The sequence below is a fragment of the Sphaerisporangium sp. B11E5 genome (assembly GCF_039871875.1).
Lineage (GTDB): Bacteria > Actinomycetota > Actinomycetes > Streptosporangiales > Streptosporangiaceae > Sphaerisporangium.
Map to the genome: position 1 here is coordinate 57,672 of NZ_JBDPMD010000012.1, position 57,671 is coordinate 115,342.

Genomic DNA, 57,671 nt, shown 5'->3' on the forward strand with positions numbered 1-57,671 from the left:
ACCGAGGGGTGGAGCGCCGCCATGAAGAAGGGGGACTTCGCGGCGATCGCGGCCCCGTCGTGGCTGCTCAACCAGATCCGCAACAACGCGCCGGACACCAAGGGCAAGTGGGACATCGCCACGATCCCCGGGGGGGCCGGCAACTGGGGTGGCAGCTACCTCGCCATCCCGAAGAACGCGAAGAACCCCCAGGCCGCGTGGCGCTACATCACGGCCACGCAGTCACCGAGCGCCCAGCTCGCTCACTTCGTCAAGGTGGGCTCCCTGCCCACGACGCCGTCGGTGTTCAAGGACCCGCAGCTCACAGGTAAGAAGGACCCCTTCTTCTCGGACGCGCCCATCGGAGTGATCTACACCAACTCCCTGCTCGGCCTCGAGCCGTTCTACATCGGCCCCGACAGCGGCGCCATCGGCCAGGAGCTCCAGAACGCGCTGATCAACGTCGAGCAGGGCAAGGGTGACCCGGCGGCCGCCTGGACCTCCGCCCTGAACAACGTCAAGACCGCGATCGGCCAGTGACCCTCGGGTGGTACGCGCCGTGGCGCCCGGTCACCGGGCGCCACGGGGGAGAAAGAGACAGCTCGTGACGACCGCACAGACCGTCCGCACGACACGTCCGACGCCGCCGATCGCCACCTTGGTGCGGCGGCATCTCGGCGAGCGGCTCGCGCCGTACGCCTATATCGCGCCCTTCTTCCTGCTTTTCGCGATCTTCGGCCTCTTCCCGTTCCTCTTCACCTTCTACGTGGCCCTGTTCGACTGGAACCCGGTCGGGGACCACATCTACATCGGCGCGGACAACTTCACCCGCCTCCTGGACGACCCGCGGTTCTGGAACGCCGTCTACAACACCATCGGCATCTGGTTGCTCTCCACCGTGCCGCAACTGCTGGTGGCGCTCGGCCTCGCCCATCTGCTCAACCACACCCGGCTGCGCTTCGCCACCTTCTTCAGGATGTCGATGCTCGTGCCGTACATCACGTCGGTCGCCGCCACCGCGATCGTCTTCGCGCAGATGTTCGACCGCGACTACGGCCTGCTCAACTGGCTGCTCGGCCTGCTCGGGTTCGAGCACATCGACTTCGTCTCCTCGACGTGGGGGAGCTGGGTGCTCATCGCCACGATGGTGACATGGCGATGGTTCGGCTACACGGCGCTCCTCTACCTGGCCTCCCTGCAGGCCGTTCCCCGGGAGATCTACGAGGCGGCCTCGGTGGACGGCGCGAACGGCTGGCGGCAGTTCCTGCACATCACCGTGCCGTCCCTGCGTCCCGTGATCGTCTTCACCATCGTGACCTCCACCATCGGCGGCCTGCAGATCTTCGCCGAGCCCCTGCTGGTCGCGCGTTCCTCCCTCACCTGCGGGGCCGTCCGGCAGTGCCAGACGCTCACCCTCTTCCTCTACGAGCAGGGCTTCGGCCGGTTCGAGTTCGGGTACGGCGCGGCGATCGGCGTGGCGCTCTTCGTCATGATCGTCGCCCTCGCCGCCGTCAACTTCTTCCTCTCGACGCGCACCAGGGCGGAGCGATGATGACGACGACCCAGACACCCACGAGTGACGTCGTCGCGCCGGCCCGGCCGCCGGTGTCCCGGGGTCGCGTCGGCCGTGTCCGGTGGTGGGCCTACCTCCTGCTGATCATCGCCGCGTTCGCCTGCCTGTTCCCGTTGTACTGGATGTTCGTCGTCGCCACGACCGACACCGCCGCCGCGACGAAGTTGCCACCGGAGATCCTGCCGGGTGGGAACTTCTTCAAACTGGCCAATCTGGTCTTCACCACGGTCCCGTTCGTGCAGGCGTTCCTGAACAGCGTCATCGTCGCGGGGGCCATCGGGGTCGGGCACGCGATCCTCTGCTCCCTCGCCGGCTTCGCCTTCGCCAAGCTGAGGTTCCGCGGGCGCAACACGTTGTTCGTGCTTCTCGTCATCACCATGACCGTGCCGACTCAGCTCGCCGTCATCCCGCAGTACATGATCATCTCCTGGCTCGGCTGGGTCGACACGCTCCAAGCCCTCGTCGTGCCGGGGCTCGCCAGCGCGTTCGGCATCTTCTGGATGAGACAGCACATCTCCTCCACGATCAGCGACGAGCTCCTCCAGGCCGCCCGGGTGGACGGCGCCAACTCCTGGCAGATGTACTGGAGGATCATCTTCCCCATCGTCCGTCCCGCGGCGTTCGTCCTCGGGCTGCTGGGGTTCGTCACCGCGTGGAACGACTTCCTGTGGCCGTTCATCGTGCTGAAGTCGCCGGAGATGTACACGGTGCAGATCGCCATCAAGGCCCTGCAGAACAGCTTCGCCATCGACCTCGGCCTCGCCATGTCCGGCTCGTTCCTCGCGACGATCCCGCTGCTCCTGCTCTTCGTCGTGGTCGGCCGCAGGATGGTGTCGGGAATCATGGACGGCGCCTTCAAGGGCTGAGGAGCACTGCCGCGCCACGCACCTGAAACCTTTCCGGGCCGGGAGCTGAAAGTTTCGTCGTCAGGCCGGCCGAGGGTCGCCGCGTGCCTGGTCAGAGCGGTGCCGCGAGCGGGCTGAAACGTTTCCTTGCTCCTCCGAAACCTTGCTGAGACGATCACGGTCCATCGGCCACGGCGTCGCCGGGGCGGTCACTCCCGGCTCCCCGGAGACCGCCCGGCGTACCCCTGGGTGAACACCGCCCTTCGGGCACCTGTGCTGCGCGGGAAGGAACGAGCATTCATGTCGAGGACCTCACATGTGATCGGCGGCCTGATCGCCGGGCTGGCGCTGTTGCTGGCGGCGGTGTTCGCGCCGGGGGTGGCCGGCGCCGAGTCCAACGGCGGCGTGCGGGTGATGCCGCTCGGTGACTCGATCACCGACGGCTTCAACGTGCCGGGCGGGTACCGGATCAACCTGTGGCAGAGCCTGGTCTCGGGCGGCTACCGGGTCGACTTCGTCGGGTCGGGCTTCAACGGCCCCTCCAGCCTGGGGGACCACGACCACGAGGGCCACTCGGGCTGGCGGATCGACCAGATCGACGCCCAGATCGTCAACTGGCTGCGCACCTACACGCCGCGCACCGTGCTGCTGCACATCGGCACCAACGACATGTACAACTCCAGCGGCGCGCCCGCCCGGCTCGGCACCCTGCTCGACCGGATCTTCAGCACCGCGCCCGACACCTATGTGTTCGTCGCGACGATCATCCCGATGAGCGGCAGGGACAACGAGGTCCGCGGTTTCAACGCGGCCATCCCGGGCCTGGTGCAGACCCGCGCCAACGCGGGCCGCCGCATCTACCTGGTCGACATGTACAGCCGCCTGACGACCTCCGACCTCGCCGACGGCGTCCACCCCAACGCCGGCGGCTACAACAAGATGGCCGCCGCCTGGTACAGCGCCCTTCGTTCCGTCCCCGGCAGCCTCGAAGGCGGTTCGCCGACCCCCACCGCGACCCCCACCGTCACCCCCACGGTGACCCCGACTCCCACCCCGACCTCCGGGACCTCGTTCCGGCTGCGTAACGAAGGCGCGGGCCGGTGCGTGGACTCGCCGAACAGCGCCACCGCCAACGGCACCCAGCTCCAGGTCTACGACTGCCACACCAACGCCAACCAGAGGTTCACCCACACCTCCGGCCGGCAGTTGCAGCTCCTCGGCAAGTGCCTGGACGTGCCGACCGGCGGGGGCTCGGGCACCCGCATCCAGCTCTACGACTGCCACACCGGCACCAACCAGCAGTGGGTGTTCAACTCCAACGGCACGGTGACCAGCGTCGCCAACAACCTGTGCCTCAGCGTCACCGGCACCGGAAACACCTCCGGCGTGACCGTCGCCACCTGCAACGGCCAGGCCACCCAGCGGTGGACCAGGGCGTAAGCCGGGTCGCGCTAGCCCAGGCGGTACCCCACCCCGGGGGTCGTGGTGATGACCCCCGGGGTGCCGAGTTTGCGGCGCAGGCGGCCGATCGTCACGGTGACGGTGTTGGTCAGCGGGTCGGCGTGTTCGTCCCAGACCTGTTCCAGGAGGTCCTCCGTGCTGAGGAACGCGGGGGCGGCGCGCAGGAGGGCCTCCAGCAGGGCGAACTCCTTGACCGAGAGGTCCAGCAGGCGGCCGTCGCGGGTGACGGTGCGCCGCAGCGGGTCCAGTTCGATGCCGGCCGCCTTCAGGACGCGGGGGCGGGCCTGGGGGCGGCGGCGGGCCAGGGAGTGGATGCGCAGGACCAGCTCGGGGAAGTGGAACGGCTTGGCGAGGTAGTCGTCGGCGCCGAGGGTGAGGCCGCTGACGCGGTCGCCGGGGGAGCCGGCGGCGGTGAGCATCAGCACCATGACGCGGCCGTCCCTCTCGGTGATCATCTGGCAGAGGGTGTCGCCGTGGATGCCCGGCAGGTCGCGGTCGAGCACCACCACCTCGTAGGCGTTGACGTCCAGCTTCGCCGCGGCCTCCAGCCCGTCGTGCGCCACGTCCACGGCCATGCCCTGGTCGCGCAGCCCTTCGGCGAGGACGGCGGCGAGCGCGCGGGCGTCCTCGACGACGAGCACCCTCATGACCTGCTCCCGGGACCCGCGGGTGTCCCCGTGCCGGTGCGCGCGTCCGGCCGCCTCACGCCCGGACCTCCGCCCGCGCCAGGGGGAGCGCGACGGTCACCCGCAGCCCGCCCTCGGGGCGGGCCGTCAGCTCCAGGGTGCCGCCGTGGGCGGTGGCGACGGACGCGACGATGGACAGGCCGAGGCCGGAGCCGGTGTCGGAGCCGGTGCGGTCGGCGCCGAGGCGGCGGAACGGCTCGGACAGCAGGGCGACCTGCGCCTCGTCGAGCGGCTCGCCGCCGGACTCCACGACCAGGCGGGCCGTGCCGTCCCCGGCCGCGGTGGCGACCCTGATCCAGCCGCCGTCCTCGTTGTGGGTGATCGCGTTGTCGATCACGTTCCCGGCCATGCGGGACAGCAGCGTGCGGCTTCCCCGCACCCAGGCGTCGCCGCGCGTGTCGTCGTGGACGGTGAGGTCACGGGCCGCGATGTCGGCGGCGCGTCCGGCCAGCACCTCGCCCGCCACGCCGCCGAGCGAGACCGGCGCGTCGCCCGGCAGGTCGCCGTGCTGGGCGCGGGCCAGGGTGAGGAAACCCTCCAGCAGCCGGTCCACCTGGTCCAGCTCGGTGCGCAGCCGATCGGCCAGCGTCACCGTCTGTGCCGGGACCGGGCCGGGCTTGGCCACCGCCACGTCCAGGGACGCCCGCATCGTCGCCAGGGGGGTGCGCAGCTCGTGGGAGGCGTTGGCGACGAAGCGGCGCTGGGCGGCGAAGGACGCCTCCAGCCGTTCGAGCAGCTCGTCGATGGTGTCGGCGAGGTCCTTCACCTCGTCGGCGGGCCCCGGCACGGCCAGCCGTTCGTGCAGGTTGTCCGCCGAGATGCGCCGGGTGGCCGCCGTGATCGTCCTGAGCGGCCGCAGCACCCGGCCCGCCACGACCCGCCCGAGCCCCGCCGACACCAGCCCCATGACGGCGAGCGCGAGCAGCGAACCGACGAGGAGCTGGCGCGACTGCGCGGCGTGCAGGCCCTCGAGCTGCGCCTGGAGCTGCGCGACATGCCGTAGCGCCGCCTCCGGCTGGGGCGGCTGCGGCTGCGGCGCGACCGTGGTGCTGCCCATCGCTCCCATGCCGAACAGGTTGGTGATGATCAGCAACCCGGCGCCGGACAGCAGGAACAGTCCGCCGTACAGCGCGGTGAACCGCACCCGTACGGTGCGGGCGGGCAGTCTCATCGGTCGTCTCCCCAGAGGTCGTGCTGGGTACCAGCATGCCGGGTCCCGCCTAACAGGGGCATGACAGCGGCCGTTCTGCCGTCGTTACCGGCATGTCCGTAGAAATCCTCGTCATGGAAGCGACCATCGAAGTCAACGGCCTGCGCAAGCGCTACGGCCCCGCCGTGGCCCTGGACGGCATGTCCTTCACCGTGCGGCCCGGCCACGTCACCGGGTTCGCCGGCCCCAACGGCGCCGGCAAGTCCACCGCGATGCGGATCATCCTCGGCCTGGCCGCGCCCGACGCCGGCACCGCCCTGATCGGCGGCAGGCCGTACCGGAGCCTGCGCCGGCCCCTCACCCACGTCGGGGCGCTGCTCGACGCGGGCGCCCCGCAGCCGTCCCGTAAGGCGCGTGACCACCTGCTGTGGCTGGCTCACTCGCAGGGCCTGCCCGCGTCCCGGGTGGACGAGGTGCTCGGCCTCGCGGGGCTGGGGGAGGTGGCCCGGCGCAGGACAGGCGGCTTCTCCCTGGGCATGCGGCAGCGGCTCGGTGTCGCGGCGGCCCTGCTCGGCGACCCGTCCGTGCTCGTGCTCGACGAACCGTTCAACGGCCTGGACCCCGAAGGCATCGTGTGGATGCGCGAGTTCCTCACCGACCTGGCCGCGCGGGGGCGGGCCGTGCTGGTGTCGAGCCACCTGATGAGCGAACTGCAGGACGTGGCCGGCCACGTGGTGGTCGTCGGCCGCGGCCGGGTCCTCGCGGACGCCACGGTCCAGGACCTGCTGGCCACCGCGTCCGCCGGCCGCGTGACCCTGCGGACCACCTCCCCGGCCGAGGCGCTCAGAGCGCTGGCGGCCACCGGCGCCACCGCGACCACGTCCGCCCCCGGCACGCTGGACGTCTCCGGCCTCACCGGCGAACGGATCGTCGCCGCGCTCACCGCCCACGAGGTGCCGTTCTCCGAGGTCACCCCCCACCGGGCGACGCTGGAGGAGGCGTACATGGAGCTCACCGCCGACGCCGTCCAGTACCGCGCCGCCGCGCCGCACGAGGGAGCGTCGCGATGACCCGGCGACACCCCGCCAAGGGGTTCACGACCGCCGGCCGTGACGGCGCGATGATCTGGTTGCTGCGCGCGGAGTGGACCAAGTTCCGTACCGTCCGCGGGTGGGTGGCCGGCATGCTGGGGGCGGCGGTCGTGTTCGTGGCGCTCGGCGTGCTGACCGCGGCGAGCAGTCACACGACGTGCGGCGCCGGTGCGGTCGAGGTGGCCTGTCCCGTGCCGCCGCTCGGGCCGGAGGGCGGGGCGGTGGACGACACGTTCCTGTTCGCGCACCGCGCCCTCACGGGGGACGGCGCCATCACGGCCCGGCTCACCGGCATGACCGGCGTCATCACCTACCCGCCGCCGGACCACGACGAGATCGTCCCCGGCCTGGTGCCCTGGGCCAAGGCCGGGGTCATCGTCAAGGCGGACACCCGCCCCGGTTCGTCGTACGCGGCCCTGATGCTCACCGGGAAGCACGGCGTCCATCTGCAGCACGACTTCACCCACGACACCGCCGGCCGCCCCGGAGGCGTCTCGGCGGCGTCCCCCCGCTGGCTCCGCCTGGTCCGCGCCGGAGGCACGATCACCGGCTACGAGTCCACCGACGGCACCCGCTGGACCAAGGTCGGCACCGTCCGCCCCGCCCGCCTGCCCGGCACGGTGCGCGTCGGCCTGTTCGTCGCCTCCCCCGGCGACCTGACGGTGAAGCCCGGCGGCGTCTCCCAGGTCCGCTTCACCCAGACCACCGGCGTCTTCGACAACGTCACCACGCAGGGCGCCGCCGGCGCGTGGCGCCACGAGGAGGTCGGCGGCGACGAGGCGATGACCGACTGGGAGCGTTACCACCGCCCCGCCGGCGTCCGTGAGGCCGCCGGCACCCTCACCGTGACCGGCTCAGGCGACATCGCCCCCAAGACCGACGGCCGCCGCATCGAACAGACCCTCGCCGGTCTTCTCCCCGCCCTGATGCTCGTGATCGTCGTTGCGACGCTCTTCACCACCACCGAGTACCGCCGCGGCCTGATCCGCGCCACCCTGCTCACCACCCCCAGCCGCACCCGCACCCTGGCCGCGAAGACCGCCGTCCTCGCCGCCGTCACCTTCACCTGCGCCCTGGCCGCCACCGCCGTCACGATGCCCCTGGCCACCCGCGTCCTGCACGCCGGCGGCAACATCCTCCTCCCCGTCCCCGCGCTCACCGAACTGCGCGTCACCCTGGGCATGGCCACCGCCTTCGCCCTGGCCGCCACCCTCGTCGCCGCCCTCGGCACCCTGTACCGCCGCGCCGCCCCCACCGTCACCACGGCCTTCGCCCTGCTGGTCCTGCCCTACATCCTCTCCGTCGTCCTCCCCGACACCCCCGCCCGCCTCCTGCTGACCCTCACCCCCGCCGCCGCCTTCGCCGTCCAGCAAACCGCCCCCGAATACCCCCAGGTGACCGCCTACTACGCCCCGTCCGGCGGCTACTTCCCCCTCCCGCCGTGGGCCGGCCTCACCGTCCTGGTCGCCTGGACCGCCGCGGCCCTGGTGACCGCCGCCCTCCTGCTCGACCGGAGGGACGCGTGACCGGCGCGGAACACGTCCACCCAGGTCATCGCACCAGCTCGAACCACACGACCCGCCCCGGGCAGGTGTCGTACCACCCCCACGCCGACGAGAGCCGCTGGACGAGCCACAACCCCCGCCCGCCCTCGCAGAACAGCGGGACCTCCACCGGCACCTCAGGGATGGGAGCGGCCGACCCCGCGTCCGCCACCTCGACCCGCAGCACCCCCGCACCCTCGTAGACCCGCACCCGCACCACGCCGTGCGGCATCCGCCCCGAGTCGGAATGCCGCACGGCGTTCGCCGTCAACTCCCCGACCATCAACTCCACGTCGTCCGCCACCACCAGTTCCGCCGCCGCCAGCAGCCCCCGCACACAGACCCGCGCTCCGCTCACCGCCGCCGGCCGCCCCGGCAACTCCACACTCCCGACCACATGCGGCCGGGAATGCGGAGAAGTCTGTTCCGCCATTTGTCTTCTCCGTTATCGAAGGAATGTCGGTTTCGCTGTGGGATTTTTTACCTGACGACGCGTCGCCGGTGTGCCTAGAATGCCGCCAGCGATGTCCCGCGAGCATCGAAGAACCCCCGACAACCACCGACCGATAACTCCAGACAATGTAGGGCCCAGTCATCATTTTGTCGGCACGGTCATCATTCCCACGTCACCGCGGAGCCACAAAATGCACGATATCTCCCCCCGTATGTCCCCCTCCGAGCGCTTCGGCCACGAACTGGTCAGACACCGCAAGGAGAAGGGCCTTTCCCAGGCCCGCCTGGCCGACCGCCTCGGCTGCTCCCCGTCCCTGATCGGCCACATAGAAACCGGCAACCGCCGCCCCCAGCTCGATTTCGCCGAGGCCTGCGACCGCGTCTTCGGTTTCACGGACTCCAGCGTCTTCGCCCGCCTGTGCCGCCGGATAACCGAGCTGCCGTCCGGCCCTCACTGGTTCCTCCGCTGGCAGGAGGAGATAGAACCCCAGGCCATGACCCTCCGCACCTGGGACCCCCTCCTGATCCCCGGCCTCCTCCAGACCGAGGACTACGCCAGAGCCATCTTCCGCGGCCACTACGCCACCTCGGAGAGAAGGGTCGAGGAGCAGGTCAGGAACCGTATGCAACGCCAGGTCATCCTCGAAAGAGAGGACCCACCCCTCCTCCGGGTCCTCCTGGACGAGTGGATCCTCAACCGCCCCATCGGCACCCCGAAGGTGATGGCCGACCAACTCCATCACCTGGCCACCGTGACCACCCGTCGCACCATATCCATCCAGTTGGTCCCATACGACACCTCCTGTACGGACGGTCTGATGTCCGGCTTCGCCATAGCCGAGTCCGCCGACACTCACACGGTCGTTTCCGTGGAATCCGCCGGTACTGGCGATGTCTCCGCCGACCCAGAAGTGGTCACGCTGATCATGTCCCGATATGACACGATAAGAGCAGAGGCTTACCGCCCCGCCGAGTCCCTGGCGATGATCAAGGAAGCGGCAGCGCAATGGACCCAGAGGAGCTGAAAATGCCAGACCTCTCCACCGCCCAATGGCGAAAGAGCTCTTACAGCGGCAACAGCGGCGGCAACTGCTTAGAGGCGGCTTGCAACTTTCCCGGGCTGGTCGCGGTCCGCGACAGCAAGAACCCCTCCGGGCCCGTGCTGGTATTCACCTCGCACGAATGGGACGCGTTCACCGGCGCCATGAAGAGCGGGCATTTCTCCTGACTGCCTGCGCCGGATCGGGGACGTCACGCGCGAACGTCCCGGTCAGGTGAAGTCCATCCCGTGCAGGTCGAGACGCTGGGCCTCGGCGAGGACGCTCCACGTGCCGGGGGCGTCCAGGAAGGTGGTCGACGGCGGCCCGTCCATCAGCGGATGGAGCGTTCCAGGCCCGGGCCCGGCGTCTCCCAGCGTCAGTTCGCCGCTGGACAACACAACGCCGTCGGGTGTGAGTTCCGCGTGGAAGGACGCCGACCAGTCCTGGTGACAGAGAAACCGTGAGCGCAGGTTCTGACTGCGGGTGACCAGCCAGCAGCCGAACCTCCACGAGCCGGAGAACCGCGTGAGCCGTGCACCCGAAGGGGACACCAGCGGAACGGCGAACTGCGGCGAGTCGTAGAAGTCGATCCCGATGAAGGGCCCGGTACCGTCGAACCGCCGCGGCTCGCCGTACCAGATGTCCTCGTTGTCGTTACCGTCGATCACAGGCTCGGTCGTCCGCCTGAGCAGCGACTGCACGTACACACCCGCCGGCGTGTAATAGTCCGCCTGCATCCGCGCGTCGAACATCGTCTGGACCCACCCGAGGTCCGTGCCGACCTCCGCGCCGACCTGCCTGCGGTCGATGTAGGCCTGCGCCTGGATCGCCGACGTGGTGACCACCGCGTTCTCCGCCGTCACCCCGGTCTGAAAGTCCCCCGTGACCTCGAACTGCGGCAAAGCATGAGCGGGAGGCGGCGCGGGCACCGGCAGGGGTGCCTGCACCTGCACCTGTAACTGCTCCTGCCCCCCTTCCTCACCCTGCTGTTTCGCCTGCTCCTCGTACGGATGCATGGGCCGTTCCCCTCCATGGGCGGACAGTGCCGGAAGTGGGACGCCTGAGCCTGACAGGACGTTGCCATCCCCTGCCGGCCGCCGATCGCCGGATTGTCGGACCCACGAACTAGGGTCGCCGGTGTGGCCGATGAGAAGACCTTCCGCGTCAACGACGTCGATCTGTGTGTCCAGACGTTCGGGGAGCCGGGTGACCCGGCGATTCTGCTGATCGCGGGTGTCTCGTCCTCGATGGACTGGTGGGAGCCGGAGTTCTGTGAGCGGCTGGCCGCCGGTTCCCGGTTCGTGATCCGGTACGACCATCGGGACACCGGGCGGTCGGCCGGCTACCCGGTGGGGGCGCCGGGCTACTCGGGTGACGACCTGATCGCGGACGCGGCCGGGGTGCTCGACGTGCTGGGGGTCACGCGGGCGCACGTGGTGGGCATCTCGATGGGAGGTGCGATGGCGCAGGTCATCGCGCTGGAACATCCCGAGCGGGTGGCCTCCCTGACCCTGATCAGCACGAGCGGAGGGCCGGGTGATCCGGATCTGCCGGGCATGACCGAGGCGCTGCAGGCCACGTTCGCCGATCCGCCGCAGGAGCCGGACTGGTCCGACCGGGACGCCGTGATCGATCACATCGTGGACGGTTGCCGGCCGTACGCGGCACCGTCCCGGCCGTTCGACGAGGCCGGGGTGCGGGAGGTCGCCACCCGGGTGGTCGAGCGGTCCTCGAACATCGAGGCCGCGATGAAGAACCACTGGCTGATCGAGGGCTCCGGCGGCTGGCGCGCGCGGTTGCCGGAGATCGCGGTGCCCGTGCTGGTCCTGCACGGCACCGAGGACCCGCTGTTCCCGCTGCCCCACGGCCGCGCGCTGGCCGACGAGATCCCCGACGCGCGACTGCTGCCCCTGGAAGGCGTCGGCCACGAACTGCCCCGCACGGCGTGGGACGTCGTGGTCCCCGCCATCCTGTGGCACACCTCCGGCGGCTGGGGCCGGCAGGCCGGCGTCCTCGCCGCCAAGGCACTGGCCGGCGACGACCCCACCGGCTGGTTCGAGCGCCTGTACGCCGCCGCCGACGCCGGAGAGGTCCCGATGCCCTGGGACCGCGAAGGCCCCCGCGAGCAGCTCCGCGAATGGGCCGCGTCCCGCGCCCTCACCGGCGAGGGCCGCCGAGCCCTCGTGATCGGCTGCGGCCTCGGCAACGACGCCGAGTACATCGCCACCCTGGGCTTCGACACCGACGCCTTCGACATCTCCGCCACCGCGATCCGCACCGCCCGCACCCGCCACCCCACCTCGGCGGTGCGCTACCGCACCGCCGACCTGTTCACCCTCCCCCCCGAGTGGACCGCAGCCTTCGACCTGGTAGTAGAGATCTTCACCGTCCAGGCCCTCCCCCCAAGCCTGCGCGACCAGGCCATAACCGTCATCCGCCACCTCCCCGCCCCCGGCGGCACACTCATCGTCATCATGGCGTCCAGAGACACCGCCGAGGAAGCCGAAGACGGCCCACCCTGGCCCCTCACCCGCACCGAAATGGAATCCTTCGCCCAGGACGACCTTTCCCTCGTCCACCTGGAAGAACTTCCTGACCCGCGACTCTGGCGGGCAGAATTCCGGCGCGACGCCAGGCCGTAAATTCGCCGGCCGTAAACCTCTCGATATGCCATGAAGCATTCGGTCCAGCGGCGGCCGCCTTTTTCTCGTAACCGCTGTCGATACTCTTCGATGTCACGAAACGCTTCTCCTCGGTGATGTGAGCTAAGTCACTGTTGCCATGCCGATCTTCTCGCCCATACGGTTTCGAGTGCTTCATGCGTCCCTCGCGGCCGATGTCGACGCCAGGTGACGGGCTCGATTAACAGATGTCCGATTGCATTCTGGCGTGGCTGCAAAAGAGGTGTGCAATGAGTGGCTCTCGATTATTCCGGCGACTTGGTTTGTCCGTCACGTGCCTGAGCGTCTCCACGATGCTCGTCGCCGGGCTCGGTGCACCTGACGGATTCGCGCCTGCCGCTCTCGCCGGATCCGCAGGGCAATGGACCGTTCCGATATCTGACGCGGACGTGGACACCCCTGTACAGCAGGCAGGTTCCGCCGCTGGACTGCCGCATGCGGTGCAGGCCGCTGCGACCAGAACGGACGTCAAGTCCGCGCCGAAGGGAGGTTCCGCTGCCAAGCCGCCCAAGGGCGCATTGCCGCTGGAGGTCAGGAACCGTATATCCAAGGAGCTTGCCAAGACCCGATTGACGGCGACCTCTCCTGCCTGGGGCGCTGGCCGCAGTGAACGCCCTGGCACCGCTGAGAGCGGGGCGGCGACCTTGGCATCGAGCAGTTGTTACTACCCGGCTTGGTCGTCGATCCCGAACTATTCTGTCGGGACGATCGTCTCCTACTACAACACCACACAGGGGATGACGGAAGCACATGACTTCTACGCCGTACGGGCGCCGGGGCATTCGCCACCCCTCAGCACGACGGCTTGGTACGACCTGGGGCCCTGCTACAGGGAACCGGACCCGGAACCTCCGTCGTTGGAGGACTTCTGGCCGGGGGACGACGCGTTCGTAGGAACGTTGACGCCGACACTGGGTGCGTGGGCGACCTCGGCCACCGGCAGCACGGTGTCGTACTCGTTCCAGGTCTGTTCCGGGTCCCCGTCGGGTAGCTGGGACTGGTGTACCGGAAGTCCTTGGACCACGAGCGGCGCGTGGGTCGTTCCCGCCGGGAACCTGACGTGGGGCAGGGCTTACTGGTGGGCGGTGCAGGCGAAGGACACCGCGAACAACCTGTTCGAGACGTCCCCCTGGATGACGTTCACACCGGAGCCCGAGCAGCCGCCGGTCAACTCGCTGCTCGGCGCGGGGATGAACGGCAGGGAGTTCAACCAGGTGGCGGGCAACTACACCCAGTCCGTGGTGGACGCCTCGGTGGCCACCGTCGGCCCGCCCCTCGCGGTCAGTCGCACCTACAACAGCCTGGACCCGCGGACCGACGGGATGTTCGGCGCCGGGTGGAGCACCCGGTGGGACATGCGCCTGGTGAACGAGCCGCAGACCCGGACCGTGCTGATCACCTATCCCGACGGCAGCCAGGCACGTTTCGGCGCCCTGGGTGACGGTGGGTACGCTCCGCCGCGCGGCACCTACGCCACCCTGGCGACCGTGACCGGTGGTGGGTGGCGGCTCATGGACAAGTCCTCCACCTCGTATGTGTTCGACGCGCAGGGCCGTGTGGTGCGGGTGACCGACAACCGGGGCCGCGCTCAGGAACTCGTCTACGGCACCGACGGGAAGCTGGCCGAGGTCACCTCGACCGGTGGGCGCTCGCTGTACTTCACCTGGACCGGGGGCCACGTGACCGGCGTGTCCACCGGCCCGGTGAACGGCACGCCGCTGAACTGGACCTATACCTACGACGGCGACAAGCTGGTCAAGGTATGCGGCCCTGGCTCGGGTACCGCGTGCACGGTGTACGCCTACGGCGACGCGTCCCGCTACAGCACCAGCGTGCTGAACTCGATGCCGTCCGGCTACTGGCGGCTCAACGAGACCAGCGGTGCCCGGGACTCCAGACTGGCGGACGCTGTGGGCTGGAACCTGGGCGGCGAAGACGCCTACTTCAGCAGCGATCCCTATGACGCGACGGTGGGTGTGCCCGGAGCCCTGGGTTCCTCCGCCGGGACCGCCGTGCGGTTCGCCGGGACCTCGACGACCAACTCCTATGTGTGGCTGCCCAGCGCCTCGATCAGCGGCCTGGGGGCGCATCTGACCGTGGAGGCATGGTTCAAGACCACGACATCGGGTGTCGTACTCGGCCACAGTGATTCCTCCAGCGGCACACCGGCCGACTTCACCCCGGTGGTCTACGTGGGCACCGACGGCAAGCTGCGTGGCCAGTTCTGGAACGGCGCCGCCAGCCCGATCACCTCCACGGGCACGGTGAACAACGGCCAGTGGCATCACGTCGCTCTGACCGGTGACGGCAGCACCCAGACGCTGTATCTGGACGGTCAGGCCGTCGGCTCGCGCAGCGGTGCCATCGACCACCGGGACCAGTACTACACGCGCCTGGGCTCGGGCTACGCCTCACCGGACTGGCCGTCGTCGACCAGCACGGTCCGCGTGTTCCCGTTCAAGGGCGACATCGACGAGGCGGCCTTCTACAGCAGGTCCCTGCCCCTGGCCGAGATCCAGGAGCACTACAGGGCGGGTACGCCCGCCCCGCAGATCACCAAGGCCACGCTCCCGTCGGGACGGGAACGGGCGGTGAACGTCTACGCCTCCGACGGAGGTCGGCTGCGGACCCACACCGACTCCAACGGCGGGTCGTGGCAGATCGGCGCCATGCTGTACTCGGCCGGCGGTGGTGAGGGCGACCCGCAGGCCACCGTCACCGTCACCGACCCGCGAGGCGGGACGTTCTCCTCGGTGCAGGACCCGCTGCGCGGCATGCGGATCACGAAGGAGACGGATCAACTCGGCAAGACGACGACCTACGAGTACGACACCGAGGGCTACCCGTCCAAGTACACCGATCGCAACGGCAACTCCACGAAGGTCACGCATGACGCGCGTGGCAACGACCTCAGCGTCGAACGCTGCCGTGCCGCGGGTGACTGCCAGACGTCCTATGCCGCCTACTATTCGAACCCCGCCGACCGGTTCGATCCGCGCAACGACCGGGTGACCGCCCGCCGGGACGCGCGGTCGGCGTCCGGCACCAGCAATACATACGCGACCAAGTGGGAGTACACACCCTACGGGGAGCAGTCCAAGGTGACCACGCCGGCCACCACCGACTTCCCGAACGGGCGCTCGACCACCTTCACCTACACCGACGGCACCGAACCGGCGGTGGGTGGCGGTGTGACCCCTGCGGGCCTGCTGGAGACGGAGACCGACCCCAAGGGCGAACAGCGTTCCTATGCCTACACCGCCGCCGGTGACCTGGCACGGCTGACCGAGCCCACCGGACTGGTCACCGAGTACGCCTACGACGCGATAGGGCGGCCGGCATCCACCAGCCAGATCTCCACCGGACAGAACCCCGGCACCCCGGGCAACGGCACGGCGCCGCCGGGACTGGTGGCCGCCTATGGTTTCGAAGCCGGCGCGGGGACGGCGGTCACCGACGATTCCGGCCACTCCCAGACCGGTGTCGCCACCGACACCTCCTGGTCGGCGTCCGGCAAGTTCGGCAAGGCGCTGTCGTTCAACGGCGTCTCGTCATGGGTGACGGTGCCCGACTCCCCGTCGCTGCGGTTGACGCAGGGCATGACCCTCATGGGGTGGGTCAAGCCGGACACCCAGGCGGACTGGCGCCAGGTCATGATGAAGGAGTTCAGCGGCGGGCTGTCGTACGGGCTCTACGCGTCCAACGGAACGGAACCCAACGGCTGGGCCGTGAACACCGACGGCGTCGAAGGCAATGTCAATTCCCCGCAGAACCTGCCTCTCGACACCTGGTCGCACATCGCCCTGACCTACGACGGCACCAAGCTGCGCCTCTATCTTGACGGCACCAATGTCGCGGAATCCGATTTCACGGGGACGCTGCGCGCGGACGGCGGGCCGTTGCGCATCGGCGGCAACAGCGTCTGGGGCGAGCACTTCTCCGGGCTCATCGACGAGCTGCGGGTCTACAACCGGGCGCTGTCGGCCACCGAGATCCAGTCCGGCAAGGACACCCCCGTGACCGGTCCGGCCCCGCAGGGCTCCGCCACCGTCACGACGACCTTCACCTACGACACCCGCGGCCGGCTGACCAAGGAGACCGGATCCGGCGTACGTAACCAGATCAGCGGCGTGACCCACACCGCGGAGATCCGCCGCACCTTCGACGACGACGGCCACAAACTCACCGAGACTCTGGCCGACCTCACCGGCGGCGACCCGGACCGCACGACCCTTTACGAATACGACACTTACGGCCGAGTCGCCAAGGTCACCGGTCCGGAAGGGGCCGTCACACGGACCACGTATGACCAGATGGGCAACGTCGCCGGTACCACCGACGCGGCGGGTGCCGCGTACGCTTACGCCTACACGCCGCGCGGTGAACTTGCGGCCGTCACGTTGAAGGACTGGACCGGCAGCCCGACCAGTCCCGAAACGGCGCGCGATGTGGTGATGAAGTCCTACGCCTACGATCCGGGAGGCCGTCTGGCCTCGGAGACCGACGCGATGGAACGTACCGTCCGCTACACCTATTTCGACGACGACAGACCGTCCGAGCAGATCGCCAGCCTGGTGAAGCTCAACGGCTCCGAAACACCCGTCAACGTGGTGCTGTCCTCCTCGGTCTACGATGCCGCCGGTAATTTGACCAGGCAGACCACCGGGGGCGGGAAAACCCGTGTCGACTACGTCTATGACGCCGCGGGCCGGCTGACCTCCTCCACCCTGGACCCGGCCGGGCTGGCGAGGAAGACCACGTACACCTACGATGCCAACACCAACGTCACCCGGACGGCCCTGACAGCGGCGGGTACCACGCGCGCGGAGTCGACGTCCTACCGGTACGACACCGGAAACCGCCTGATCGAGCAGACCGTGGAGAACGGCGCCACGGACCTCACGACGTCCTGGAAGGTCGACGAACGCGGCCTGATCACCGAAATGACCGACCCCCGGGGCAACGTCTCAGGTGCGACCCTGATGGATCACACCACACTCATCTCCTACGACGCCTTGGGCAGACCCACCGAGTTGAAGGCACCGCCCGTGCCGGTCGAGCGCAACGGGACGCCGGTGGTCACCGAACGGCCCACCTCCCGGATCGGCTACGACAACGCGGGGGACCGCACCCACGCGACCGGGCCGGAAGGCCGCAGCAGCGTGGTGACCTATGACAAAGCCGGCCGCGTCACGTCGGTCACCGGAACCCCGTACACACCGCCCGGCGGGACGGCGCTGACGCCGCAGACCTCCTACACCTATGACCCGGCGGGGCGCCTCACGTCCGAGACGGACCCACGGGGCAACGTCAGGAACGTGACCTACGACGTCTTGGGCCGGACGGTTCGCGTCACCGACCCGCCCGCCACACAGGGCGCCGTGCGCGGCAACTGGGACTACATCTACACCCTCGCGGGGGAGCGTCTCTGGGCGACGGACCCAACCGGAGCTCGGACCGGGGCGACCTATGACGACCTGGGACGCCAGATCACCCAGACCCAGATCGAGCGCAAACCCACCGCTGTCGCGCTCATCACCACGATCGAGTACGACACCGCCGGAAATGTCGTTGCCGTGAAGCGTCCCGCCGGCAACCGCAGCCAGATAGAGGTCAACGCCGCCGGAGAAATCCGCACGCAGACCGACGCGCTCGGCCACTCCAGCACATTCGAGTACGACCTCGCGGGACGCGTGACCAAGGTCGCCGACGCCCTGGGCAACGCGACGACAGCCGAATACGATCTGGCCGGCCGCAAGATCGGTGCGAAATCTTTGAACGTATCCGGCACCGTGGTGCGCACTTACGGCTACGAGTACGACGCCACGGGCAACCTCACCGCGGAGACGAGCCCGGAAGGATACGTCACGCGCCGGTCCTACGACGCCGCCGGCCGGCTCACCCAGTTGGAGGAGCCCGTATCGGCCGCGAAGAAGATCAACACGTCGTTCGGCTACGACGCCGCCGGGAGCCGTACGCGCACCACGGACGGACGCGGCAACGCCTTCCTCACCACCTACAACACGCTGGGCCTGGCGCAATCGCGGATCGAGCCCGCCACAGCGGCCCACCCCACACCGGCCGACCGGACCTGGACGGCCGCGTACGACGCCGCGGGCAACCTGGTCGGGATCGCGAAGCCGGGGGGCGTCCAGGTGACGAACACCTACGACAACCTCAACCGCCTGGTGAGCGCGCAAGGCAGCGGCGCGGAAGCCGTCACCCAGGCCAAGACCTTCGGCTACGACCTGGCCGGACGCCGCACCAGCGCGGGCGACCTCGCTTTCACGTTCAACGATCGTGGCCTGCTGCTGAAGACCAACAAGACCGGCATGTCCGGCGACCTGTCGTCCTTCGGCTACGACGCCAACAACCGTCTGGTCCAGCGCACCGACCCCTCCGGCACCGTCACCATGACATGGGACGACGCCGACCGCCTGAAGACGTTCGCCGACCCGCTCACCGCCACCACCCTCACCTACGGCTACGACAACGCCAACCGCCTCACCGGCATCGACTACGGCACCAGCGGCCCCAAGCGCACCTACGCCTACGACCCCATGGACCGCCTCACCGGCGACACCCTGAAATCGAACTCCAACGCGACCATCGCCTCGATCACCTACGGCTACGACCGCGACGACAACCTCACCTCCAAGACCACCACCGGCACCGCCGGATCAGGCACCAACACCTACACCTACGACCACAGCGGCAGACTGACCTCCTGGACCGCCCCCGGCGGCGCCGTCACCGCCTACACCTGGGACGACTCAGGAAACCGCACCCAAGCCGGCGCCGCGACCTACACCTACGACGAACGCAACCGCCTGCTGTCCGGCGACGGAGCCACCTACACCTACACCCCACGCGGCACCACGGCCACCGAGACCAAGAACAACGTCACCAGGTCCCTGGTCTTCGACGCCTTCGACCGCCTGATCACCGACGGCGAAGCTTCATACACCTACGACGCGCTGGACCGCCTGACCGCGCGCACCCAAGGCGCCGCCACGAACAAATACCTCTACAGCGACCTGGCCAACGACATCGCCGCCATCACCGACGCGTCCGGCGCCCCCCAAGCCCTCTACAGCCGCGGCCTCGCCGGCGAACCGATCGGCATCTCCGACGGCACCGGTCCCCGTCTGGCCTTCACCGACCAGCACGGCGACCTCATCGGCACTTTCGGCGCCACCGCGACCACCCTGACCGACTCGGTGGCCTACGACCCGTTCGGCAAGGAGACCGCCAGAACCGGCGGCACCCACGCGCTCGGCTACCAAGGCGAACTGACCGACCCCACAACAGGCAAGGTCAACATGCACGCCCGCTGGTACCAGCCCGGCACCGGCACCTTCACCAGCCGCGACAGCGCCACCCTCGCCCCCGACCCCTCAGTGCAGTCCAACCGCTACACCTACGCCGACGCGTCCCCCCTCACCAACACCGACCCGACGGGCCACAGCAGCCGTGCCATCCACTGCAGCAACTGCCCTGCGGCCCCAGTAGCCAATATGCCAGGCTATATGTGTACCAACGGCATATGCGTCCGACCGGACTACATCGAGAGGTGGTGGAGAGACTACGTCAACTCTCCGGGCTTCGAGTATTACAACAATCCCCTGCTCTCCGACGAGGAAGTCAAGAGACTTGGCTACAAATACATGCCCAACGGCCGTCCCGTAGACCAGGACGGCTTCTGGGATCCGAATGTCTCTGACGAGGTGCGCAACGCCTACATGCAAAGCTGGTCCCCGTTGCTCAGCGATGACCAACTGGGAGCCCTATGGGGGACACTCAACATGTTCAGCTCGCTAGGGGGCAGCGGCAGACGGGTGATGCCGAAACAAAGAGCGGGCGCTGGCACTTGCTTCGGCGATAAGATGGGTGTATCGGAGAAATGTAGAAAGCAGTACTTGACCGAGTGTCGTGATCGAGGTTCGAAGCGGTGCAGCAGATGGCTCGATCGGGTTGTGAGCAAACCTCCGGCATGGGCAAAAGAATACGCTCACGACTTCCTGAAGGCGTTGGTTTTCATTTATTATGAGATGATCATCAACCTGGAGAGTGCGGAGTTCAAGCGCATCAAGAAATTCATGGCGGAAAATGATCCCATAAAGACTTTCGCCAAGATTTATCAGATTTTCCAGACGGGCGGCAAATGGGATCACAAGACATATCTGAGGCAGTTGCTCGGCCTGGAGATAAAGCGCAGTCATAAACTCAGGCGCGACGGATTTATCTGTGTGTATAAATCCTGCGAGAAAAGCGGAAATGGGTTGATGGTATATTATGACATATTTTCTAATATACACTTCGGATTTATTATGGCGGCTCTCGGATTCACTGAGGGGTTTACTGTCAGGGCTGCTCAGATATACGGCGTATTCAATGGCGCCGGCGATAAGGGGGACGACTTGTCGGCGATGTATGGACACAGGTTGTATGGGCGCGAGACACGGCACGGGTCTCCTGCGGATGACCTTCCATTCGAATTCTTTGCGCGGGATGTCGAAGGGTATCTTTTTGAGCTCTTCGTGCTCAATGGCGTCGATCAACTCAAGTACCAAAGATGACGGGACAGATGAGTCGCGGCAGTGCGTTGCGTAGTTGGAGCTTCTTTCTTGCCGCGATCGCTATGGTTGTCGCGGCATGTGGAAGGAACTCCTATGAGCCGGTTCCTGCGGGTAAGCGGTGGAGCAGTGCACAATCAGTGCCTGTGGCGACAATACTTCTGGATCAGAAGGAATTGCCCGCCGGGCTTATCGACCGCTATTCCCTCGCGCAGCGAAATCCTGACGTTTCTGAGATGTGGGTTCCAAAGGAATACTACGATGTGAACGATTACGTGCAGCGGGGATGGGATGACGACCTTCAATGGTTGCTCACTCAAAGCGTTTTCGGATTTTCCAATCCTGCTAAAGCCGACGCGGAGTACCAGGCGGCGCCATATGGTCGGACTTTCAGTACGGGAGACGGCGTCGAGGCGACCGTGATCCCGGCCGAAGAGGCTGGCCTCGGTGCGGACCGGGCAGTCGTCTTTTGTGTTGCCGACGAAAAGCCTGCCCTGCCGGTCGAGCGGTGCCCGAAGTGGGGTTTCCGAGGGAAGTACGGTAGCTATGTAGTTGATGTAGCCTTCAGGGCGAGCAAAGACCTCGGACACGCCGAGCTGGAGATTGGGGGATTCATGGATCTGGTTAGGGCCGTGGACAGACATGCTCAGGAGAAGTTGCGCGACTGAACATGAAAGCACCCCTCTATGTACGGAATGGGCCTGCGCAAGTGGTGCCCGCCTGATCACTGTGCTCGTTACACCAAACTCGCCTCGCCGGTATTTCGGGAAGTCTTGAGTGGGTCCAGAGGATTGCGTTATATTCTGCAGTGCGGCAACAGGAAACGGCTCATGAGTGTCGGCGAATCAAACTCAGGTCCGCTGCGTATCTCCCGATCGTGGTTCGACGCGGGTACTCAGGGACTCGGGTGTGGCCTGGTAGTGGTCATCGTTCTGTTGTGTGCTGTGGGGGGCGGATTCGTAGATAACTTCCTTATCGCACGTACCATGATCTACTGCGGTCTTGGTGGGAGCTCGTCAGGGGCGCTGGACCTCAATCAACGGTTCGACCTCGTCTGGTTCCAGACGACGCGTTTCTTTTTGTTTCCCGTGGTCTCGGTCCTGTCCGGTATGGTGTCGCTGCTACTTAACCCGCTCGCTCTGTGGTCGCCGCTGGGGCGCTGGTGGATCACCCGGTTGCTGCTGGTGATCGCCGCGATATTCGTCACCATGATGGGCCCAGCCCTGCTGATAATCCACGATTTCGCCACGGTCGCGACTCCGGCGTACTACGAAATTCGTGGCAAAGGTCCCAGTGGGTTGTGTGACGCGGAGAACGTTCCCCTGTGGTGGCCGTCCTGGTTGCCCTCCTGAACAGATGTACGGCGCCGGTTTAGCGTTGGCGGCATGGTTGACGACATCTTTGAGAACCCGCGACTGGCGGCGGTCTACGACGCGTTGGATTCCGATCGGAGTGATCTGGAGGTGTACGCGGCGATCGTCGAGGAGTTCGGCGCGCGGCGGGTGCTTGACGTGGGGTGTGGGACGGGGACGTTCGCGGTGATGATGGCGGGGTGCGGGGTTGAGGTGGTGGGGGTGGATCCGGCGGAGGCTTCCTTGGAGGTGGCCAGGGGGAAGCCGGGGGGTGAGCGGGTGCGGTGGATTCATGGGGACGCGGCGGGGTTGCCCCCCATGGAGGTGGATCTGGCGACGATGACGGGGAACGTGGCGCAGGCCATCGTGGAGCCGGGGGAGTGGGAGGGGACGTTGCGGGGGGTGTACGGGGCGTTGCGTGCGGGTGGGGTGCTGGTGTTCGAGACGCGGGATCCGGGGCGGCGGGGGTGGGAGGAGTGGAATCGGGAGGAGTCGTATCGGGTCGTGTCGGTGCCAGGGGGCGGGGTGGTGGAGAACTGGGTGGAGTTGCTCGATGTCAGCCTGCCGCTGGTGACGTTCCGGACTACCTGGGTGTTCGGGGTGGACGGGGCGGTGCTGACGTCGGAGTCGACGTTGCGGTTCCGGGAGCGGGACGAGGTGGAGGCGGAGCTGATGGCGTCTGGGTACGCCGTGCGGGAGGTCCGGGGGGCGCCCGATCGGCCTGGGCGGGAGTTCGTGTTCTTCGCGGCGCGGCCTGGGGAGGCCGGACCGCCGGGGACGGGGGACGGGGCGTCCCCGGCGGGCCGCACCGGCGCCCGCCCTGGTGGGAGCGATGAATTCTTTTAAGGAGTCTCGATGAGAGGACGCCGGTACGCCGGTCCGCGCTTTATCCGATTACTCGCCGCGGTGACGTTGTGGACGGGGATCGTGGCCGCGGTCTGGGGGGTGGCTTACGCGATTAACGGTGCGACGCAGGCGCCGGCCGAGGTGACGGTTCCCGTGTCCCTGGTGGGGTTCGCCGACCCTGAACAGGTGTACCGCGGGGTGAGACTGCCGGATGAGGCGACGCTTCGGCCCGCGTCCGGTGTGGCGCATCTGGTGGCGCAGGGCTCGACGATTCCCGAACAACTGCTGGCGCGAGGAGATGTGGCGGTCACGGGGCTGTGCCTTGGGGCCGGGGCGCTGCTGGTGCACGGGCTGTTTTTGTCGGTGCTGTACGGGGAGCCGTTCCGAAGTGGGAACGCGGGGCGGATCGCGGGGCTGGCGGGGCTGGTGGCGGTGTCCGGGGTGGGGGGTACGCTGCCGCATGTGTCCACGTCGCTGGTGCTGGCGCGGCTGCGGCTCGACCCGTCGCACCAGGCGGAGATGCCGATCCCCTTCGCTCACATCGCTGTCGCGTTGCTGCTGCTCGTACTGGCCGAGGCGTTCCGCCAGGGCGGCCGGCTCGTCCGGGGTCTCGAGGAGAAAGGGGCGGACCCTGTGTGACGCGTCGGCTGCATCGCCGTACGGCGGCGCCGAGTTCGCCGTACCATGTCCCGCCGTCTCGGCGCCGATCGGGGCGCGGCCGAGAGCGGGGAGGCGGAGCGAGCGCCGAGGACTCCGATGACAGGGCTCGCCGCATTGCGCCCTGCCGGACCGTGTCCCGCCGGATCGCCTCCCGCCGGCGCGGCGCCGGTAGGGGACACGGCAGGCGGCGTAAGGGTGTGGGTCAGTCGGAGACGGTGATGCGGAGGCGGCGGAAGCCCTTGCCCTTGCTTTCGATTTTGGCGACCTTGATGTGGCCGATCTGTTTGGTGGAGGCGACGTGGGTGCCGCCGTCGGCCTGGGTGTCGAGGCCGACGATGTCGATGATGCGGACCTCCTCGACGTCCGGGGGCACCAGGTTGGTGGCGGTGCGGATGATGTCGGGGATGGCGAAGGCTTCGGCGCGGGGGAGGACGCGGACGTCGATGCGGCGGTCGGCGGTGATCTCGGCGTTGCAGGCGGCCTCGACGGTCTCCTTGAAGCCGGGCGGGACCTCGGGGAGGTTGAAGTCCATGCGGGCGGTGAACGGCTCCATGTTGCCGCCGGTGACCAGGGCGCCGTAGTCGCGGAAGACGACGCCGCACAGGACGTGCAGGCCGGAGTGGGTGCGCATCAGGGCGGTGCGGCGCTCGTCGGCCACGGCGGCGCGTACCGTCGTGCCGGGCGGGGGGATCGGGTCGCCCTCGGCGGGGATGAGGTGCAGGTCGTCGTTCTTGCGCACGCCTTCGATGCGGGTCTCCACGCCCTGCCAGATGAGGACGCCGTGGTCGGCGGGCTGGCCGCCGCCGCCGGGGTAGAAGGCCGATCGGTCCAGCACGATGCCGTCCGGTGACGAGGCGAGGACGGTGGCCTCGAAGTCGCGCAGGTTCTGGTCGGACAGCTCCAGCCGCCGGGTGCGCCCGTGGACGTCGCTACTCATGCCGGAAGCCTAGTGCGGCCGCACGGGCCGCGCACCGCACGGGCGGGGCGATCGGGGCCGGGCGGGTGCGACGGAGGACGCCGTAGGCCCGGTGCGGCGCGAGGCACGGGTGGATGGGGACGGCGCGAAGACACGGAGGGCCGGGAGGGCGGCGCGAGGGCACGAAGGGTCCGGGGCGGCGCGAGGGCACAGGAGGATCGCGGTGGCGTGAGGGCACGGGGGCGGGACCGGTCCACTGGGGCGGTCCGGATAGCGATCATGAAGAACGCGCTCCCTGGCGCGCGGGCCGTCGGTGCCGCCAGGGTGGCCTCACCGCGAAACTATCATCACGTTTCGCTCGGGCGAACCCTTGAAACAGGCCTGAGAAACCGTTCCCTCGGAAGCGTTCGGATTTCACCTGTTCAACAGGGCTGATTTCCCGGGGGAGCGCTGTCAGGGAGCGCTCCCTGGACACGGCAGCGGTTGTCGCGCGGTGCCTGCCGTGTTTCCGGGCGGTTAATTGGACTCTTGACAGCCTTTGTCGCCTGAGAGCAATCTCTCGGTGAGAGAGCGCTCCCCGAGTCCGTGACACCACCACGGCCCTCCACCCCCCGAGGAGACGCGATGCCGCCGTCCCCACGTCCACGCGGCCAGCGCCTGGCCTTTCTCGTCACCATGGCGCTGGCACTGATCACCACCATCCTCGCCGTCCTGCCGACCACGCCGGCCGCGGCGGCCGACACCCTGCTGTCGCAGGGCAAGCCGGTGACGGCGTCGTCCACCGAGAGCGCCGTGGCGTTCCCCGCCACGGCCGCCGTCGACGGCAACCCCGGCACCCGCTGGTCCAGCGCGTTCAGCGATCCCCAGTGGATCCAGGTGGATCTCGGCGCCACCGCCGCCATCGGCTCGGTCGTGCTGAACTGGGAGACCGCCTACGGACGCGCGTTCCAGATCCAGACCTCCCCCGACGGCACGAACTGGACGTCGGTCTACTCGACCACCACGAGCACCGGTGGCTCGCAGACGCTCACCGTGAGCGGCTCCGGCCGCTACGTGCGCGTGTACGGCACCCAGCGCTCCACCCAGTGGGGCTACTCGCTGTGGGAGTTCCAGGTCTGGGGCACCATCGGCGGCCCCACCGCCACCCCCACCGTCACGCCGACCGTGACGCCGACCGGCGGTGAGCGGCTCCTGTCGTACAACAAGCCCGGTGTCGCCTCCACGTCGCAGAACGACGTCAACTGCCAGAACTGCCTCCCGGCCCGCGCGTTCGACCTCGACCCGGCCACCCGCTGGGCCACCAGCTCCACCACCGGCTGGGTGGACCCGGGCTGGATCTACGTCGACCTCGGCGCCGTCGCCCAGGTGAGCCGCGTCGTGCTCCAGTGGGACCCGGCCTACGCCCGGTCGTTCCAGATCCAGGTGTCCAACGACGCCGCCGGCTGGACCTCGATCTACTCCACCACCACGGGCACCGGCTTCAAGCAGACCCTGACCGTCAACGGCACCGGCCGCTACGTGCGCATGTACGGCACGCAGCGCTCCGGCGCGTACGGCTACTCGCTGTGGGAGTTCCAGGTGTACGGCACCGGCGGCGCGCCCAACACCCCGCCCGCCCAGCCGCCGAACCCGCGCACCCCCCCGGTCCTGGTGTGGAGCGACGAGTTCAACGGCCCGGCAGGCAGCAAGCCCGACCCCGCCAAGTGGACCATCGACACCGGCACCGGCCCGAACAACGAGCTGGAGTACTACACCAACAACAACAACGCCTCGATGGACGGCGCCGGCAGTCTGGTGATGGAGGCCCGCCGCGAGGCCACCCCAGGCTCGGCCTGCCCGCGTGACCCGATGAGCGGCAGCACGACGTGCCAGTACACCTCGCACCGCATGAACACCGGCAACAAGTTCCACTTCACCTACGGCCGGGTCGAGGCCCGCGTCAAGGTGCCGAAGGGGAACGGCCTGTGGCCGGCGTTCTGGATGATGGGCGCCGACTTCCTCACCGGGCGGCCGTGGCCGTACAACGGCGAGGTCGACATCATGGAGATCCTCGGGAAGGACGTCAAGACGGCCTACTCGACCATCCACGCGCCGGCTTACAACGGCGGCGGCGGTGTCGGCCAGTCGTACCGGCTGCCGAGCGGTGCCGACTTCTCCGACGACTACCACGTCTTCGCCGCCAACTGGGACAGCAACGGCATCCGTTACACCCTGGACGGGACGACCGTGGTGACCCTCGACAAGGCCACGGTCGAGGCGACCCGCGGCCCGTGGGTCTTCGACCACCCCTTCTACATCATCCTCAACCTCGCCGTCGGCGGCGACTGGCCCGGCCCGCCGGACGCGACCACCGGATTCCCCAAGCGCATGCTCGTCGACTACGTGCGCGTGTACCAGTGACCACCCCCCGGCCCGGGGCCCGGCACGGCTGGCGTCGTGCCGGGCCCCGCACCCCCCACCCCTAAGGAGTGCGTTCGATGCCTCGGGCACTACCCCCGCCCCGTACGAAGCCGCGTCTGTTCACGCTGTTCGCCGCGCTCGTCGCGCTGCTCGGCACCGCTCTGGTCGTCGCGCCCGCCGCGTCGGCCGACACCCTGCTGTCCCAGGGCAGGCCGGTCACCGCCTCCTCCGCCGAGAGCGCCGCCACCCCGGCGAGCGCGGCGGTGGACGGCAACACCGGCACCCGCTGGTCGAGCACCTTCAGCGACCCGCAGTGGCTGCGGGTGGACCTCGGCGCCGCCAGCGCGATCAGCCAGGTCGTGCTGCGCTGGGAGGGCGCCTACGCCACCGACTTCCAGATCCAGACGTCCAACGACGGCGGCACCTGGACGACGATCAACACCACCACCGGGGCCACCGGAGGCGTGCAGACCCTGAACGTCTCCGGCAACGGCCGGTACGTGCGGTTGTACACCACCCGCCGCGCCACCCAGTGGGGCGCCTCGCTGTGGGAGTTCCAGGTGTACGGCCCTGGCGGCACGGCCAGCCCGTCGCCGACGATCCCGCCGGGTGCCGTGCGGGTGGCCGAGTTCCTGGCCGACTGCCCCTTCAGCCACCGGCTGCCGGACGACCCGATCATCTTCCCCGGCCTGGCCGGCGCGTCCCACATGCACAGCTTCTTCGGCAACACCACGACCAACGCCAACAGCACGGTGCAGTCGCTGCTGGCCGGCCGCAGCAACTGCAACCCGTCCACCGACCTGTCGTCGTACTGGACGCCCACCCTGTACAACGGAACCACCCCGGTGGAGCCGTCCATCGTCACCTTCTACTACCTCGGTGAGGGGGTGCGCGACGACGTGCGCGAGCGCATCCAGCCGCTGCCGCTCGGCCTGCGGATCATCGCGGGCAACGCCAAGGCCACCGGGGTGAACGACCCGACGTCCACGGCCCGCTGGTCGTGTCTCCACGCGGGTCAGGTGCCGCCGTCGAAGGACTTCGTCACCTGCCCGGCCGGCACGCAGATGGAGTCGTACCTCGACTTCCCGCAGTGCTGGAACGGCCGCGACCTGGACTCCGCCGACCACAAGAGCCACATGGCCTTCCCCGTGAACGGCGACTGCCCGAGCACCCACCCGGTGCCCGTGCCGAAGCTGCGCCAGGTGCTGAGGTACCCGGTGAACGGCAACCCGGCGGCGTTCAGGCTGGCGTCCGGGCCGGGGTACACGATGCACGGCGACTTCTTCAACGCCTGGCCCGAGGCGGAGATGTTGCGCCGCGTGGTCGACTGCATCCGTCCCAAGATCAAGTGCGGCGCGGACGGGCGTCCCTGATCCCATGAGAACCCGCCGCGTCGTCACCGCCATCCTGATCGGCACCCTCGTCACGGGCGGCTGCGCCCGCCCCGGCCCGCCCGCCGGGTCCGTGGCCCCCACGGGGGCACCCGTGGCGGTGGCGGTGACGCCGCGCGCGGGTTTCGGCCCCACCGACATCGCGTGGGTGGAGCTGATGATCCCCATGACCGAGCAGGCCCTGCGCCTCGCGGGGCTGGCCGGGGACCGGGCCGCCGACCCCGCGATGCGGCGGCTGGCCGGGCGGATCGGCGACGGCCAGAAGGCCGAGCTGGTCCACCTGCGCCGGTTGCTGCTGATGTCCGGCATGCCGTACACCGACCCGCACCAGGGTCATGACATGCCGGGCATGGCGACCCCCGGTGAGTTCAAGGTCATCGAACGCGCCTCGGGCGACGTCTTCGGCCGCCTGTACACCCGCACCATGCGGGAGAACCTGGCCCAGGCGGCCCACGTCGCCCGAGGCGAGCAGGCTTCGGGAACCCACCCCGAGGCGAGGGCGCTCGCCGGTGCCGTCGAACGGTCGCGCACCGCCCAGCTGGCCGAGCTGGAGCGCCTGACCGGCCGGTGAGCGGGCGTTGTGGCAGGGTGATCGGCGTGGAGGACATGTGGGATCTGGTCGTGGTGGGCGGCGGCCCGGCCGGGTCGGCGGCGGCGCTGCGTGCCGCGCAACTGCGCCCCGGGGCGCGGGTGCTGCTGCTGGACAAGGACGACTTCCCGCGGGACAAGGCGTGCGGGGACGGCATCGCCGCGCACGCGCGCGACGAGCTGGCGCTGCTCGGCCTGCCGGACGTGCTGGACGACTACCGTCCCGTGCGGCGGCTGGCGGTGGTCTCGCCGGGCGGCGCCCGGGTGGAGGCGACGGTCGCCCGGCCGAACCACGTGGTCCCGCGCAAGGTGTTCGACGCCCGCCTGGTCGAGGCGGCCCGGGACCGCGGGGTCGAGGTGCGCCGCCACCGGGTGCGGGCCCTTGAGACGCGCGGCGGCCACGTCGTGCTGGACGGCACCGTGCCCGCCAGGGCCGTGGTCGCCGCCGACGGCGCGAACTCGGTGATGCGGCGGCTCATCGGCGTCCCGCCCGCCGCCGCCCGGCACGTCGCCATCGCGGTGCGCGGCTACGCCGACGTGCCCGCCGGCGACGAGACGCAGTTCATCGCCATGCAGCGCGAGGGCTGGCCCGCGTACGCCTGGTCGTTCCCGGTCGGCGACGGCACGGCCAACGTCGGCTACGGCATGCTGCTGCCGAACCTCCGCGCCACCGGCCGCCCCGGCCGCGACGTCCTGCACGGCCGCCTCGCCGACCTGCTGCCCGGCCTGCCCGCCCGCGACCTGCGTGCCCACCACCTGCCGCTGTCCACCGGCCGCCCCATCCCCGGCGCCGGCCGTGTGCTGCTCGCCGGCGACGCCGCCGGCCTGATCAACCCCCTCACCGGCGAGGGCATCTACTACGCCGTCCTCTCCGGCCGCCTGGCCGCCGAAGCCGCCCTCCAGACCCCCGGCACCCCGCTCCCCGCCTACCGCCGCGCCCTGCGCGCCGCCCTGGGCCGCCACCTCCGCACCACCGACGCCCTCGCCTTCGCCGCCCGCTCCCCGTCCTTCCTCGACGCCGCCGTCACCACCGCCGCCCGCCGCCCCGAGGTCTTCGACCTCCTCACGGAGGTCGGCCTCGGGGCGGGCACCGTCCCCCTCTCCGTGGCCCTCGCCGTCACCGGTCACTGGGTCACGGCGGGGCGGTGGCGCAGGGGTTTCAGTGCGACGTAGACGGCGCCCGCGATGAGGAAGCCGGCCTCGAACGTGATGTCGCCCACCTCGGGGAACCGGCTCGGGACCAGGCCCACGTACAGCTCCTGGTTGCAGAACAGCCAGACCGACAGCACGACGCCGGCCGCCATGGCGATCGGCCCCGCCGGGCTGCGGTGCGACCGGTCGTACAGGCGGGCCAGGGGGACCTCGCCGCGGCGCAGGTAGTGGTCGGCCAGCACGACGGCCAGCCACGGGCCGATCCAGTACGAGATGACGAGCAGGAACGACTCGTACTTGTGGCCCGCGTCCTCGAGCCCGGTGAGGGCCACGACGAAGCCGACGACGCCGCACGCGACGGCGGTGATCGCCCGGCGCATCGTGAGCGGGAGGCGCACGCCCATCGTGAGCAGGGACATCGCGCCGGAGTAGACGTTCAGCGCGTTCGCCGAGACGGCGCCGAGCGCGATGGCCAGCAGGGTCAGGCCGGCGATCAGGCCGGGCATGTGGGAGGTGAAGGCGGTGGTGGGCTGCCCGAGCGCGTCGCCGCCGATGGTGACCGACGCCGCGCCCACCACCTCCAGCAGCACGCACGGGACGAACACGCCGAGCCCGGCCGCGAGCCCCACGGCCCGCTTGCCGGAGTCCGGCGGCAGGTAGCGGGTGTAGTCGGCGGCGTAGGGGTTCCAGCCGGCGGCGTACCCGAAGGTGGCGCCGACGGTGAGCAGGAACCCGCCGATCCCGCCGCCGCTGCCCGCGAACCCCGGGTCCGCCTTGGTCAGGATGACCGCCGACGCGACCAGGAAGATCACGGCGAGCACGGGGAAGGCGTACCGTTCGAACGCCTGCACCAGGTTGTGCCCGAAGAAGCCGAGCACCACCATCGCCGTGACCACGACCACCAGGCACAGCCACGCCGGCAGCCCGGTCAGCGTGTTGAGCGCCAGCGCCCCGCTGACGCTGTTCACCGCGAACCAGCCGATGCCGGCCGCCACCGTGTTGAACGCCGCGGGCAGCAGGTTGCCCCAGTACCCGAACGGCAGCCGCCCGAGCACCATCTGCGGCACCCCGGCCGCCGGGCCGCGCGCCGACAGCACTCCGTGCGACAACGCGCCGAGCCCGGTGCCCACGGTGACCGCCAGCACGGCCTGCCAGAAGCTCAGCCCGAACGCGGCCACCGACAGCACGCCGAGGAAGATGGTCGCGAACTCGAGGTTGGGGGACATCCACGTCCACAGCAGTTGCCGCGGCGTGCCGTGCCGGTCGGCCAGGGGGATGAACTCGACACCGCCGGGTTCCACCGCGGTGACCTTCGCGCCGTAGTCGCCTTCGCGTACCGCGACGCCGGGGGGTTCCAGAACCGTCATACCGTGATCGCCTTCAGTTTCTCCATGAGGTATTCGTGCGCGATGACCGGCGGATGCGCGACCGTGCCGATCGGCGGCCCCAGGGACTCCACCTCCGCCAGGGGGTCGCACTCGTAGAAGTAGATGAGGGACACCAGTTCCTCGTCCGGGGCGCTCGGGTCGGGTGGCAGCACCCGGTGCCGCGTGGACCGCCAGCGTTCGCCGGTCCAGCGGGCCAGCAGGTCGCCGATGTTGATGGTGAAGGAGTCCTCGGCGTACGGCGCGTCGATCCACTCGCCGTCCAGGGTGAACACCTGCAGGCCGCCGACGCCCTGCTGCCGGTCGAGCACGGTCACCGTGCCGAAGTCGGTGTGCGGGCCGATGCGGAACTGGCCGGGCTCGGGCGGGCCGACCTGCGACAGCGGCGGGTACCTGTTGATGTTCATCGTGTACGACGGGTGGCCGGCCCGCGAGGTGAAGAAGTCGCCCGGCAGGCCGAGTGCCGTCGCGCAGACGACCAGCAGCTCGTCGGCCAGGGCGCGCATGCGGGCCAGGTGCTCGGTGACCAGGCTCTGCAGCTCGGGCACCTCCGGCGGCCACACGTTCCGCAGGAACCATTCGGTGTCGATCACCGGGTCGCCGATCGGGTCGTCGGCGCCCACCGCGAACGTCTCCTTCAGGTCCGGCGGGGTGGGGGTGCCCTCGGCGTACCCGTTGGCCTCCACACCGGGCGGCAGCCAGCCGCGGCCCCCGACGGTGACGGCGTAGCGCCGCTTCACCTCCTCGGGGAGCGCGAAGAACCGCTTGGCGGCGGCCCGCACCCCGGCGCGAAGCTCGGGCGGCACCCCGTGGCCGGTGACGAGCAGGAAGCCGATCTCACGCAGCGCCTGGTCGACCCGGCTCGCCACCTCGGCGCGATCGGCGGCGCCGCCCTGGAACCACGGGGTCAGATCGATGATCGGGACCGTCTTCATGGGGTCATGAGTCCTCTCCGATGTCCTCGTTCCACAGCGCCGGGTTGGCGGCGATGAACGCGGTCATCAGCTCGACGCATTCGGGGGAGTCCAGCACCGTGACGGACACGCCGTTCTCCGCGAGCCACTCGTGCTGCCCGGTGAAGGTGCGGCTCTCGCCGACGACGAGGCCGGTGATGCCGAACTGGCGGATCAGCCCGCTGCAGTACCAGCACGGGGACAGGGTGGTCACCATGGTGGTGCCCCGGTACGTCCGCTGGCGCCCGGCGTTCCTGAACGCCGCGGTCTCCCCGTGCACGGAGGGGTCGCCGTCCTGGACACGGCGGTTGCGTCCCCGGCCGAGCAGGCGCCCGTCCGGGCCGAACAGGGCCGCGCCGATGGGGATGCCGCCCTCGGCGAGCCCCTTCCTGGCCTCCTCCAGCGCGACGGCGAGCATCGCGGCGGGGTCGGCGAGTTCGCTGGTCATGGGGCAACTATCCCCCGGGAGGCGCCCGGCGAGAACGGACAGATCGTCCGTAGTATGGCTACCTTCACTGGACAATCCGTAAAAGCGGGTAGGTATGCCGCTCACACTTCGCGAACTGCTGGCCTTCGACGTGCTGCGCGAGGCCCGGCCGCGCGTCCTCGCGGGGGAGGCGTCGCTGGACCGCGTGGTGCGCTGGGTGCACTCCAGCGAGATCTACGAGATCGGGCCGCTGCTCACCGGGGGCGAGCTGCTGCTCACCACCGGGCTCGGGCTCGCGGGCACCGACGCGGGTGCCCGGCGGCACTACCTGCGGGAGATCGCGCAGCGCGGGGTGGCGGGGGTGGCGCTCGAACTCGGCCGCACGTTCCCCGAGACGCCGCGCGAGCTGGTGGAGGAGGCGCGGCGGCAGGAACTGCCGTTCGTCGCGCTGCACGCGGTGGTGCCGTTCATCCGGATCACCGAGCACGTCAACACGCTGATCGTCGACTACGCCGGCCGGCGGCTGCGCCTCGGGGACCGGGCCACCCGGGCGCTCAACGAGACGCTCATCGCGGGGGCCGGGGTGGCCGGGGTGCTCGCCACCGGTGGCGAGGTGATCGGGGCGCCGCTGATGCTGGTGGCGGCGAGCGGGGCGCTGGTCGCCGCGCACGGCGTGGCGGGGGACCGGGAGGCGTGGCGCGCCGTGGAGCACGCCGGGTGCGAGACGCCGGTCACCCTGCACGGGCGGCCCTGGGGGCGGCTGGTGGCGGGACCCGGGTCGGCGCTGCCCGGCGAGGACCTGATGATCGCCCTGGAGCGGACGGCCGTCGCGCTGGCCCTGGCGATGCTGCGCACCGGGAGCCCGCCGAGCGAGCGGGACCGGCAGGTGTCCGCGCTGCTGCGCGACCTCATCGAGGGCACCGCCGAGGCGGACGCGGCGGTGCGGGCCATGATGGCGGGGTTCCAGCCGCCCCCCGACCACGTGCTGGTCGGTGTGGCCGCCGAGGCGGTGGAGTCCGCGGCGGCGCTGGCCGCCGTCGACCGCGCCGCGCACATCCTGCACACCTCCGCGATCCGCGGCCGTGTCTCACGCCTGGTGCTCGGCGCCCTCGCCGTCCCCCGTTCCCTGACCGACACGGTGGGCGCCGCCGCGCAAGCCCTGGAAGAGGCCCTGCGCCGCCTCAGCGCCACCCAGCTCCACCTCGCCGTAGGCCCTCCCGCCGCCGACCTCACCGACCTCGGCCCTTCTCTCCGCGACGCCCGCGCCGCGCTGGGCCTGCGCCGCACCACGTCCGTGGTCACCACCCGGGCCCTGGCCCTGGACCTGGAACTGACCCGCCACTTCGACCCCTCCCACGCCGCGGACCTGGTCCGCCGCGCCATCACCCCGCTGGTCGACTGGGACCGCACCCACCGCACCGACCTGGTGACGACCCTGGAGACCTTCCTCCTCCACGGCTGCAGCCCCACCCGCACCGCCGCCGCCCTCCACCTGGGCCGCCAATCCTTCTACCAACGCCTTCACCGCATAGAGACCCTCCTCGGCCACCCGGTCACCGACCCCACCGTCCACACCGCCCTACTCCTGGCCACCACCGCCCACCGCCTCCTCCACTGACCACGAGGACGGCCGGCGCCCTACCCATGACCCACGAGGACGGCCGGCGCCCTTCCCTAGGGCGCGTCGGCGCGCGTCCGGGAGGGGCCGCCGTCGGAGGGCGGCCGCCTCGGGGCTGCGCTTTCCGGCGCCGACGCGGTGGGACGTGGTGCGGCGAATCCGGCGCCTTCGTACGGTGGCACGCCGGTCAGGGGCGCAGGGCGGCGAGTTGCTGCGCGAAGGGGATCACCTCGTCCACCGGGGCGGCGACGGGGGCGGGCCGGTGCAGGACCAGGGCGGCGAGCTCACCGGCGGCGCGGGCGATGCGCACGGACAGGGCGTCGTCGCCCGTGTTGCCCCAGTCGTCGGAGGCCGCGTAGACGGCGGTGGGAACCACCACGGCCCGCAGATAGGAGAAGAGAGGACGCATCGCGTGCTCCAGCGCCAGAGAGTGGCGTGCAGAGCCACCGGTCGCGGCGACGAGCACCGGCTTGCCGGTCAGAGCGGTGTTGTCGATCACGTCGAAGAACGACTTGAACAACCCGCTGTACGAGGCACTGAAGATCGGCGTGACGGCGATCAGGCCGTCCGAGCCGGTCACGGCCTCAACGGCCGACCGCAGAGCAGGCCCGGGGAACCCGGTGACCAGGTTGTTCGCGATCTCCACCGCGAGGTCGCGCAGCTCCACCACGCGCACCTCCACCTCACGGTCTTCCCCCAGGGCCAGTCGCGCCGCCTCAACCAGCCGGTCCGTTAGCAGCCGCGTGGAGGACGGCACACTGAGCCCGGCCGAGACGGCCACCAGTCGCAGAGGTCTGTTCACGGTTTCTCTCCAAGGCCGATCTCGCAGGAAAAGGGTCAGGTCGTGGCCGGGACCCCGCCCGGCACCGGCTCGGCGCCCGCGTCCCGCCGGGCGACCAGGCCGGCGTGGGTGGGCCCCTCCGGCACCCCCGCCGGCCGCAGGGCGGCGAACTCCTTGCGCAGCACTGGGACGACCTCCTCGCCGAGGATGTCGAGCTGCTCCAGCACCGTCTTCAGGGGAAGCCCGGCGTGGTCCATGAGGAAGAGCTGCCGCTGGTAGTCACCGAAGTACTCGCGGAAGGCCAGTGTCTTCTCGATGACCTGCTGCGGGCTGCCCACCGTCAGCGGCGTCTGCTCGGTGAACTCCTCCAGCGACGGCCCGTGCCCGTACACCGGCGCGTTGTCGAAGTACGGCCGGAACTCGCGCACCGCGTCCTGGGAGTTCTTGCGCATGAACACCTGCCCGCCGAGCCCGACGTACGCCTGCTCCGGCGTGCCGTGCCCGTAGTGCGCGTACCGCTCCCGGTACAGCCCGATGAGCTGCATGAAGTGTTCCTTGGGCCAGAAGATGTTGTTGGCGAAGAACCCGTCGCCGTAGTACGCGGCCTGCTCGGCGATCTCCGGGCTGCGGATGGAGCCGTGCCACACGAACGGCGCCACCCCGTCCAGCGGCCGCGGCGTCGAGGTGAAGCCCTGCAGCGGGGTGCGGAAACGCCCCTGCCAGTCCACGACGTCCTCGCGCCACAACCGGTGCAGCAGCGCGTAGTTCTCGATGGCCAGGTGGATGCCGTTGCGGATGTCCTGCCCGAACCACGGGTACACCGGCCCGGTGTTGCCGCGGCCGAGCATCAGGTCCACCCGGCCGTCCGCGAGGTGCTGGAGCATCGCGAAGTCCTCGGCGATCTTCACCGGGTCGTTGGTGGTGATCAGCGTGGTCGCGGTGGACAGGATCAGCCGCTCGGTGCGCGCGGCGACGTACCCGAGCATGGTGGTGGGGGAGGACGGCACGAACGGCGGGTTGTGGTGCTCGCCGGTCGCGAAGACGTCCAGCCCGACCTCTTCGGCCTTCAGCGCGATGGCGACCATCGCCTTGATCCGCTCGTGCTCGGACGGCGTCGTGCCGTTGGTGGGGTCGGCGGTGACGTCGCCCACGGTGAAGATTCCGAACTGCATCGCGCTCATCCTCTGAGGGGTTCGATTGAAATTTCAACCACCTAAGCGTCGCGCCGCCCCTCCGTATTCCCGTGGGCTCCGCTCCCTGGCCACGATTGTGCCTCCTGTCCCGCGCACCCTCAAGATCGGCGCGAGAAGCCCGCTCAGAGCGGTCGTTGTGAGCGTTCAATGTAACTTTCAGTGCCGACCTGGGGGGAAGCGGGGTCTCGTTGACACCGTTCCAACCCGCTCGTACGTTCTGGCCGATCCGCCTGACACCCCCCGGCCCGCACCCTCCGTAGGCGGGCCGCCCCCGGATTGGACGACCATGAGATTTCCCCGGCTCCGCCGCGTCCTGATGGGCGGGGCGCTGCTCGCGGCGGGCACCCTCGTGCACGCCGCCACGCCCGCCGTCGCCGCGGCCGACCCCGTACAGGTGACGGTGAACACCCGTGCCGGCCTCGCCGCCGTGCCCGACACCGGAATCGGCGTCAACCACGCGATCTGGGACACCACCCTCGGCTCCGACCCCGTGGCCGACCTGCTCAAGGACGCGGGCGTGCAGATGGTCCGCTACCCCGGCGGCTCCTACGCCGACATCTACCACTGGAAGACCCACACCGCCCCCGGCGGCTACGTCGCGCCCGACACCGACTTCGACACCTTCATGCGCGGCGCGCGGCGCACCGGGGCGCAGCCCATCATCATCGCCAACTACGGCACCGGCACGCCGCAGGAGGCGGCCGAGTGGGTCGAGTACGCCAACGTCACCAAGGGATACGGCGTCAAGTACTGGGAGATCGGCAACGAGAACTACGGCAACGGCCACTACGGCTCCCAGTGGGAGGCCGACGACCACGCCGACAAGAGCCCCGACGAGTACGCGCGCAACGTGGTCGCCTACTCCCAGGCGATGAAGGCCAAGGACCCCACCATCAAGATCGGCGCCGTGCTCACCACGCCGGCCAACTGGCCCGACGCCATCACCGCCGCGGGGGACCCGGGGAGCTGGAACCAGAGGGTGCTGTCCATCGCGGGCCCGAGCATCGACTTCGTGATCCTGCACTGGTACCCCGGCCAGACCGGCGTCGCCGACATGCTCACCAAGACGGCGCACATCGACGACATGATGTACCTGCTGAAGCGGCAGATCGCCCAGTACGCCGGCGCCGGCTCCTCGCGCATCGGCATCGCCGTCACCGAGCTCAGCAGCACGGTCGGCACCAACACCCAGCCGGGCGCGCTGTTCGCCGCCGAGGCCTACACGCGGCTGCTTGAGCACGGCGTGTTCACCGTGGACTGGTGGAACGTGCACAACGGCATGGGCACCGTGTCGCAGATCGCCGGCCACACCGACTACGGCGACTGGGGCCTGCTGTCCAGCGCCCAGTGCTCGGGCGACGTCTGCCAGCCGCCGTTCAACACGCCGTTCGCGCCCTACCACGCGCTGGACATGATGAGCGTGTTCGCCCGCCCCGGCGACCAGCTCGTCCGCGCCGCCGCCACCGATCCGCTGGTCAGCGCGCACGCGGTGCGGCGCGCCGACGGCGAGGTGGCCGTCCTTCTGGTCAACAAGGACCCGGACGCCTCGCGCGAGGTCGCCCTCGACTACGCGGGCTTCGCCCCGGCCGCGGGGGCGCCCGTGGTCCACTCGTTCACCAACGGCGCCGCCGGGGTGACCAGCGCGCCGGCCGGCACGGCCACCGCGCAGACGCTGCCGCCGTACTCCCTCACCACGGTGGTGCTGCGCCCGGCCTCGGCCCCGGCGGGACTGCCGGGCGCGCCGGGACGGCCGGAGGCGAGCGCCGTCACCGACACCACCGCGACCATCTCGTGGCCCGCCGCCACCGCGGGGAGCCGGCCGATCGCCAAGTACGAGGTGCACCGCCAGTTCGGCGCGGTCAGCGAGCAGTGGGGGGAGACCTCCGGCACGTCCTTCACCGTGCGCAACCTGCGTCCCGGCACCCGCTACACCGTCAACGTGATCACCAGGGACACGGGCGGCGGCACGTCCTGGTCGTCGGAGCCGGTGACGTTCACCACCGGGAGCCCGGCGCAGAGCTCGTGCTCGGTGCGGTTCACCGACAACAACGACTGGGGCAACGGCTACATCGTGGGCCTGGACGTCACCAACACCGGCACCGAGCCGCTGAGCGACTGGACGCTCGCCTTCTCCTGGCCGACCGACTGGCAGCAGATCAACGGCGGCTGGAGCGCCACCTGGGCCCAGGAGGGCCGCACGGTCACCGTGAAGGCCCCGGCCGGCGCGGGACCGCTCGCCCCCGGCGCCACCGTGAGCGCGGGCACCGTGGCCTCCTACAGCGGGCCGAACGTCCTGCCGGCGCTGTTCACCCTGAACGGGAGGACCTGCACCACCCTCTGACCCGGGGACCACGGAGTCCCGTCCGCCGCACCGGCGGGCGGGGCTCCGGCGTGCCCGGCGCGCTCCATCCGCCGTCTCCTGCGGGCCTCAGGGAACGCCGATGCGCATTTGACAGGGGGGCTGACTGAAACTTTCAGTCCGCATCACGGCACGCGAAGAACGTCGTGAGCCGGTGGATCTCCGCCGCCGCATGCCGTCGCGCCTCCAATCACCACGGACGCGCGTGCCCGTCATCCGGCGGCTTTCCGGCGTCCGGCGGTGGGGGGCGGGTGCGGGACGCGCCGACGTTGACCCGTCATGGGGCGGTGGCTAGCATCCGGGTGATTTGATCACGACTGAAACGTTTCGATGAGTGATCAAAACTTTCTGCAGCCTGGCCCGTCCCCTTCCTCGGAGATCGCCCTATGAGAAGGTTCGCCATCGCCCGGCCCTCCCGCGCACCCGCGCGCACGGGCGGCGTGCTGCTGTCCCTGGTGGTCCTGGCCGCCGGGATCAGCCTGACCGTCCCCTCGGCCCAGGCCGCCGGCACCCCGGCCGCCGCGACCGGCGGTCACGCCGAGACCCCCTCCTACATCGACACCCGGCCCGGGCCCGGCCGCTTCCCGCTCGTCGCGGGCGGCAAGGCGGCCACGCTGGTCGTCAGCGCCGGCGACCACGCGGGGGTGGTCCGCGTCGTCGACGACCTGGCGACCGACATCGAGAAGGTCACCGGGGTCAAGCCGGCCGTCTCCACCACCATCCCGAGCCGCGGCGAGGTGGTGCTGGTCGGCACCATCGGCAAGAGCCCGCTCATCGACGGCCTGGTGTCGTCCGGCAAGCTGAACGTCGGCGGCATCGCCGGCAAGTGGGAGACCTCGCTGCAGACGATCGTCGCCAACCCGCGGCCGGGCCTGGCCCGCGCCCTCGTCATCGCGGGCAGCGACCAGCGCGGCACCATCTACGGCGCCTACGACGTGTCCAAGAAGATCGGCGTGTCGCCCTGGCACTTCTGGGACGACGTGCCCGCCAAGCACCGCGACTCGCTGTACGTGCTGCCCGGCCGGCACACCCAGGGCACCCCGAAGGTGAAGTACCGCGGCTTCTTCATCAACGACGAGAACCCCGCGCAGGGCACCTGGGCGCCGCGCTACTTCGGCCCCGGTCTCGCGCCGGGCTACGAGGGCGGCTTCAACAGCAAGTTCTGGTCCAAGATCTTCGAAGTGATGCTGCGCCTCAAGGCCAACTACCTGTGGCCCGCCGTCTGGGGCCGCGCGTTCGCCGAGGACGACCCGCTGAACCACGCGACCGCCACCAAGTACGGCGTCGTCATGGGCACCTCGCACGAGGCGCCGATGATGCGCGGCATCGAGGAGTGGAACCGGCACGCCGTGGCCGCGGTCCGCGACAGCGCCGGCAACATCGTCACGCCCGGCCGCGACCCCTACGGCGGCACCGGCGAGTGGAGCTTCCGCCGCAACGGCGAGGCCATCAAGAAGTACTGGGCCGACGGCATCCGCCGCATGAAGGAGCAGAACTTCGAAGGCGTCGTCACGCTCGGCATGCGCGGCAACGGCGACGTCAGCCTGCCCGACGGCGACGGCATCGACCTGATGCAGAACATCCTGGCCGCCCAGCGCGAGATCCTGGCGCGGGAGAGCGGCGAGTCCCTGGAGAGCATCCCGCAGGTGCAGACCCTCTACAAGGAGGTCCAGCGCTACTGGGACCAGGGCCTGCGCCCCCCGGACGACGTCACCGTGGTCTTCTGCGACGACAACTGGGGCAACATGCGCAAGATGCCGGACAAGCGGCTGCCCGCGCGGGCCGGCGGCTACGGCATCTACTACCACTTCGACTACGTCGGCGGCGGCCGCAACTACAAGTGGGTCGACACCATCAACCTGGTCAACACCTGGGAACAGCTCAACATGACCTACTCCTACGGCGTCGACCGCCTGTGGATGGTCAACGTGGGCGACATGAAGAACGAGGAGATGCCCCTCCAGTTCTTCCTGGACTACGCCTGGGACCCGGCGGCGCTGCCGCTCCACAAGCTGGAGGACTGGGAGCGCGAGTACGCGGCCCAGAGCTTCCCGTCCGACAAGGCCGCGGCCATCGCCGAGGTGCTGCACGACTACGGCGTGCTGCAGGCCCGCCGCAAGCCCGAGCTGCTCAACCGCAGGATCAGCCTCGACCCGGCCAAGAACCCGGCGACCGATTCCAGCGCGATCGTCTACGACGACGCCGCCTCGCCCATCAGCCTGACCAACTACGGGGAGATGGCGCGGTTCGTGGAGGAGTGGCGGCGCCTGGCCGCCAAGGCGGAGAGGATCCGCGGGCAACTGCCCGCCGGGTACGACGACGCGTACTACCAGCTCGTCTTCTACCAGGTGAAGGCCACCGCCAACCTGTACGCGCTGCGGGAGGCGCAGTTCACCAACCTGCTGTACGCGCAGCAGGGACGCGCCGCCACCAACGACCTGGCCGACCTCGCGCAGGCGCGGTTCGACGAGGACCAGGCCATGTCGGCGTACTACAACAACGAGCTGGCCGGCGGTAAGTGGGACGGCTGGCAGCTCCAGCCCAAGATCGGCTACGGCGACATCGCGCGCTACGGCCCGAACGCGCCCTGGCAGCAGCCCGAGCAGAACCACGTGGCGCTGCCCGACGCGTTCTACCCGCACCTGAAGCGCATCGAGGTGCCGGACGGCGCCGACATGGGCGTGGCGGTGGACGGCTCGGAGAAGTGGTGGCCGGACGCCGGCACCCCGGCCGTCCTGCCCACGTTCAGCCCGTACCAGAGCTACGGAAGCCAGTACATCGAGGTGTTCAACCGCGGCACCACCGCGTTCGGCTACGACATCCGGCCGTCCGTGCCGTGGGTGACCGTCTCGCCGTCGCAGGGCACCGTCGCCAAGCAGGTGCGCGCCACCGTCAAGGTCGACTGGTCGCGGGCGCCGAAGGGCAGGACCGAGGTGCCCGTCACGGTCACCGGGCCGGGCGGCGCGAGCGTCGTGGTCACCGCCGTCGTGGACAACCCGGACGTGCCGCGGCACCGCCTCAAGGGCTTCGTCGAGGCCGGCGGGTACATCGCCATCGACGCCGCCCACTACAGCAGGGCCGTCGGCGGGTCCGGCGTCGGCTGGAAGGTGCTGCCGGAGATCGGCAAGTCCACCGACGGTGTGACGCCGGCCCCGGTCACCGCGGACAGCGTGACCCCGGGCGGCGACAGCCCGCACCTGGAGTACACGCTGACCAACTTCACCACCGGCCCGGTGAAGATCTCCACGGTGCTGTCGCCGCGCAACAACGTCCTGCCGACGGACGGCCTGCGGTACGCCGTCTCGATCGACGACCAGGCGCCGCAGATCGTGAACGTCACCACGACGACCGGTGCCAACGACACCACGATGAACCGTCAGTGGGAGCGCAACACCTCCGACAACGTCAACGTGACCACCACCACGCACACCATCGCCACCGCCGGCACGCACACGCTGAAGGTGTGGATGGTCGACCCGACGGTGATCGTCCAGCGGATCATCGTCGACACCGGCGGCCTGCGCTGGAGCTATCTCGGCCCGCCGGAGAGCCGGAAGCTCTGACACCGGGGCCCCGCCACCAGAGGAGGCCCGCCGCCAGAGAACGCTCTCTGGCGGCGGGCCTCCCGCAGGCCGGCCTTCACGTCGCAGGCGCGGAGAAAACCGTTTCCCGACCTGGGATTCTGACGGAAAACCCCTGTTGGCGAGCACTCTCCCACCCGAGAGAGCGCTCTAGTGAGGCTCTTGACTCGGCACCGTTACACGGCGAAGATCGGCGCATCGCGGTCCCAGGCCGCCCGCCGAGATCGTCGTCTGACCGAGAACGGACCCTCATGACCAGACCCTTCGCCCGTCCCGGCACCCGGCGGAAGCTCTCCGCCGCGCTCGCCGGGGCCGCGCTCCTGGCCGGCGGCGTCGCCGCGGCGCCGGGCGCCGGCGCCGACACCGCCTCGGGCGGGCGGCAGCCGGTGATCGGGAAGCCCGCCATGGACCACGGCTGCGCCCGCATCGAGAACAGGCTTCCCACGCTCGCCGACTGGCCCAAGGTGGAGAGCGCCGTCAAGCGGAACCCCGCGGACGAGCGGCGCATCGCCAAGATCGTCGCCGGGATGACGCTGGCCGAGAAGGTCGGCCAGATGACCCAGCCCGAGATCACCTCCATCACCCCCGACGAGGTCAAGCAGTACTTCATCGGGTCGGTGCTGAACGGCGGCGGCTCCTGGCCGAACCGCGACAAGCACGCCTCGCCGCAGGACTGGCTGGCCCTCGCCGACGCCTACTGGCAGGCGTCCGTCAGCACCCGCACCAAGATCCCGGTCATCTGGGGCATCGACGCGGTGCACGGCAACAACAACGTGTTCGGCGCGACGATCTTCCCGCACAACATCGGTCTCGGCGCCGCGCACGACCCGTGCCTGGTCCGCGACATCGGCGAGGCCACCGCGCGGCAGATCCGCGCCACCGGCCAGGACTGGGCCTTCGCCCCGACCCTCGCCGTCGTGCGCGACGACCGGTGGGGCCGCACGTACGAAGGCTTCTCCGAGGACCCCCGCATCATCCGCGCCTACGGCTACGAGGCGGTCCGCGGCCTGCAGGACGGCAACTCCCACCGCCTCGGCAGCAAGGGTGTCATCGCGACCGCCAAGCACTTCATCGGTGACGGCGGCACGATCAAGGGCATCGACCAGGGGGTCAACCCCGCCACAGAAGCCCAGATGATCAACATGCACGGCCAGGGGTACTACGGCGCGCTCGCCGCCGGCGCGCAGTCGGTGATGGTGTCGTTCAACAGCTGGACCAACACCGAGGCCGGCATCGACGAAGGCAAGCTGCACGGCAGCGAGAAAGCCCTGAAGACCATACTCAAGGGCAAGATGGGCTTCGACGGGCTCGTGGTGTCCGACTGGAACGGCATCGGGCAGGTCGCCGGATGCACCAACGCCAGTTGCGCACGCGCCGTCAACGCCGGCATCGACGTCTTCATGGTGCCGAACGACTGGAAGGCGTTCATCGCCAACACCATCGCGCAGGTGGAGAGCGGCGAGATCCCGATGTCGCGCATCGACGACGCCGTGACCCGCATCCTGCGCGTGAAGCTGCGTTCCGGCGTGTTCGACGCGCGCAAGCCGTCCGACAGGCCGTACGCCGGCTCCGCCGACGCGCTTGAGGACAAGCGACTGGCCCGTGCGGCGGTGCGCGCCTCGCAGGTGCTGTTGAAGAACAAGGGCAAGGTGCTGCCGCTGTCGCCGCGGTCCAAGGTGCTGGTGGTCGGCAAGAGCGCCGACAGCCTGCCGAACCAGACCGGCGGCTGGTCGCTGAGCTGGCAGGGCACCGGCAACACCAACGCCGACTTCCCGGAGGGCACGAGCATCCTCGCCGGCCTGCGTGAGGCCCTCGGCGCGTCCAACGTGACGTTCAGCGAGACGGCCGACGGCGTCGACCCGTCCGCGTACGACGCGGTCATCGCGGTGATCGGCGAGACCCCGTACGCCGAGGGCGTCGGCGACCTGTCCCGTCGCACCCTGGAGGCCGCCAAGCTGTACCCGGCCGACCTCGCCGTGCTGGACAAGGTGGCCGGCAAGGGCGCCCCCGTCGTCACGGTGCTCGTCAGCGGCCGTCCCCTGTACGTCAACAAGGAGCTCAACCGCTCCGACGCGTTCGTCGCCGCCTGGCTGCCCGGCACCGAAGGCGCCGGCGTGGCCGACCTGCTGGTCCGCGGCCGCTACAGCGGCCACGGCTACACCGGCACCCTGTCGTACTCCTGGCCGAAGAGCGCCTGCCAGACCCCCCTCAACCCCGGCGACCCGGACTACGACCCGCTGTTCCGCCCCGGTTACGGCCTCCGCTACGGCCAGACCGGCAACGTGGGAACCCTCGACGAGACCTCGCCCGAGTTCGCCTGCGGCCAGACCGGCGGCGGTGGCACCGCCACCGAGCCCCTCCCCGTCTTCGACCGCACCGACCAGGCCCCCTACCGCAGCTTCCTCGGCTCCCCCGAGAACTGGGGCGCCGAGATCGGCCCCGACGGCACCGCCGCCCTCACCGAGATCAACGTCGTCCCCTCGGACGTCAACGTGCAGGCCGACGGCCTCAAGGCCACCTGGACCGGCACCGGCCCCGGCCAGATCTACATGCAGGACACCGCGGGCGGCACCGACCTCCGCGGCTACCTCAACGCCGACGCCGCCCTGGTCTTCGACACCGTCGTCCACTCACCCCCCGCCGCCCGCACCGTGATCAGCCTCCACTGCGTCTACCCCTGCCTGAGCGAGGTCGTCGCCACCAACCTGTTCACCGGCCTGCCGCAAGGCGTCAAGCAAACCATCAAGATCCCCATCTCCTGCTTCATGGGCCTGGACCTGGAGAACGTCAACACCCCGTTCCTCGTCTACACAGAAGGCGCCTTCTCCGCGTCCTTCGCCAACATCCGCTGGGTCCCCCAAGCAGCCAAGGACCCCGACGCCAAGTCCTGCTCCGACCTGAACTGAACCTCCAAGCCGCCCCCCCACGCCGACCCGACCGACACGGGCGCCCTCCGGGGCGCCCGCCTGTCGGAGGGCCCCTGTCGGAGGGCCGCCCGTTGGGGGCCGCCCGTTGGGGGCCGCCCGTTGGGGGGCCGCCCGTTGAGGGCCCGCCGGTTGGAGGGCCCGCCCGTCGGCCGGTTCCACCCCGTCGCACCGGACCATCCGGATCGGCGCCGCGACGGCGGGACGATGTACGGCGAATCCGGCGCCGCCGTACGGCGCTCGGCCGGGAAGAAGGAGACGTCACCCGGTAGGTGTCGGGAAGAGGGGGACGTCACCCGGTAGGTGTCGGGAAGAGGGGGACGTCACCCGGTAGGTGTCGGGAAGAGGGGGACGTCACCCGGTAGGTGTCGGGAAGAGGGGGACGTCACCTGGTAGGTATGGGGACATGCGACCTGAACCCGGCCAGGTGCTGCACTTCTCCGAAGACCCCGCCATCAAGCGCTTCGACCCCCACGTCGCTCCCACGTCGCGGGAGAAGGAACCGTACGTCTGGGCGGTGGACGCGAGCCGGTCTCCCGACTACTGGTTCCCCCGCGACTGCCCCAGAGCGCTCGCGTGGACGGTGGACGACTCCACCCGGGAAGACCAGGACCGCATCATCGGCCCAGGCTGCGGCGACCGCGTCCACGCCGTCGAATACGAATGGCTGGACGCGTTGAGAACGGTCAGGCTGTACGCCTACCGCCTCCCCGCCGCCCCCTTCAAGCCCTTCGGCACCCCAGCGACCCACGCCCACGTCGCCACCGAACCGGTGGAACCCCTCGGCCCCCCGGAGCCGGTAGGCGACCTCCTCCACCTCCACGCCGAGGCGGGCATCCACCTCCGCGTGCTGCCGAACCTGTGGCCCTTCTGGGACGCCGTCACCACGAGCACCCTCGGCTGGAGCGGCATCCGCCTGCGCAACGCCCGCCCCAGGCCCACGCAGCCCGAGACCCGCTGAACAGCTCACCCCATCCGGCGCAGCACCCATTCGATCGCCGGGCAGCGATCCATCACGACGTCGAGCCCGGCGTCCAGCGCCCGCCGTCCCGCCTCCTCGTCGACCACCCCCAGCGGCAGCCACACCGCCCCGGCCCCCGCCGCGATCGCGTCGTCCACCACCTGCCCCGCGAACTCCGACCGCCGGTACACCCCCACCACGTCCACCTTGACCGGTACGTCCGCGAGAGACCTGTACACCGTCTCCCCGAGCACCGTCTCAGCCACCGGGTGCACGGGAACGACCCGCTTCCCTCTCATCTGCAGGAGTTGCGCCTGCTCGTGGACGGTACGGCTCGGGTCGTCCCCCAGCCCCACGAACGCCCATGTCCCCGACTCGCCGAGCAGCCGCTCGATGACCTTCTCATCCGCGAAACGATCGTCCACGTCCTGCCTCAACACCGGACGGCGCCCGCGCCTTCCCGCTCAGGAGAGCGGAGGAGCCTTCCTGGCCGAGCCGCGGTAGTCCTCCACGGTGTAGCGGCGGTCGCTCTCGTCCAGCTTGACGTGCGCCGCCGCGGCCAGGTCGATCCCGAGGACATCGGCCAGCCGCACCAGGTACAGCGTCACGTCGGCGACCTCGGACCGCAGCCGCCGGGCCGCCTCGGGGTCGTCCATGACCCGGGACGACTCCTCGGGAGTCAGCCACTGCAACTCCGCGAGCAACTCGCCGGCCTCCCCGGCGAGCGCCATGGCCAGGTTCTTCGGCGTGTGGAACCGTTCCCAGTCCCGGTCGCGCGCGAACCGCCGCATCCGTCCTGCCAGCTCCCCGAGCTCACTCATGCCGGCACGCTACCGGCTCCGCCGTCCGGCACGGATTCTCCGTCACGTGGTGAGGGCGACGGGTTAGGCTCGGCCGAGCCCCGACGAGAGGAAGCCGTACGCCGTGAGCGACAACGGGACCGCCGTCTCCCACCGTGACCGGGTGCACGGCTGTCTGCTCGGCGGGGCGATCGGGGACGCCCTCGGCGCGCCGGTCGAGTTCGAGTCGATACGGGTCATCCGGCGGCAGCACGGCGCGGCCGGCCTGACCGGCCTGGTGCCCGACTGGCGCGGCAGGACCGGCCTGATCACCGACGACACCCAGATGACGTTGTTCACGGTGGAAGGCCTGATCCGCGCCGGAGCACGGGAGCGGGAGCGGGGCTTCGCGGCGCCGGTGGACGTCGTACGCAACGCCTACCTGCGCTGGCTCGACACCCAGGACCACCCGGCACCGCCCCCCGGGGACGACCTCGTCCGCACCGGCCGGCTCCGCGAGCAGCAGTGGCTGTACTCGCGCCGCGCCCCCGGCAACGCCTGCCTGTCCGGCCTGCGCAAGGGCCCCGGCCCGCTCGCCGCCCCCGGCGAGCCCGGTCCGGTGAACCCCGGCTCCAAGGGCTGCGGCACCGTCATGCGCTCGGCCCCGTTCGGCCTGGCCGCGCGCGACGCGCGCGACGCCTTCACCCTCGCGGCCGCCTGCGCCCAGATCACCCACGGCCATCCCACCGGCTACCTGGCGGCCGGGGCCTTCGCCGCTCTCGTCTTCCACCTCGCGCAGGGCACCCCGCTGCCGGCCGCCGTGCAGCACACCCTCACGCTCCTCGGCGAACATCCCGCCCACGAGGAGACCACCGACGCGATCGAGGCGGCGCTCGTCCTGGCGTCCATGGGCAGACCCACCCCGGAGACGGTGGAGAGACTCGGCGGCGCGTGGGTCGCCGAGGAGGCTCTCGCGATCGCCCTCTACTGCGCGATGGCGGCGGGCGACGACATCGAGCGGGCACTCCTCCTGGCCGTCAACCACTCCGGCGACAGCGACTCCACCGGCGCCATCTGCGGCAACATCCTCGGCACCCACCTCGGCGAAACCGCCCTCCCGAGCCACTGGCTCGGCCACCTGGAGGGCCGGGACACCATAACCGAACTCGCCGACGATCTCACCACCCTCATCACCGGCGGCACCGTGCCAAGGGACCGGTACCCGGGCTGCTGACCCCGCGAGGGAAGACCATGCGCGCACTGGGATGCCGTTCGTGCGCACTGGAAAGCCGGTCGTGTGATCCCGGGCGGTCAGCGACTTCCTCCATCGTCCGGCGGCACGGATCCGTCGAAGTCGTCGAGGTGCGAGGCCTCGGGGACATCGAAGCGGCGCACGAGTTCGTCGGCTTGGTCGTGCCTGCCGTGCGCGCGCAGGACATCGGCCACCTCCCTCGCCATCAGCACACGTTCGGCGTCGCCGTTCTCAAGGCCGATCGCTGACATAAAGGAACTGAAGTGGTCGGCGCCGGTCTGGGGCATCGGCTCGGGTCCGGCGAAGTCATGGTTCTCGGTGGGTTCCTCCGGGAGCGCGGCTCGTTGTCCGTTGGCCGACCGCAGCACCAGGTGCTGGAACGGCTCAGGTACGTGGGTGTTGTTCGCGGCGGAGGAGAGCTGGGCCAGCAGGCCGATGTCTTTGACCGTCTTCTCGACCTGGTCGTCGTTCTTCGCCAGGTACCACACCACGGCGCTGCCGGTGTCCTTGAGCACGCTCTCGCTGAGGTACGCACGTCTGCTCTGCTCGTACTTCGTCTCGTGTTCCCAGACGGTGTTCTCCTTGCGTGCCGCGGCCAGTTTGGCGAGCCGGTTCCTGTCGTCGTCGGAGAGAGTGAGCGTGACCGAGTCCGCCATCGCCTGAAGGCAGCCTGTCTCCTCCGCCTTCATTCGGCCGAGTGCTCCGCTCAATTCGTGCTGGACGAGGGACACCCGGTTCGGTGGCCTGTCCTCAGTGATCCGGCGTGCGCGTTTGAGAATCGCCTCGACGGCAGCGGCCCCCGGGTTGAGCAGGGTGTCGTCCCTTCTCAACCCGGTCGGCGTCCAGTGAATCGTCGCGGAGAAGACGAAGTCGTAGTCACTCCATGCGCTCGGCAGTGTGACCTCGGTGATCCGTCGCTCCCTTCGTTCCAGGGGTGGCACCGGTGGAGCTGCCGGCGTGTACGGCCCAGGCTCGTCCGCACGGCGCACCCAGCTCAGTACTCCGACGATCAGGCCTCCGAGCAGTATGAGGCCGAGAAAACCCAGCCAGATCGGCCGGGGAGCGAAAAAGATCAGCGCGATCAGAAGTAACCCGCAGAAGCCGGCGAGATAGATCGCCGCAGTCGTGCGACCAGAACTCATGTGAGGCCCCATCTTGTCGGAGGTCGAGGTCCGGCTCAGGCGGTCTTGACGCCTTGAACCGCGTAGATCCTGTGCACCACGCGATCTCGCAGACGTGCGCCGGGCTCCTGCGCGGTGGGAAGAGAACGTTCCACTTCGCCTGCCATGACGTACAAGCGCGCATGGATGTCTGCGCGGTGCACGGCGGCGTCCACGAGGATGTCGAGGAGGACGTCCCGGTGAGCCCCGTCATGACCGGCGGTGAGGAGCCACCGGCGAACGCTCGGAATCCACCCGTCCTCGGACCACTTCGTGAACACAGCGGTCCAGCAGGTGGTGACCTGATCCCGGACGAACCTGATGGCGAGGAGGCTCCTGGCCCGGTTCCCCTGGTCGCTCAGCACCTCGGGATCGGCCAGGTACAGGAATATCCCAGGGTCGGCCCGGTAGTTGTTGGACCCGTTGAACTGGAAGGTGAGCCGGTCCAGCATCAGACGCATCAGCCGCCGGTCCTCACGTACGAGTTTGGCGAGTTCCCCGTGCGCGCGGGTGCTGCGTTCGCGTCTCGCCAGGTGGTGCAGACGCACCACGGCCTCGTACGGGTGTCGCACCGCCATGACTTCGGTGCACATGGAGATGATGACCTCGGCGAGCGCGGGGGACGGGTCGGCTCTTGTCGACCATTCGTAGATCCGTCGCCGGAAGAACCAGCCCTGTCTCTGATCTTGCAGGGCCCCGGTCAGAGCTTGCGCAGCCGCGCGCGGTCCCGCGCTGTTCGCCGGCCCGGAGGCAGTCCAGCGTTCCACCTGGCCGACGAGCATCTCCCAGTAGCGCTCATGAAGGCACAACTCGGTGAACCTACCGACGAGTTCGTCCCGGCTGTACTTATCCAGGCCAGTGGACCGTGCCGCCTTACCCACCCAATCCGTTATGCCTGTCCGCAGGTCCGGCATGTGAGTCCAGATGTATCGCCGGACGGCCGCGTCGTATCCAAGGTCCTTGAAAAACACTTTGCCTTGGCCGTCACGCTCAGCGCCGATGGCGCGGAAGCGTTGGTTGAGGTCCTTGTGCTCCAGCGGTGGAACGTCCCCGCCGGGATGCTTCAGCTCACGCAGGAGCATGGCGGTGGCTTCGTGTATGACATCCGCGTGCGTTCCGTGCAGCATCGCAGTAGCGAGCAGCAACGCGCGTGATGGCCCGTCCCGTAGTTGACGCAGCCGGGAGGCCACCAGGTCTTCTCGGCCATGCAGTGCGGTGTGCGCTTCACGGCACCACCCGGCGAGATCCCCTTTCCCCCCGGCTTTCTCACGAGCTCTGACGACAAGTTTCGCGAACTGCGCGATGTCCTCCATCCGCGGAGTCCCGTCCAGGAACTCGGCGGTGTCGGGTCCCGGCTCCTGGATCGCGTCAGCGGGGATACCGTCGTGGCGCAGGTAGCGCCACAGCACCTCTCTCCCGGGCGGACGGGTGATCTCGACTCGGATAGGTTCCAGGCCCGACGTCAGACGTGCCGCCGTCTTGTAGGGCAGCACGACGACCATGCGACTCCGATGTCGGCGCACCGCCGCCCAAACAGAGTGGAGCTTTTCCTGGGCTCGTTCCCAGAGTTGCTCATCGACCTCAGACAGATCGAGGAGGAGCAGGCCGTCGTCGGAGATGCCTTCGGTCCCGAGGAACTCCCCGTTCTCGTCGTTGTTCAATTGCATCTCGTCGAAGGTGTCCTCGCCGGACCGCAGTTCGTACAGAAGTATCTGAGCGGCCGCCAGCCTGCCGCTTCCTGGCTGCCCGTACAGGAGAACGGCTCCCTGGGACGCGAGGAGCTCCCGTGCGTCGCCGAGTCTCAGCGGAGGTACGAAACGTGCCAGAAGCCATCGCAAATATCCTCCGGCGTAACGCCGGAACGGCGTTCCCTTCTTGTCCGTGAGTGTGGCATAGATGAAGGTGTTGTGCTGGGAGCCGGACCCCATGTGGTTCTGTGAATGCGGGCTGTTGACAATATGGGAGAACTGGTCGCTCAAGGCACATCGTCCCCGTCGTCGTCGTCCGCACCGCCGAATTTATGACTGATCCCGCCTTCATTTCCTCCTTCCACATAGGTCGCTCCAGGGCCAGAGAAATGTTGCTGGTACTGGTTTCCTTTGCCGAGATGAAGCTGTCCACGGTCCCCTTTCAGGACTATGCCGGCGTCACCTGTGACGTCCCGGTTCTGCACCACCGGGCCGTCGACATCGCCTACCCGGTTGTGCACCGAGCCGGAGTCCTCGGCGGTGGTGTGGTCGCGGAGGCCAGGCACCTGTTCAGTCAGTGCCTTGGCAAGCTTGTTCAGATCCGACTCGGCATTCTGATGGTCCAGCCTGACGGAGTGGAAGTCGGCGAGCCGGCTGAGCTCAGGAGGAACGTCCACGGATCGGAGCCGGGCCGTCATACGGCCGTCGAGGACAGGGATGATCGGGATCCCGGAGGCGATGGCCTCGAGGATCTCCCTCCGCACCCAGTCTGTCTCGTCGAGCAAGGCAGGGAAACTGGTCCACTTAGGACCGATCACGGCGAGCAACGCGTCGCTACCCCGGACGGCGCGCAGCAGTTCCTCCGGGTACGCCGAACCCGGTTTGATCGACTTGGAGGCGTAGAAGACGGCATCACTTCCGAAGCGGTGCGTGAGCTCTCTCTCGATCGTCAGAGCGGTCTTCTCCCCGTCGCCGGTGCGGTAATTGATGAACACTTTCGGCATGCGTGATCCCTACTACGGAGTGACGAGGCGTAGAGCGGTGGCAAGGTCGGGGGACAAGGCGCGTACCTCCGCGTTGCGCGAGTGGCGGCCGAGTACGCGGGTCAGGTGGCGTAGGTCGATGGCGATGGTGGCGGAGTTCACGGTGACGGCGTCGCCGAGGAGGCCGCGGATCAGGTGGCACGCGTGGTCGATCTCGCCGGCGGCGGCGTAAGCGAGGGCCCGGCGGACTCCGTAGCGGACCCGGGTGCGGAGGGCTTGGGGGGAGATGTTCGCGAGTTCCCGGTCGAGGATCGGTGCGGCCTCGGCGGGACGTCCGAGGTCGTACAGGCACCAGCCGGTGATCATGGCGACCGGGTCGGTGAGGTTGGACGTGCCGATGACCGGCTCGTCGGAGTCGGATGCCGAGCGCGCCAGCAAGGACCTGGCACGATCCAGGCTGCGCATGCACGCCGCGTGGTCCCCGCCGATGGCGTGTCCCTGGGCTTCGCGTTGAGCGGCGAGGCCGAGGACGCGCTGCGGTACGGCTTCGGCCTGCGCCTGCCTGGCCAGCCCGACGGTCTGTTCGGGATCCCCCCGGTAGAGCGTGACGAGGGCTCTCCTGACCAACCCGTACGCCGCCAGGTGGTGGTCTCCGCCGGCGGCGGCCAGGTCCACGGCCTGCCGTGTCCACCACAGCGCCCCCCGTTCGTCGCCGGACTCCTGGACCAGCCATCCCACGTACTCGGCGTAGCGCGAGCCGAGCCTGAAAAGGGCTTGGCGGATGGAGGGATGCGCGGTGGCGGCGACCTCCTTGAGTGTGTGCGTCTGCGCGATGAGCGCCGGTAGCACGACGGTGGGTCTCGTGACCTGTCCGAGCTGCCGGTACCGGTCGAACAGGAAACGGGACGCTTTCAGCAACTCGACGCCTTCGGACCGCGATCCGGCCGTGGTTCCTCCGATGCTGGTGTATGCCATGGACACCGCCCCTGCGGCGAGGACCTGTCTCCGGCCTATCGGCTGGAACCAGCTCTGTCCGTCCCCGGACAACCGCATCAGCCACACCTCCTCGTCGGTGTCGTCTGGCTCTTCCGGTTCAGCCGTGCCGGAAGGTGTCCGAGGCACGAGCCGAGCCAGACGGCCCTGAGCGTTGAGCACGGCATCACAGATACCGGCCAGCTCGTGGCTGGGAGCCTTGAGCCCGCGTTCCACTTTGCTGAGCTGAGCCTTGCTGTAATGCACCTTTTTGGATAATTCGGTCAGAGAGAGATCGGATTCAATTCTCAGTCTCCGAAGCTCCTGTCCGAAAAGGATCAGCTGCCGCACGACGTGGACCTCCGTCACTTCATCGCCGAGCAGCCGACGTCGCAAGAATGCGCCACGGCGAGCTACCCGGGCAAGGCCGATGCCGGTGTTTCCCGTTTCCACTTTTCCAGGCCGCCTGGGACGTCGCCACAGGCAAGCCTCGATTGGTTTTTCGAGAGGAGTTCTCAGCTCTCGGGATTATGAGCAGCCCGCAATGAGGTATTCAGTGAGAACCGCACCGGTTCGCCGAGGACGGTGACCGCGCAGAGTGGCTGATGGAGGCATTCCACGTGGCGGGGATGAGACGCTCCTGGAAGTGGACGAAGCTGGGTGGCGCGGTGTGGTAGCGGGCTCACCGACCGCGTCCGGCCTTCGTCACCAAGTGTCTCGGCGGCCCTCCGGTCGGTGCGTGATCACGGTACGGATGTCGAAGGACACAACCACGATCCTGGCCGATGACCTCACCCACACACCTCGCCGGCGGCGCCGTACCGAGGGGCGGGTTCCCGGATCGCGGATCGCGGATCGCGAGACAGAGTTCCAGCCGAATGACGAGCCGCAGCAATATATCGCGGCTCTGAGCTCGCGAAATACGCTCCGGAAGGTGCCATATGAGGCCATGCTGCGCCTTGCCGACGCCCGTCTCGTCATGGCCCGTCCTGGCCGTTCTACCACCGTCAGCACGCTCGCCGCGTGTGACGTCCGCGACGCGCGTGATGTGGTCGCCGCGATGCACGAGGTGCCCGTGGCTGCCAACCGGTCCCTCGCCACCGTGCTCGACCAGTTCACCCCGTACTGCGCCGTGCGGACGGCTGCGGTTCTCCACACTCGGGCGGACGCGACTCGATCGCCAGGCATGACGAACTCATCCGCCTGTGCGCCGCAGGCGACGCGGAGCAAGCGGCATCGGTCGTCTTCGTCACCTGGCGTTCTCTCCTGGCCACAGAGGACGAGCGGTACGGCTCAAGAGGAGAGGAACACCTCGCTGAGGTGCCATTCGAGACCTTCCTGGCTAGGACGGTCCAGGCGCGCCTCCGGTACGCCGATGGGTTGCCCGGCCCGCTGGTAGAACTCCTCGCCGTTGCCGAACTCGTCACGTAACCGTGGGCTGACCCGGAGACGGTAGGCGGGGTCCACCGTGAGGTACCCACGGTCGAACAGGGTGTGCACGTCCGAGCGAAGCAGTAGTCCGTTGTCCAGCCGATGCTGGCCGCCAGCCGAGAGAGGACGGATGTGTGCGGCCTGCAGCACGGGGCGGATCTTGTCACCGGTGACCGCGCATTTCCTGTTGTAGGCACGTAGGACGACGGCCTGGAAGGACTGCTGGCCGAGCCGGCGAGGGGCAAGTCGCGGATCGCCGTAGACGGGGCCGTCGCGGTGCCAGGGCTGGGAGAGATCGACTTCGACGGGGGCCCCGAGCAGGCGTAAGAGGAGATCTTGGAAGTAGTCGGCGCGGGGGTGGACGGCCAGGTCGTACCCCTTGCCTTGCACGATGTTCGACGCGAAGTCCGGCGGAGGCCCGGCGGAGTCGTCGAGCGGAAAGAAACGCGTGTCGCGGACGAAAACGCATCCGATCACCGGGTCCTCACCGGAGGCGATCGGCTGGCTGCGATACCTGCCGATCCGTAGGCGCATCTCATCCAGGTCGGCCATGCCGTTGGCCTGACCGAAGAACTCCCAGGCTTCCGACACGCGAAGCTGCACGAAGCCGCTGTAGAACCCGCCACCGACGACACGGTTCTGCGGATGGTGGCTTTTGAAGAAGAACGGTTCACCAGGGCTGAGAACGCGGAACTCGCGGTCCCCGGACGGCCGCCAGAAGTTCACTTCCGTCAACTCGGGACGAGCCGCCAGGAAGCGGTACCACTCACCGTCTGTCACCCCGACGTAGGCCTTCATGGCGGGCATTATCCATCGCACTGATCGTCCTTGTCAGTCGGCACGGAAACTCGCCTCGCTTAAGTCATCTGCGGAGCCGGAAAGAGGACGTGAGCATGCCGCCGACCGCAGTCGAAAGGTCGTGGATCAGGAAGACCCCCTGCCAAGAGCGGTGTCGATGTCGGTGCCGTCCCAGCCTGATTCGGTTCTCCAGATCACGGAGACGCTGTAGGTCTTTCTGCACGACCTCTGCGGCCCACTGGTGTTGCGGAGGCTCCGGCGGCACGAGGAACAGGTCGTCCCCGTTCACCGATCGCCTGTTCCACGTCCAGTATTCGTTGCGCGCCTTCCCGTGGGCGCTGGAATGTGTTGCCGTGCTCTGCGAGTACCTCGTACACGCTGCGGCCGCCTGTTGTGTCACAGATGATGTCGGCGAACGGTGAGGTGGACGAGGGGTGCAGGCGTGCTAGACACAACTCTCCGCGACCGTGGGTCGTGGAAAGGACGTTCGCCTGGCTGGGGCGCTACCGACTCGGAAAGCGTGATCTACGCCGCAACCTGCATGCTGCTCCTACACCGCCCCACAGCACTACGACCCTGACTTCTCAGACACCCTCTAGTCGGCTCGCCACATCACGGCGCGTGCGGCTTCGGCGATCAGGCCGGCGACGGCGTGCGGCTGGGAGACGGTGACGGCGTGGGAGGAGTCGATCTCGATGGCGGCGGATCCGGCGCGCCGGGCCATGAAGCGCATCGACTCCGCCGGGATGGCCAGATCCCGGGTGGTGATCATGGTCCAGGACGGGATGGTCGTCCATGCCGCCCGGGTGGCGGTGTCCTGCAGCGCGGACGCCGCGATCGGCCGCTGCGTGGCCGCCATCAGCGCGGCGACATCCGGGTCGACGTCGGCGGCGAAGACCGCGTGGAACCTGTCCTGCCGGATGTAGAGGTCGGAGCCCGAGCCGCCGCCGGGAAGGGGGAACGGCACAGGGGCGAGGGCGGGGCCGAGCTCGCCTCCGGGGAACCTGGCGGCCAGTTCGGCGGTGCTCTCACCGGCCTTCAGGGCGAAACTGGCGATGTAGACGAGCGCCACGACGCCGTCGGCACCGTCGGCGGCCTCGCTCATCACCGACCCGCCGTAGGAGTGGCCGGCGACCACGACAGGGCCCGACTGCGCGTCCAGGACGCTGCGCAGGTAGGCGGCGTCCTCCCGCAGCCCGCGCAGCGGGTTGGCGACGGCGACGACCGCATGGCCGCGATGCCGGAGGTCGGCGATCACGCCGTTCCAGGACGAGGAATCGGCGAACGCGCCGTGGACCAGAACGATGGTGGGGGTCGCCGGCTTCACGGACATGGGGGCAGTGGAGTACATCGGATACGGCCTTTCGGTGGCCGGACGGCTCAAGCCGCCCGGACTCGTGCCCGCGGACCTGGCCCCGCGGCGACGATCGACGTTGGCCCCGCGGCGGCCGACGTGGGCCTGCGGTGGCGGTCAACAGAGGGTCCGGTCGCGGCCGCCGTGTCGTGCCGCCCGCGATGCCCGGACACCGGTATGCAATATATTGCCGGGCAAGTATGCGGTCAAGAGGACGTCTGAGCTTGCGAAATACCGAAGCGTAGGGTGCAATATATTGCATGCCCATCCCTCGGAACACACCGGTGATCGACCGGCACCTGCTCCGCGACAGCGTCTACCACCACCTGCGCGACGCCATCGTCCGCGGCGTGTTCGCCCCCGGTGAGCAGTTGCGTGACATGGAGCTCGCGGCCTGGCTCGGCGTCAGCCGCACCCCGGTACGCGAGGCGATGTTGCGGCTGGCCGACGCCGGCCTCGTCGAGGCCCGGCCGGGCCGGTCCACGACCGTCAGCTCGCTGGCCCTGCGCGACGTCCGCGACGCGCGCGACGTGGTCGCCGCGATGCACGAGGTGGCCGTGCGAGAGGCGGTGGCGAGCCTCACCCAGGCAGATCTGGACGCCATGCGCGCCGCGAACCGCCGCTTCCGTACCGCGGTCGAGCGAGGCGACGTCGAGGAGGCCCTGCGCGCCGACGACGACCTCCACGC

43 protein-coding genes and 1 pseudogene (2 of these 44 cut by a window edge) are annotated in these 57,671 nt (G+C 69.4%); 25 read left to right on the forward strand and 19 right to left on the reverse strand.

The annotated features are described in order from the left end of the window. The 4 genes from ABGB17_RS14430 to ABGB17_RS14445 form a co-directional block, all read left to right on the forward strand. A protein-coding gene (locus tag ABGB17_RS14430; RefSeq protein ID WP_347629472.1) for an extracellular solute-binding protein crosses the window boundary here: on the forward strand, positions 1 to 519 show its final stretch. The gene continues 750 nt to the left of window position 1, outside the view; only the last 519 of its 1,269 coding nucleotides appear in the window; the start codon falls outside the window, past its left edge; it ends in the stop codon at positions 517 to 519. Positions 520 to 583: 64 nt separating this feature from the next. Continuing rightward, positions 584 to 1,531 (forward strand): sugar ABC transporter permease, encoded by a 948-nt coding sequence (locus ABGB17_RS14435; RefSeq protein WP_347629474.1) that lies wholly within the window; start codon positions 584 to 586, stop codon positions 1,529 to 1,531. Then, on the forward strand, positions 1,531 to 2,418 hold the full coding sequence (locus tag ABGB17_RS14440; protein WP_347629476.1) for a carbohydrate ABC transporter permease: 888 nt from the start codon (positions 1,531 to 1,533) through the stop codon (positions 2,416 to 2,418). Before ABGB17_RS14435 ends, ABGB17_RS14440 begins: the two co-directional genes overlap by 1 nt. Before the next feature lie 279 nt (positions 2,419 to 2,697). Further along, positions 2,698 to 3,837 carry a ricin-type beta-trefoil lectin domain protein gene (locus tag ABGB17_RS14445; RefSeq protein ID WP_347629478.1) on the forward strand — a complete coding sequence of 380 codons (1,140 nt, stop codon included), beginning with the start codon at positions 2,698 to 2,700 and terminating at the stop codon, positions 3,835 to 3,837. 11 nt (positions 3,838 to 3,848) lie between these two features. Here ABGB17_RS14445 and ABGB17_RS14450 read toward each other — a convergent pair whose 3' ends face one another. Both ABGB17_RS14450 and ABGB17_RS14455 read right to left on the reverse strand, forming a co-directional pair. Next, positions 3,849 to 4,505 carry a response regulator transcription factor gene (locus ABGB17_RS14450; RefSeq protein ID WP_347629480.1) on the reverse strand — a complete coding sequence of 219 codons (657 nt, stop codon included), beginning with the start codon at positions 4,503 to 4,505 and terminating at the stop codon, positions 3,849 to 3,851. A gap of 55 nt (positions 4,506 to 4,560) precedes the next feature. Beyond that, on the reverse strand, positions 4,561 to 5,715 hold the full coding sequence (locus tag ABGB17_RS14455; RefSeq protein ID WP_347629482.1) for a HAMP domain-containing sensor histidine kinase: 1,155 nt from the start codon (positions 5,713 to 5,715) through the stop codon (positions 4,561 to 4,563). Between the two features lie 113 nt (positions 5,716 to 5,828). Between ABGB17_RS14455 and ABGB17_RS14460 the strand changes: the two genes are divergently transcribed. Both ABGB17_RS14460 and ABGB17_RS14465 read left to right on the forward strand, forming a co-directional pair. Then, the gene (locus ABGB17_RS14460) at positions 5,829 to 6,764 is read left to right on the forward strand and encodes an ATP-binding cassette domain-containing protein (protein ID WP_347629484.1); all 936 of its coding nucleotides are present in this window, start codon (positions 5,829 to 5,831) and stop codon (positions 6,762 to 6,764) included. Beyond that, entirely contained in the window at positions 6,761 to 8,311 is a 1,551-nt protein-coding gene (locus ABGB17_RS14465; protein ID WP_347629486.1) for an ABC transporter permease subunit, read from the forward strand. The genes ABGB17_RS14460 and ABGB17_RS14465 overlap by 4 nt, the downstream gene beginning before the upstream one ends. A gap of 25 nt (positions 8,312 to 8,336) precedes the next feature. Here ABGB17_RS14465 and ABGB17_RS14470 read toward each other — a convergent pair whose 3' ends face one another. Further along, positions 8,337 to 8,762 (reverse strand): ATP-binding protein, encoded by a 426-nt coding sequence (locus ABGB17_RS14470; RefSeq protein WP_347629488.1) that lies wholly within the window; start codon positions 8,760 to 8,762, stop codon positions 8,337 to 8,339. 232 nt (positions 8,763 to 8,994) lie between these two features. Between ABGB17_RS14470 and ABGB17_RS14475 the strand changes: the two genes are divergently transcribed. Then, on the forward strand, positions 8,995 to 9,807 hold the full coding sequence (locus ABGB17_RS14475; protein WP_347629490.1) for a helix-turn-helix transcriptional regulator: 813 nt from the start codon (positions 8,995 to 8,997) through the stop codon (positions 9,805 to 9,807). 2 nt (positions 9,808 to 9,809) lie between these two features. Continuing rightward, entirely contained in the window at positions 9,810 to 10,010 is a 201-nt protein-coding gene (locus ABGB17_RS14480; protein WP_347629492.1) for a DUF397 domain-containing protein, read from the forward strand. Positions 10,011 to 10,052: 42 nt separating this feature from the next. Here the strand turns inward: ABGB17_RS14480 and ABGB17_RS14485 are convergent, their stop codons facing one another. Then, entirely contained in the window at positions 10,053 to 10,838 is a 786-nt protein-coding gene (locus ABGB17_RS14485) for a hypothetical protein (RefSeq protein WP_347629494.1), read from the reverse strand. Positions 10,839 to 10,961: 123 nt separating this feature from the next. Here ABGB17_RS14485 and ABGB17_RS14490 point away from each other — a divergent pair, with 123 nt between their 5' ends. The 6 genes from ABGB17_RS14490 to ABGB17_RS14515 all read left to right on the forward strand — a co-directional run bounded on the left by ABGB17_RS14490 (position 10,962) and on the right by ABGB17_RS14515 (position 23,916). Continuing rightward, the gene (locus ABGB17_RS14490) at positions 10,962 to 12,464 is read left to right on the forward strand and encodes an alpha/beta fold hydrolase (RefSeq protein ID WP_347629496.1); all 1,503 of its coding nucleotides are present in this window, start codon (positions 10,962 to 10,964) and stop codon (positions 12,462 to 12,464) included. A gap of 1,124 nt (positions 12,465 to 13,588) precedes the next feature. Continuing rightward, positions 13,589 to 21,082, forward strand: coding sequence for a LamG-like jellyroll fold domain-containing protein (locus ABGB17_RS14495; RefSeq protein ID WP_347629498.1), 7,494 nt, complete (start codon positions 13,589 to 13,591; stop codon positions 21,080 to 21,082). A gap of 143 nt (positions 21,083 to 21,225) precedes the next feature. Beyond that, on the forward strand, positions 21,226 to 21,747 hold the full coding sequence (locus ABGB17_RS14500; protein WP_347629500.1) for a hypothetical protein: 522 nt from the start codon (positions 21,226 to 21,228) through the stop codon (positions 21,745 to 21,747). A 162-nt stretch (positions 21,748 to 21,909) separates the two neighbouring features. Further along, complete coding sequence (locus tag ABGB17_RS14505) at positions 21,910 to 22,431, forward strand: hypothetical protein (RefSeq protein WP_347629502.1); 522 nt, start codon at positions 21,910 to 21,912, stop codon at positions 22,429 to 22,431. 33 nt (positions 22,432 to 22,464) lie between these two features. Further along, positions 22,465 to 23,277, forward strand: coding sequence for a class I SAM-dependent methyltransferase (locus tag ABGB17_RS14510; protein WP_347629504.1), 813 nt, complete (start codon positions 22,465 to 22,467; stop codon positions 23,275 to 23,277). Positions 23,278 to 23,286: 9 nt separating this feature from the next. Further along, the gene (locus tag ABGB17_RS14515) at positions 23,287 to 23,916 is read left to right on the forward strand and encodes a hypothetical protein (RefSeq protein ID WP_347629506.1); all 630 of its coding nucleotides are present in this window, start codon (positions 23,287 to 23,289) and stop codon (positions 23,914 to 23,916) included. Positions 23,917 to 24,139: 223 nt separating this feature from the next. Here ABGB17_RS14515 and ABGB17_RS14520 read toward each other — a convergent pair whose 3' ends face one another. Continuing rightward, the gene (locus tag ABGB17_RS14520; RefSeq protein ID WP_347629508.1) at positions 24,140 to 24,874 is read right to left on the reverse strand and encodes an alanyl-tRNA editing protein; all 735 of its coding nucleotides are present in this window, start codon (positions 24,872 to 24,874) and stop codon (positions 24,140 to 24,142) included. A gap of 603 nt (positions 24,875 to 25,477) precedes the next feature. Between ABGB17_RS14520 and ABGB17_RS14525 the strand changes: the two genes are divergently transcribed. The 4 genes from ABGB17_RS14525 to ABGB17_RS14540 all read left to right on the forward strand — a co-directional run bounded on the left by ABGB17_RS14525 (position 25,478) and on the right by ABGB17_RS14540 (position 30,405). Further along, a complete protein-coding gene (locus ABGB17_RS14525) occupies positions 25,478 to 27,253 on the forward strand; it encodes a discoidin domain-containing protein (protein WP_347629510.1) in 1,776 nt (591 codons plus the stop codon). 77 nt (positions 27,254 to 27,330) lie between these two features. Continuing rightward, positions 27,331 to 28,626 carry a DUF1996 domain-containing protein gene (locus ABGB17_RS14530; RefSeq protein ID WP_347629512.1) on the forward strand — a complete coding sequence of 432 codons (1,296 nt, stop codon included), beginning with the start codon at positions 27,331 to 27,333 and terminating at the stop codon, positions 28,624 to 28,626. 4 nt (positions 28,627 to 28,630) lie between these two features. Then, entirely contained in the window at positions 28,631 to 29,215 is a 585-nt protein-coding gene (locus ABGB17_RS14535) for a DUF305 domain-containing protein (protein ID WP_347629514.1), read from the forward strand. A gap of 35 nt (positions 29,216 to 29,250) precedes the next feature. Then, the gene (locus ABGB17_RS14540; protein ID WP_347629668.1) at positions 29,251 to 30,405 is read left to right on the forward strand and encodes an NAD(P)/FAD-dependent oxidoreductase; all 1,155 of its coding nucleotides are present in this window, start codon (positions 29,251 to 29,253) and stop codon (positions 30,403 to 30,405) included. On the opposite strand, the gene ABGB17_RS14545 is transcribed toward ABGB17_RS14540, so the two are convergent. Genes ABGB17_RS14545 through ABGB17_RS14555 form a run of 3 tightly spaced genes read right to left on the reverse strand, consistent with a single transcriptional unit; the run spans position 30,357 to position 33,170 of the window. Continuing rightward, positions 30,357 to 31,751 (reverse strand): cytosine permease, encoded by a 1,395-nt coding sequence (locus ABGB17_RS14545; protein ID WP_347629516.1) that lies wholly within the window; start codon positions 31,749 to 31,751, stop codon positions 30,357 to 30,359. The genes ABGB17_RS14540 and ABGB17_RS14545 overlap by 49 nt on opposite strands. Then, positions 31,748 to 32,704, reverse strand: coding sequence for a 2-oxoglutarate and iron-dependent oxygenase domain-containing protein (locus tag ABGB17_RS14550; RefSeq protein ID WP_347629518.1), 957 nt, complete (start codon positions 32,702 to 32,704; stop codon positions 31,748 to 31,750). The genes ABGB17_RS14545 and ABGB17_RS14550 overlap by 4 nt, the downstream gene beginning before the upstream one ends. Positions 32,705 to 32,708: 4 nt before the next feature. Then, complete coding sequence (locus tag ABGB17_RS14555) at positions 32,709 to 33,170, reverse strand: nucleoside deaminase (protein ID WP_347629520.1); 462 nt, start codon at positions 33,168 to 33,170, stop codon at positions 32,709 to 32,711. Between the two features lie 94 nt (positions 33,171 to 33,264). On the opposite strand from ABGB17_RS14555, the gene ABGB17_RS14560 reads away from it, so the two are divergent. Beyond that, positions 33,265 to 34,767, forward strand: coding sequence for a PucR family transcriptional regulator (locus ABGB17_RS14560; protein WP_347629522.1), 1,503 nt, complete (start codon positions 33,265 to 33,267; stop codon positions 34,765 to 34,767). Positions 34,768 to 34,954: 187 nt separating this feature from the next. On the opposite strand, the gene ABGB17_RS14565 is transcribed toward ABGB17_RS14560, so the two are convergent. Further along, positions 34,955 to 35,569, reverse strand: coding sequence for an FMN reductase (locus tag ABGB17_RS14565; RefSeq protein WP_347629524.1), 615 nt, complete (start codon positions 35,567 to 35,569; stop codon positions 34,955 to 34,957). A gap of 35 nt (positions 35,570 to 35,604) precedes the next feature. Continuing rightward, a complete protein-coding gene (locus ABGB17_RS14570) occupies positions 35,605 to 36,720 on the reverse strand; it encodes an LLM class flavin-dependent oxidoreductase (RefSeq protein ID WP_347629526.1) in 1,116 nt (371 codons plus the stop codon). A 307-nt stretch (positions 36,721 to 37,027) separates the two neighbouring features. On the opposite strand from ABGB17_RS14570, the gene ABGB17_RS14575 reads away from it, so the two are divergent. The 4 genes from ABGB17_RS14575 (at position 37,028) to ABGB17_RS14590 (ending at position 46,566) form a co-directional block, all read left to right on the forward strand. Beyond that, positions 37,028 to 39,082, forward strand: a complete 2,055-nt coding sequence (locus tag ABGB17_RS14575) for a cellulose binding domain-containing protein (RefSeq protein ID WP_347629528.1) — start codon at positions 37,028 to 37,030, stop codon at positions 39,080 to 39,082. Positions 39,083 to 39,486: 404 nt separating this feature from the next. Next, positions 39,487 to 42,663: a glycosyl hydrolase 115 family protein gene (locus tag ABGB17_RS14580; RefSeq protein ID WP_347629530.1), complete on the forward strand. Its 3,177-nt coding sequence runs from the start codon at positions 39,487 to 39,489 to the stop codon at positions 42,661 to 42,663. Between the two features lie 269 nt (positions 42,664 to 42,932). Beyond that, entirely contained in the window at positions 42,933 to 45,587 is a 2,655-nt protein-coding gene (locus ABGB17_RS14585) for an exo 1,3/1,4-beta-D-glucan glucohydrolase (protein ID WP_347629532.1), read from the forward strand. A gap of 424 nt (positions 45,588 to 46,011) precedes the next feature. Further along, positions 46,012 to 46,566 (forward strand): DUF6886 family protein, encoded by a 555-nt coding sequence (locus ABGB17_RS14590; RefSeq protein ID WP_347629534.1) that lies wholly within the window; start codon positions 46,012 to 46,014, stop codon positions 46,564 to 46,566. Between the two features lie 5 nt (positions 46,567 to 46,571). On the opposite strand, the gene ABGB17_RS14595 is transcribed toward ABGB17_RS14590, so the two are convergent. Together ABGB17_RS14595 and ABGB17_RS14600 are read right to left on the reverse strand one after the other, a co-directional pair. Next, complete coding sequence (locus ABGB17_RS14595) at positions 46,572 to 46,991, reverse strand: CoA-binding protein (protein ID WP_347629536.1); 420 nt, start codon at positions 46,989 to 46,991, stop codon at positions 46,572 to 46,574. Between the two features lie 39 nt (positions 46,992 to 47,030). Then, on the reverse strand, positions 47,031 to 47,387 hold the full coding sequence (locus tag ABGB17_RS14600) for a nucleotide pyrophosphohydrolase (RefSeq protein WP_347629538.1): 357 nt from the start codon (positions 47,385 to 47,387) through the stop codon (positions 47,031 to 47,033). Positions 47,388 to 47,490: 103 nt separating this feature from the next. Between ABGB17_RS14600 and ABGB17_RS14605 the strand changes: the two genes are divergently transcribed. Continuing rightward, positions 47,491 to 48,579, forward strand: a complete 1,089-nt coding sequence (locus tag ABGB17_RS14605; protein WP_347629540.1) for an ADP-ribosylglycohydrolase family protein — start codon at positions 47,491 to 47,493, stop codon at positions 48,577 to 48,579. Between the two features lie 77 nt (positions 48,580 to 48,656). Here the strand turns inward: ABGB17_RS14605 and ABGB17_RS14610 are convergent, their stop codons facing one another. The 7 genes and pseudogenes from ABGB17_RS14610 to ABGB17_RS14640 form a co-directional block, all read right to left on the reverse strand. Next, on the reverse strand, positions 48,657 to 49,739 hold the full coding sequence (locus tag ABGB17_RS14610) for a hypothetical protein (protein ID WP_347629542.1): 1,083 nt from the start codon (positions 49,737 to 49,739) through the stop codon (positions 48,657 to 48,659). A gap of 35 nt (positions 49,740 to 49,774) precedes the next feature. Next, positions 49,775 to 51,736, reverse strand: a complete 1,962-nt coding sequence (locus ABGB17_RS14615) for a hypothetical protein (protein WP_347629544.1) — start codon at positions 51,734 to 51,736, stop codon at positions 49,775 to 49,777. Next, entirely contained in the window at positions 51,733 to 52,449 is a 717-nt protein-coding gene (locus ABGB17_RS14620; protein WP_347629546.1) for a toll/interleukin-1 receptor domain-containing protein, read from the reverse strand. The genes ABGB17_RS14615 and ABGB17_RS14620 overlap by 4 nt, the downstream gene beginning before the upstream one ends. 12 nt (positions 52,450 to 52,461) lie before the next feature. Then, entirely contained in the window at positions 52,462 to 53,403 is a 942-nt protein-coding gene (locus tag ABGB17_RS14625; RefSeq protein ID WP_347629670.1) for a transcriptional regulator, read from the reverse strand. Positions 53,404 to 53,568: 165 nt separating this feature from the next. After that, positions 53,569 to 53,853: pseudogene (locus ABGB17_RS14630) on the reverse strand (helix-turn-helix transcriptional regulator); the annotation flags it as partial. Between the two features lie 840 nt (positions 53,854 to 54,693). Beyond that, positions 54,694 to 55,629, reverse strand: coding sequence for an HNH endonuclease (locus tag ABGB17_RS14635; protein WP_347629548.1), 936 nt, complete (start codon positions 55,627 to 55,629; stop codon positions 54,694 to 54,696). 595 nt (positions 55,630 to 56,224) lie between these two features. Beyond that, on the reverse strand, positions 56,225 to 56,962 hold the full coding sequence (locus ABGB17_RS14640) for an alpha/beta hydrolase (RefSeq protein ID WP_347629550.1): 738 nt from the start codon (positions 56,960 to 56,962) through the stop codon (positions 56,225 to 56,227). A gap of 281 nt (positions 56,963 to 57,243) precedes the next feature. On the opposite strand from ABGB17_RS14640, the gene ABGB17_RS14645 reads away from it, so the two are divergent. Then, positions 57,244 to 57,671, forward strand: partial view of a GntR family transcriptional regulator gene (locus ABGB17_RS14645; RefSeq protein WP_347629552.1) — the 5' portion only. Its footprint extends 223 nt past the window's final position; only the first 428 of its 651 coding nucleotides appear in the window; it begins with the start codon at positions 57,244 to 57,246; its stop codon lies beyond the right edge, outside the window.

Excerpts from the sequence above, each read along its gene's own strand:
- ABGB17_RS14575 (WP_347629528.1), top strand. The coding sequence starts at position 37,028 with ATGAGATTTCCCCGGCTCCGCCGCGTCCTGATGGGCGGGGCGCTGCTC.
- ABGB17_RS14520 (WP_347629508.1), bottom strand. The coding sequence starts at position 24,874 with ATGAGTAGCGACGTCCACGGGCGCACCCGGCGGCTGGAGCTGTCCGAC.
- ABGB17_RS14555 (WP_347629520.1), bottom strand. The coding sequence starts at position 33,170 with ATGACCAGCGAACTCGCCGACCCCGCCGCGATGCTCGCCGTCGCGCTG.
- ABGB17_RS14585 (WP_347629532.1), top strand. The coding sequence starts at position 42,933 with ATGACCAGACCCTTCGCCCGTCCCGGCACCCGGCGGAAGCTCTCCGCC.
- ABGB17_RS14485 (WP_347629494.1), bottom strand. The coding sequence starts at position 10,838 with ATGCATCCGTACGAGGAGCAGGCGAAACAGCAGGGTGAGGAAGGGGGG.
- ABGB17_RS14640 (WP_347629550.1), bottom strand. The coding sequence starts at position 56,962 with ATGTCCGTGAAGCCGGCGACCCCCACCATCGTTCTGGTCCACGGCGCG.
- ABGB17_RS14625 (WP_347629670.1), bottom strand. The coding sequence starts at position 53,403 with ATGGCATACACCAGCATCGGAGGAACCACGGCCGGATCGCGGTCCGAA.
- ABGB17_RS14570 (WP_347629526.1), bottom strand. The coding sequence starts at position 36,720 with ATGCAGTTCGGAATCTTCACCGTGGGCGACGTCACCGCCGACCCCACC.
- ABGB17_RS14540 (WP_347629668.1), top strand. The coding sequence starts at position 29,251 with ATGTGGGATCTGGTCGTGGTGGGCGGCGGCCCGGCCGGGTCGGCGGCG.
- ABGB17_RS14505 (WP_347629502.1), top strand. The coding sequence starts at position 21,910 with ATGAGTGTCGGCGAATCAAACTCAGGTCCGCTGCGTATCTCCCGATCG.
- ABGB17_RS14480 (WP_347629492.1), top strand. The coding sequence starts at position 9,810 with ATGCCAGACCTCTCCACCGCCCAATGGCGAAAGAGCTCTTACAGCGGC.
- ABGB17_RS14600 (WP_347629538.1), bottom strand. The coding sequence starts at position 47,387 with ATGAGTGAGCTCGGGGAGCTGGCAGGACGGATGCGGCGGTTCGCGCGC.
- ABGB17_RS14460 (WP_347629484.1), top strand. The coding sequence starts at position 5,829 with ATGGAAGCGACCATCGAAGTCAACGGCCTGCGCAAGCGCTACGGCCCC.
- ABGB17_RS14535 (WP_347629514.1), top strand. The coding sequence starts at position 28,631 with ATGAGAACCCGCCGCGTCGTCACCGCCATCCTGATCGGCACCCTCGTC.
- ABGB17_RS14510 (WP_347629504.1), top strand. The coding sequence starts at position 22,465 with ATGGTTGACGACATCTTTGAGAACCCGCGACTGGCGGCGGTCTACGAC.
- ABGB17_RS14445 (WP_347629478.1), top strand. The coding sequence starts at position 2,698 with ATGTCGAGGACCTCACATGTGATCGGCGGCCTGATCGCCGGGCTGGCG.
- ABGB17_RS14440 (WP_347629476.1), top strand. The coding sequence starts at position 1,531 with ATGACGACGACCCAGACACCCACGAGTGACGTCGTCGCGCCGGCCCGG.
- ABGB17_RS14515 (WP_347629506.1), top strand. The coding sequence starts at position 23,287 with ATGAGAGGACGCCGGTACGCCGGTCCGCGCTTTATCCGATTACTCGCC.
- ABGB17_RS14580 (WP_347629530.1), top strand. The coding sequence starts at position 39,487 with ATGAGAAGGTTCGCCATCGCCCGGCCCTCCCGCGCACCCGCGCGCACG.
- ABGB17_RS14455 (WP_347629482.1), bottom strand. The coding sequence starts at position 5,715 with ATGAGACTGCCCGCCCGCACCGTACGGGTGCGGTTCACCGCGCTGTAC.
- ABGB17_RS14590 (WP_347629534.1), top strand. The coding sequence starts at position 46,012 with ATGCGACCTGAACCCGGCCAGGTGCTGCACTTCTCCGAAGACCCCGCC.
- ABGB17_RS14560 (WP_347629522.1), top strand. The coding sequence starts at position 33,265 with ATGCCGCTCACACTTCGCGAACTGCTGGCCTTCGACGTGCTGCGCGAG.
- ABGB17_RS14470 (WP_347629488.1), bottom strand. The coding sequence starts at position 8,762 with ATGGCGGAACAGACTTCTCCGCATTCCCGGCCGCATGTGGTCGGGAGT.
- ABGB17_RS14620 (WP_347629546.1), bottom strand. The coding sequence starts at position 52,449 with ATGCCGAAAGTGTTCATCAATTACCGCACCGGCGACGGGGAGAAGACC.
- ABGB17_RS14635 (WP_347629548.1), bottom strand. The coding sequence starts at position 55,629 with ATGAAGGCCTACGTCGGGGTGACAGACGGTGAGTGGTACCGCTTCCTG.
- ABGB17_RS14610 (WP_347629542.1), bottom strand. The coding sequence starts at position 49,739 with ATGAGTTCTGGTCGCACGACTGCGGCGATCTATCTCGCCGGCTTCTGC.
- ABGB17_RS14545 (WP_347629516.1), bottom strand. The coding sequence starts at position 31,751 with ATGACGGTTCTGGAACCCCCCGGCGTCGCGGTACGCGAAGGCGACTAC.
- ABGB17_RS14530 (WP_347629512.1), top strand. The coding sequence starts at position 27,331 with ATGCCTCGGGCACTACCCCCGCCCCGTACGAAGCCGCGTCTGTTCACG.
- ABGB17_RS14550 (WP_347629518.1), bottom strand. The coding sequence starts at position 32,704 with ATGAAGACGGTCCCGATCATCGATCTGACCCCGTGGTTCCAGGGCGGC.
- ABGB17_RS14525 (WP_347629510.1), top strand. The coding sequence starts at position 25,478 with ATGCCGCCGTCCCCACGTCCACGCGGCCAGCGCCTGGCCTTTCTCGTC.
- ABGB17_RS14465 (WP_347629486.1), top strand. The coding sequence starts at position 6,761 with ATGACCCGGCGACACCCCGCCAAGGGGTTCACGACCGCCGGCCGTGAC.
- ABGB17_RS14475 (WP_347629490.1), top strand. The coding sequence starts at position 8,995 with ATGTCCCCCTCCGAGCGCTTCGGCCACGAACTGGTCAGACACCGCAAG.
- ABGB17_RS14450 (WP_347629480.1), bottom strand. The coding sequence starts at position 4,505 with ATGAGGGTGCTCGTCGTCGAGGACGCCCGCGCGCTCGCCGCCGTCCTC.